The organism is Cryobacterium sp. TMT2-14 (assembly GCF_004402465.1).
GTDB lineage: Bacteria > Actinomycetota > Actinomycetes > Actinomycetales > Microbacteriaceae > Cryobacterium > Cryobacterium sandaracinum.
Map to the genome: position 1 here is coordinate 1 of NZ_SOFV01000024.1, position 44,168 is coordinate 44,168.

Annotated in this window: 41 protein-coding genes; 19 read left to right on the forward strand and 22 right to left on the reverse strand. The window is 68.7% G+C overall.

Annotation, left to right across the window (positions count from 1 at the left end; genetic code table 11):
- Positions 1–293 (forward strand): transposase (locus tag E3O28_RS09510; protein WP_166784786.1); only part of this gene is annotated, 293 nt, incomplete at its 5' end.
- Positions 294–486: 193 nt separating this feature from the next.
- Here the strand turns inward: E3O28_RS09510 and E3O28_RS09515 are convergent.
- Positions 487–2,994, reverse strand: coding sequence for a glycosyl hydrolase family 65 protein (locus E3O28_RS09515; RefSeq protein ID WP_104100610.1), 2,508 nt, complete (start codon positions 2,992–2,994; stop codon positions 487–489).
- Entirely contained in the window at positions 2,991–3,713 is a 723-nt protein-coding gene (locus E3O28_RS09520) for an HAD-IA family hydrolase (protein ID WP_134401991.1), read from the reverse strand. The genes E3O28_RS09515 and E3O28_RS09520 overlap by 4 nt, the downstream gene beginning before the upstream one ends.
- A 330-nt stretch (positions 3,714–4,043) precedes the next feature.
- Here E3O28_RS09520 and E3O28_RS09525 point away from each other — a divergent pair, with 330 nt between their 5' ends.
- The 3 genes from E3O28_RS09525 to E3O28_RS09535 all read left to right on the forward strand — a co-directional run bounded on the left by E3O28_RS09525 (position 4,044) and on the right by E3O28_RS09535 (position 7,359).
- A complete protein-coding gene (locus E3O28_RS09525; RefSeq protein WP_134415750.1) occupies positions 4,044–5,507 on the forward strand; it encodes a hypothetical protein in 1,464 nt (487 codons plus the stop codon).
- 81 nt (positions 5,508–5,588) lie between these two features.
- The gene (locus tag E3O28_RS09530; protein ID WP_134415752.1) at positions 5,589–6,611 is read left to right on the forward strand and encodes a permease; all 1,023 of its coding nucleotides are present in this window, start codon (positions 5,589–5,591) and stop codon (positions 6,609–6,611) included.
- Complete coding sequence (locus E3O28_RS09535; protein ID WP_134415754.1) at positions 6,601–7,359, forward strand: TIGR03943 family protein; 759 nt, start codon at positions 6,601–6,603, stop codon at positions 7,357–7,359. Before E3O28_RS09530 ends, E3O28_RS09535 begins: the two co-directional genes overlap by 11 nt.
- A gap of 236 nt (positions 7,360–7,595) precedes the next feature.
- On the opposite strand, the gene ppsA is transcribed toward E3O28_RS09535, so the two are convergent.
- Positions 7,596–10,034: a phosphoenolpyruvate synthase gene (ppsA, locus tag E3O28_RS09540; RefSeq protein WP_134415756.1), complete on the reverse strand. Its 2,439-nt coding sequence runs from the start codon at positions 10,032–10,034 to the stop codon at positions 7,596–7,598.
- 162 nt (positions 10,035–10,196) lie between these two features.
- Positions 10,197–11,015 carry a pyruvate, water dikinase regulatory protein gene (locus E3O28_RS09545; protein ID WP_104194700.1) on the reverse strand — a complete coding sequence of 273 codons (819 nt, stop codon included), beginning with the start codon at positions 11,013–11,015 and terminating at the stop codon, positions 10,197–10,199.
- Between the two features lie 157 nt (positions 11,016–11,172).
- Here E3O28_RS09545 and E3O28_RS09550 point away from each other — a divergent pair, with 157 nt between their 5' ends.
- The 9 genes from E3O28_RS09550 to E3O28_RS09585 all read left to right on the forward strand — a co-directional run bounded on the left by E3O28_RS09550 (position 11,173) and on the right by E3O28_RS09585 (position 20,280).
- Positions 11,173–12,201, forward strand: coding sequence for an NYN domain-containing protein (locus tag E3O28_RS09550; protein ID WP_104100603.1), 1,029 nt, complete (start codon positions 11,173–11,175; stop codon positions 12,199–12,201).
- Positions 12,202–12,386: 185 nt separating this feature from the next.
- Entirely contained in the window at positions 12,387–12,542 is a 156-nt protein-coding gene (locus E3O28_RS16340) for a hypothetical protein (protein ID WP_166784787.1), read from the forward strand.
- Positions 12,543–12,865: 323 nt separating this feature from the next.
- Positions 12,866–13,096 (forward strand): hypothetical protein, encoded by a 231-nt coding sequence (locus tag E3O28_RS09555; protein WP_134342759.1) that lies wholly within the window; start codon positions 12,866–12,868, stop codon positions 13,094–13,096.
- 467 nt (positions 13,097–13,563) lie between these two features.
- On the forward strand, positions 13,564–14,979 hold the full coding sequence (locus E3O28_RS09560) for an aminotransferase class V-fold PLP-dependent enzyme (protein ID WP_134415758.1): 1,416 nt from the start codon (positions 13,564–13,566) through the stop codon (positions 14,977–14,979).
- A 192-nt stretch (positions 14,980–15,171) separates the two neighbouring features.
- Positions 15,172–16,602 carry a protoporphyrinogen oxidase gene (gene hemG, locus E3O28_RS09565; RefSeq protein ID WP_134415760.1) on the forward strand — a complete coding sequence of 477 codons (1,431 nt, stop codon included), beginning with the start codon at positions 15,172–15,174 and terminating at the stop codon, positions 16,600–16,602.
- The gene (locus tag E3O28_RS09570; RefSeq protein ID WP_134415762.1) at positions 16,599–17,786 is read left to right on the forward strand and encodes a TIGR04053 family radical SAM/SPASM domain-containing protein; all 1,188 of its coding nucleotides are present in this window, start codon (positions 16,599–16,601) and stop codon (positions 17,784–17,786) included. Before hemG ends, E3O28_RS09570 begins: the two co-directional genes overlap by 4 nt.
- A gap of 22 nt (positions 17,787–17,808) precedes the next feature.
- Positions 17,809–18,999: a ferrochelatase gene (locus tag E3O28_RS09575; protein WP_241973081.1), complete on the forward strand. Its 1,191-nt coding sequence runs from the start codon at positions 17,809–17,811 to the stop codon at positions 18,997–18,999.
- Between the two features lie 110 nt (positions 19,000–19,109).
- Positions 19,110–19,757, forward strand: a complete 648-nt coding sequence (locus tag E3O28_RS09580; protein WP_134342761.1) for a hypothetical protein — start codon at positions 19,110–19,112, stop codon at positions 19,755–19,757.
- Positions 19,758–19,830: 73 nt separating this feature from the next.
- A complete protein-coding gene (locus E3O28_RS09585; RefSeq protein ID WP_134342762.1) occupies positions 19,831–20,280 on the forward strand; it encodes a DUF2269 family protein in 450 nt (149 codons plus the stop codon).
- Between the two features lie 20 nt (positions 20,281–20,300).
- Here the strand turns inward: E3O28_RS09585 and E3O28_RS09590 are convergent, their stop codons facing one another.
- The 8 genes from E3O28_RS09590 to E3O28_RS09625 form a co-directional block, all read right to left on the reverse strand.
- Entirely contained in the window at positions 20,301–21,362 is a 1,062-nt protein-coding gene (locus tag E3O28_RS09590) for a hypothetical protein (RefSeq protein ID WP_104100594.1), read from the reverse strand.
- On the reverse strand, positions 21,363–22,592 hold the full coding sequence (locus E3O28_RS09595) for an aminotransferase class V-fold PLP-dependent enzyme (protein ID WP_166784788.1): 1,230 nt from the start codon (positions 22,590–22,592) through the stop codon (positions 21,363–21,365).
- Positions 22,593–22,699: 107 nt separating this feature from the next.
- Positions 22,700–23,662, reverse strand: a complete 963-nt coding sequence (locus E3O28_RS09600; protein ID WP_134401987.1) for a F510_1955 family glycosylhydrolase — start codon at positions 23,660–23,662, stop codon at positions 22,700–22,702.
- Positions 23,663–23,665: 3 nt separating this feature from the next.
- Positions 23,666–24,259: a DUF305 domain-containing protein gene (locus tag E3O28_RS09605; RefSeq protein ID WP_134415768.1), complete on the reverse strand. Its 594-nt coding sequence runs from the start codon at positions 24,257–24,259 to the stop codon at positions 23,666–23,668.
- A gap of 95 nt (positions 24,260–24,354) precedes the next feature.
- Entirely contained in the window at positions 24,355–24,879 is a 525-nt protein-coding gene (locus tag E3O28_RS09610; protein ID WP_134415770.1) for a hypothetical protein, read from the reverse strand.
- Positions 24,880–25,078: 199 nt separating this feature from the next.
- Entirely contained in the window at positions 25,079–25,354 is a 276-nt protein-coding gene (locus E3O28_RS09615) for a hypothetical protein (RefSeq protein WP_104100589.1), read from the reverse strand.
- 79 nt (positions 25,355–25,433) lie between these two features.
- The gene (locus E3O28_RS09620) at positions 25,434–26,018 is read right to left on the reverse strand and encodes a gluconokinase (RefSeq protein ID WP_104100588.1); all 585 of its coding nucleotides are present in this window, start codon (positions 26,016–26,018) and stop codon (positions 25,434–25,436) included.
- Between the two features lies 1 nt (position 26,019).
- Positions 26,020–27,423 (reverse strand): gluconate:H+ symporter, encoded by a 1,404-nt coding sequence (locus tag E3O28_RS09625; RefSeq protein ID WP_241973082.1) that lies wholly within the window; start codon positions 27,421–27,423, stop codon positions 26,020–26,022.
- Positions 27,424–27,634: 211 nt separating this feature from the next.
- On the opposite strand from E3O28_RS09625, the gene E3O28_RS09630 reads away from it, so the two are divergent.
- Positions 27,635–28,330, forward strand: coding sequence for an FCD domain-containing protein (locus tag E3O28_RS09630; protein WP_158250247.1), 696 nt, complete (start codon positions 27,635–27,637; stop codon positions 28,328–28,330).
- Between the two features lie 43 nt (positions 28,331–28,373).
- Here the strand turns inward: E3O28_RS09630 and E3O28_RS09635 are convergent, their stop codons facing one another.
- Together E3O28_RS09635 and E3O28_RS09640 are read right to left on the reverse strand one after the other, a co-directional pair.
- A complete protein-coding gene (locus E3O28_RS09635; protein WP_104100586.1) occupies positions 28,374–29,660 on the reverse strand; it encodes a GNAT family N-acetyltransferase in 1,287 nt (428 codons plus the stop codon).
- Positions 29,661–29,718: 58 nt separating this feature from the next.
- The gene (locus E3O28_RS09640) at positions 29,719–32,370 is read right to left on the reverse strand and encodes an excinuclease ABC subunit UvrA (protein WP_166784789.1); all 2,652 of its coding nucleotides are present in this window, start codon (positions 32,368–32,370) and stop codon (positions 29,719–29,721) included.
- Between the two features lie 370 nt (positions 32,371–32,740).
- On the opposite strand from E3O28_RS09640, the gene E3O28_RS16345 reads away from it, so the two are divergent.
- Entirely contained in the window at positions 32,741–32,908 is a 168-nt protein-coding gene (locus tag E3O28_RS16345; protein ID WP_166784790.1) for a hypothetical protein, read from the forward strand.
- Positions 32,909–33,041: 133 nt separating this feature from the next.
- Here the strand turns inward: E3O28_RS16345 and E3O28_RS09645 are convergent, their stop codons facing one another.
- Together E3O28_RS09645 and E3O28_RS09650 are read right to left on the reverse strand one after the other, a co-directional pair.
- Entirely contained in the window at positions 33,042–34,046 is a 1,005-nt protein-coding gene (locus E3O28_RS09645) for an acyl-CoA thioesterase (RefSeq protein ID WP_241973083.1), read from the reverse strand.
- A 154-nt stretch (positions 34,047–34,200) separates the two neighbouring features.
- A complete protein-coding gene (locus E3O28_RS09650; RefSeq protein WP_134415772.1) occupies positions 34,201–34,683 on the reverse strand; it encodes a heme-degrading domain-containing protein in 483 nt (160 codons plus the stop codon).
- A 191-nt stretch (positions 34,684–34,874) separates the two neighbouring features.
- Here E3O28_RS09650 and arsD point away from each other — a divergent pair, with 191 nt between their 5' ends.
- Positions 34,875–35,339, forward strand: a complete 465-nt coding sequence (gene arsD, locus E3O28_RS09655; RefSeq protein ID WP_134415774.1) for an arsenite efflux transporter metallochaperone ArsD — start codon at positions 34,875–34,877, stop codon at positions 35,337–35,339.
- A gap of 8 nt (positions 35,340–35,347) precedes the next feature.
- Positions 35,348–37,165 carry an arsenical pump-driving ATPase gene (gene arsA / locus E3O28_RS09660; protein ID WP_277874708.1) on the forward strand — a complete coding sequence of 606 codons (1,818 nt, stop codon included), beginning with the start codon at positions 35,348–35,350 and terminating at the stop codon, positions 37,163–37,165.
- Positions 37,166–37,436: 271 nt separating this feature from the next.
- Here the strand turns inward: arsA and E3O28_RS09665 are convergent, their stop codons facing one another.
- The 3 genes from E3O28_RS09665 to E3O28_RS09675 form a co-directional block, all read right to left on the reverse strand.
- Positions 37,437–38,726, reverse strand: a complete 1,290-nt coding sequence (locus tag E3O28_RS09665; protein ID WP_134400780.1) for an MFS transporter — start codon at positions 38,724–38,726, stop codon at positions 37,437–37,439.
- Between the two features lie 52 nt (positions 38,727–38,778).
- Positions 38,779–39,432, reverse strand: coding sequence for a class I SAM-dependent methyltransferase (locus E3O28_RS09670; RefSeq protein ID WP_134415776.1), 654 nt, complete (start codon positions 39,430–39,432; stop codon positions 38,779–38,781).
- A 76-nt stretch (positions 39,433–39,508) separates the two neighbouring features.
- A complete protein-coding gene (locus E3O28_RS09675) occupies positions 39,509–40,345 on the reverse strand; it encodes a LuxR C-terminal-related transcriptional regulator (RefSeq protein WP_134415778.1) in 837 nt (278 codons plus the stop codon).
- A 100-nt stretch (positions 40,346–40,445) separates the two neighbouring features.
- On the opposite strand from E3O28_RS09675, the gene hxlB reads away from it, so the two are divergent.
- Together hxlB and hxlA are read left to right on the forward strand one after the other, a co-directional pair.
- Entirely contained in the window at positions 40,446–41,096 is a 651-nt protein-coding gene (gene hxlB, locus E3O28_RS09680; protein ID WP_134415780.1) for a 6-phospho-3-hexuloisomerase, read from the forward strand.
- Positions 41,097–41,162: 66 nt separating this feature from the next.
- Positions 41,163–41,786 carry a 3-hexulose-6-phosphate synthase gene (hxlA, locus tag E3O28_RS09685; RefSeq protein ID WP_104100578.1) on the forward strand — a complete coding sequence of 208 codons (624 nt, stop codon included), beginning with the start codon at positions 41,163–41,165 and terminating at the stop codon, positions 41,784–41,786.
- A gap of 108 nt (positions 41,787–41,894) precedes the next feature.
- On the opposite strand, the gene E3O28_RS09690 is transcribed toward hxlA, so the two are convergent.
- The 3 genes from E3O28_RS09690 to E3O28_RS09700 form a co-directional block, all read right to left on the reverse strand.
- Positions 41,895–42,563 (reverse strand): HAD hydrolase-like protein, encoded by a 669-nt coding sequence (locus E3O28_RS09690; protein WP_134415782.1) that lies wholly within the window; start codon positions 42,561–42,563, stop codon positions 41,895–41,897.
- 87 nt (positions 42,564–42,650) lie between these two features.
- Positions 42,651–43,346, reverse strand: coding sequence for an endonuclease NucS (nucS, locus tag E3O28_RS09695; RefSeq protein ID WP_104100577.1), 696 nt, complete (start codon positions 43,344–43,346; stop codon positions 42,651–42,653).
- A gap of 152 nt (positions 43,347–43,498) precedes the next feature.
- Positions 43,499–44,168 (reverse strand): MFS transporter (locus E3O28_RS09700; RefSeq protein WP_134415784.1); only part of this gene is annotated, 670 nt, incomplete at its 5' end.

Consider the following 44,168-nt stretch of genomic DNA (forward strand, 5'->3'; position numbering starts at 1 on the left):
TCTTCAAGCTGCCCCGCGACGAAGCCGCCGAGGCCCTGGACAAGTGGGTCGGATGGGCACGCCGCAGCCGAATCCCGTCGTTCGTGAAACTCCAACGCTTCATCGTCAAGCACCGGGCCGCGATCCTTGCATCGATCGAGCACGGCCTCTCCAACGGCCGCATCGAATCCATGAACACCAAGATCCGACTACTCACCCGAATCGCCTTCGGCTTCAAATCACCCGACGCCCTCATCGCCCTCGCCATGCTCAGCCTCGGCGGCCACAAACCAGTGCTCCCCGGCCGGGTTTAACCCACAGAAGCAGCAGGAGAGCCGAGATTTTGACGAAAATCGACCTATTTCATGTGAAATGCGGTCACTATCGCGAAATCTCCGTCGAATTGGTTATTGCCAGAGTGACGGACGAGGGGCCGGGGCCAGGGCCAGGGCTAGAAACGAGGGAGGGCCCCCGACGATGTGCCGTGGCCCTCCCCGCGGAAGCGAACTAGTCGTTCGGCTCCAGGAACTCGGTGGTGTGCGCGATCGTCGGGATCGAGGACGTGATGACGGTGCCGTCGGCCCGTCGCCCGCCCTCGACCAAGGTCCGAGAGGGTGCTCCCGGGTCGCGCGGGCCCTGGTGGGTCAGCGCGACCGTGATGGGCAGGCCCATCCGCACGATGACGGAAACACCGCGCACGGACAGCATGACGTCGACGCCCTCCTCGATCGTGAGGTTGACCTCGCTCTGCCGCACGTCCACGCGCAGCCGGGTTCCCCGGAGCGTGACGCGGAAGGTCAGCGCCTCCCAGGTCTCAGGCAGTCGCGGGTCGAGGGTGATCTTGCCGCCGTGGTCGCGCATGCCGCCGAAGCCGTAGACGAGCGCGCTCCAGACACCGCCGGCGGATGCCACGTGAACGCCGTCCGCCGCGTTGTGGTGCAGATCGGCGAGGTCGACGAACAGGCCCGAGGTGAAGTATTTGAGCGCCAGCTCGTGGTAGCCGACCTCGGCCGCGATGATCGACTGCACGACGTCGGACAGCGTCGAGTCACCCGTGGTGATCGGGTCGTAGTAGTCGAAGTCGGCACGTTTCTGCTCCGGCGTGAACTGGTCACCCTGCAGCAGGAGGGCGAGCACGACATCCGCCTGCTTGAGCACCTGGAAGCGGTAGATCACGAGGGGGTGGTAGTGCAGCAGCAGCGGGCGGTTGGCGGGCGGCGTCTGCGAGAGGTCCCAACGTTCCTTCTCCAGGAACTGCGCGTCCTGCGGGTGGATGCCCAGGGTCTTGTCAAAGGGGATGTGCATTGCTTCCGCGGCGAACGACCACTCGATGATCTCGGCCTCGCCGAGTCCGAGGCGGGCGACCATGAAGTCGTAGGAGGCGATGTCGACCTCGCGCAGTCTGCGCACACTGGTGACCGCGTCCCGCAGGTTCGAGCGGGCCATGATGTTCGTGTAGAGGTTGTCGTTGACGACGGTCGTGTACTCGTCGGGCCCGGTAACGCCGTGAATGTGGAAGACGTCGTTGCCGTTGCCGCGCCAGAAGCCGAGGTCGGCCCACATGCGCGCCGTCTCCACCAGGATGTCGATGGCCTCGCGGGAGAGGAAGTCCTCATCGCCGGTGGCCGACACGTACTGGGTCAGCGCATAGGAGATGTCAGCGTCGATGTGATACTGCGCGGTGCCGGCGGCGTAGTACGCGGACGACTCCAGGCCGTTGATCGTGCGCCACGGGAACAGCGCGCCCAGCTGGTTCAGTTCGGTGGCGCGCATCCTGGCGTGCTCGAGCATCGCGTGCCGGAACCGCAGCGCGTTGCGCGCGGCGTTCGGTGACGTGTAGGTCAGGAAGGGGAGCACGTACACTTCCGTGTCCCAGAAATAGTGACCGCCGTAGCCGGATCCGGACACGCCCTTCGCGGACACGCCCTGGCCGTCGGCTCGCATGGACGCCTGCGCGAGCTGGAAGAAGTTCCAGCGGGTGGCCTGCTGGAGGGCAGGCTGGCCGGCGAGTTCGACATCCGTGCGCGCCCAGAAAGCGGTGAGCCAGTCGCGCTGCTCGGCGACGTACTGCTCGGTTCCGGCTGCGACGGCGCGGTCGAGCGTGCGGTCGCACCGGTCGGCGAGCTCGTGCGTGGGCACGCCGGTGGAGGTGTGGTAGCTGAGGGTCTTGGTCAGTCGGATGGACTGGCCCTGCTTGGCCTTGATGCGGTAGACGTGCTTGGCGAGGTCGTCGCCGATGTGCGAGGCCTCGTCGTACTCATTGAGCGTCTCAAGCTGGTGGTCGGCGGCGCAGGCGATGGTCATGCCCGAGTTCGTGCAGCGGAAGCCGAGGATGTAGCGGCCCTCGGATGCCCGTTTGAAGCGGGGGCGCAGCACCCGGTCGGTGAACGACTCGGCCCTACGCGGGTCGAAGTCCTTGCCGTTGGTGGGCTTCGGGGCGTCGTACTCGCCGATGCCGTCCTGGCGGTTGAGGATCTGGCTGGAGATCACGACCGACGCGTCGGCGTCCAGCATGGTGACCTCGTACTCGAGGATTGCGAGGTGGCGTTCCGTGAACGACACCAGGCGGCGCGACTGGATCAGCACGCGCTTGCCCGAGGGCGTGCGCCATTCGAGGGATCGGGAGAGGATGCCGCCGGCGAAGTCGAGGCGGCGCTCATAGCTGAGCAGATCCGCGAGGGTCAGGACGAGCGGCTCGTCGTCGACGTAAATGCGAATGATCTTGGCATCCGGCGCGTTGACGATCGTCTGCCCGACGCGTGCGAAGCCGAAAGCCTCTTCCGCGTGCCGGATCTGCCAGGTCTCGTGGAACCCGTTGATGAACGTGCCGTGGGCGTGGCCGTCCCGGCCCTCGTCCACGTTGCCGCGCAGGCCGAGGTACCCGTTGCCGATGGCGAACAGCGTCTCGGTGCGTCCCATGTCGTCACCCGAGAAGTCCTTCTCGACCAGGGCCCACTCGTCGATCGGAAATCGGTTGCGGTCGAGCGGGTCGTTCGTGTCGGTGATCCGGTTCATTCTCCGGCCTCCGTTTCGACGTTGGGGAGCAGCTCGTGCAGGTCGGTAACGACGACGTCGGCCCCGGCGTCGAGCAGGGTCTGCGTGCCCACGCCGCGGTCCACTCCGAGCACGAGGCCGAAGTTGCCGGCGCGACCGGCCTGGATGCCCGAGTGCGCGTCTTCGACGACGACGCACTGGACCGCATCGAGGCCGAGGAGTGCCGCGCCGAGCTCATAGGTGTCGGGGGCCGGCTTGCCGGCCAGACCACGCTCGGCCGAGAGCAGGCCGTCGACGACGATTTCGAAGCGTCCGCGAATGCCGGCTGCCGCGAGGGTCTTCTCCCCGTTGCGCGAGCTGGTGACGACGGCCACGGCGAGGCCGGCGGCCACGACGTAGTCGAGGAACTCGATCGATCCCGGGTAGGGCGTGACACCGCTTTCGGCGAGGGTCTCGTTGAAGGCCTCGTTCTTGCGGTTGCCGAGGCCGCAGACGGTGTTGCGCTCCGGGGCGTCCGTCGGGTCGCCGTCGGGCAGCTGGATGCCCCGGGAGGCGAGCAGCGACCGCACGCCGTCATAGCGGGGCTTGCCATCGATGTACTGGAAGTAGTCGGCCTCGCTGTAGGCGGGGCTCACTCCCTGGTCCTCGAGAAAGCGGGTGAACAGGCGCGACCAGGCGGCCATGTGAACATCGGCGGTGGGCGTGAGCACCCCGTCGAGGTCGAAGAGTACACCGCGCATGGACAGGAGCCGGGCGCGCGTTTCCGCGCGCGACAGGGGGAATCGCGTAGAAGTCATAACTGATGCCTTGCTTGGTAGGTCCTGAGACAGTGGGAGGTCTGATCGAAGCGGTCAAATGATCACGATCTCGATCGGGGGATCGACGTGATGTGCGCCAACGCGGCGAGGAATGCGATTGACGACGCTGCGGACCAGGGCTAGGACTGCATACGCCTGAATACTCCCCCCGATCTTATGCCCCCGACGGCGTTGCGCCGATTTCTCCGGTTGCGCGGCCCTGATCCCCCGGTCTCCGGCGCGCCCGGAAAATCGGCCGATACTATTGGCAGGATGAACCAAGAACGGAGCGCGCTCTCGGCCGCACCCGCGTCCGCGAATCGATCGCGCTCCGCGCGGCTGGCGGGCCGGCGTTTCCGACAGCTCTTCTCGGTCACGGTCGCGGTTCTCGTCCTGCTGGTGGCGGGCCTCGCGATGGCCAACTTCAGCCAGGGTCCCCGCCTGGCCTCCGCCGAGATCAACCTCGACGCCGCCGTCACGCGTGGCAACGCGCGCCTGCTGCTCACCGCGAACCAGCCGCTGGCCGAGGTCCAAGCCGGCCAGGTGGCGGTATCCCCGGCTACAGAGGTCTCCGCCCGTGTCGCCGACCGCGCCCTGACGGTGGAGTTCGCCGGCATCCTGCGCTACAACACCGTCTATACGGTGACGGTGACGGATGTCGCGAGCATCACCCAGGACGCCACCGCCACCCTGGAATACGAGTTCACGACCCCGGACGTCGACATCTATGCGCTGCAGCGCGACAGCCGGGTGGATGACGCCGGTGCGAAGCGGCCCGACACCGTGCGCCGAACGACCCTGCAGGGCCGGGGCGACGGAGACATCGTGTTCAGCGCCCCGCGCATCCAGCAGTATGTCGCCCTGGAGAACCACCTCGCCGCCGTCACGCTCGCCGAAGACGACACGGCCACCCTCGAGGTGGTCTCGTTCGGGGGCGGGGACAACGTGCAGGTGCCCGTGCCGGGCGCGGGCGTGATCGAGAACCTGGCGGCCTCCCCATCGAAAACCCTGATCGCGTACACCTTCACCAGCGCCCCGGAGACGGCGGGGCGCCGCTACGACCGCACCCCCTTCGTCTACGACCTGACCGAGTACTCGGGCCTCCCGGCCGAGGTCACCGGGGTGGACGGCCTGCCGATGACGGTGATGGACCTGCGCTTCGTGCCGGACAGCACCTCTCTCGTCGTGCAGAACGCCGGGCAGACTCTGTTCCTGATCGACATGCTCGGCGACGCCGTGCTGACCCCGTTGGGCGAGCACGACGAGATGCGCGGATTCGTTCCCGGCACCCGCGCGCTCGTCGTCGCCGACCCCGACCAAGGCTCGACGATCGACCTCGCCGACGGTGCCGTGACCACACTCGACCTCGCGCCCAGCCTGCTCGAAGCGAGCGCCTACCCCGGCAAGCTCGTGCTCCTCACCGAGCAGGGGCGCTACGCCCGCCTGTTTCTGCAGGAGACCGGCGACAGCAACCAGCTGGCTTACCTGATCGCCGTCACCGACGCCGCCGACTCGAGCGTCGCGTTCACTCCCGCGTCGGACGCGTCGCGCGTGCGGGACTTCTGCGTCTCGCCGAACGGCCAGTACCTCGCGGTGGAGACGATCCCGGCGGCCGGCCTCGGCGACTACTACCCGACCCTGCCCGCGTTCTCGGGCATGACGACCACCCTGGTAGACCTCGACCGCGGCACCAGCAGCCGTAGCGTGTCCGGTTTTCTCCCTGATTGGTGCGGCTAACCGAGGGATACCCCCGCCAACCTCCTGCCGATGGCTTCCTGTCCCGAGCGCAACCGAGTCGAAACAGGACAAGATATACCCATGAGTCAGACCATCGCCGCGCGGCCCTTCACCGCGCGCCGGAGGCCCGGCCGCGGCTTCTCCGTCGGCCTCGTCATCATCGGGCTGGTGATCCTGCTGCGCGTGTTTGCTCCGTCGGCCCCTGCCGACACCCTGGCGGACACCTTCCGCGACTTCGTCACCCTGTCGATCAGCGTGGTGATCGAGTCGCTGCCGTTCGTCTTCCTCGGCATCGTGCTGTCGATCGTGGTGCAGACCTGGCTGCCGGAGGGGTTCCTGCTGCGGCGCCTGCCGAAGAACCCGGTCGCCCGGCAGGTCGTACTCTCGCTGCTGGGCATGCTGCTGCCGGTTTGCGAGTGCGGCAATGTGCCTCTGGCGCGCGGCCTGATCGCCAAGGGGCTGACGGTCGGCGAATCGATGACGTTCCTCTTCGCGGCCCCGATCCTCAACCCGGTGACCAGCATCACCACCCAGCAGGCCTTCGGTTGGGACAGTGGCATCCTGGTCTGGCGCATCGCCGGCGGATTCCTGATCGCCAACCTGATCGGCTACATCTACAGCCGGCACCCGAAACCCGAGTCCCTGCTCGCTCCCCGGTTTCAGGATGCCTGTGCACTCGGCGACCACCATGACGCGGCCGACGGGAAGATCAAGCGCAGCGCCGGCCTGTTCACGAAGGAGACCAGCGCGATGTTGCCGGCGCTCTTTATCGGCGCCGGACTGGCCGGGCTGATCCAGACCGCCGTCTCTCGCGAGGTGCTCGTGACGCTCGGCAGCCACCCGGTCTGGTCCGTGCTGGCGCTGATGGCCCTGGCCTTCGTGGTTTCGATCTGCTCCAACGTCGACGCCTTCTTCGTCCTCTCGTTCGGTGCGACGTTCATGCCCGGTGCCATCGTGGCCTTCCTGGTCTTCGGCCCGATGATCGACATCAAGATGCTGGCCCTGCTGCGCACGACCTTCACGGCCAAGACCCTGATGCAGCTCACCCTGATTGTGGCTCTCTGCTCCGCGGTTCTCGGATTGGCGATCAACTATGTCGTTTAGACGGCTCCTGCGGCGCTGGCAGGGCGCGCTTCTCAGCATCGTGGGCATTGTGGCCACGGTCTACCTGGGGGTCAGCGGGCAGCTCGGGCTCTACATCCACCCCCGGTACTTCGTGTTCACCATGGTGATGGCCGTGATCGCCGCCGCGCTGGTGGTGGCCGCATTCGCTCTCCTGCCCGCAGCCGAAGACGAGCACGAGCTGCCTGAGGACGACGGAGGACGCTGGGCGTGGCTCTGGCCGGCCGGCAGCATCCTGATCATCGTCGCGGCCACCGTGGGCCTCCTGGTGTTGCCGCCGGCGACCCTGACCACGGCCACGGTCGCCAAGCGCGACCTGAACGGCTCGACCTCGCTCATCACGCAGAAAGAGGCGAGCGACCTCGTCGGCGGCGACTACTCGACCTTCACCGTGCGGGACTGGTCCTCGCTGCTGCGCCAAGGCGCCGGCGAGGACTTCTTCGCCGACAAGACCGCGACCGTGACCGGGTTCGTCACGCCCGACACGAGCGACCCCGAGAACGTGTTCTTCGTGGCCCGCTTCGTCGTGTCCTGCTGCGCGGTCGACGCGCAGCCGGTCGGCATCCCCGTCTACTACCCCGGCTGGCAGGACGAATTCCCGACCGACAGCTGGGTTGCCATCGAGAGCGGTTTCAACACCAACCCGAGCATCCGCAGCGATGAGACCATCGCCCTTGTTCCGAGCGAGATCACGCCCACGGACCAGCCCGCCCAGCCGTACGTCTACTGACGCCGGCAAGCTGATCGGGCCGCTCTGACGCCCGGTGCCCGCTGCATCCGTCGCTACGCAAACTCGGAGAAATTGCCGAAACGCCGGCTGGGTCACCCCAGCCTGATCTCGCGGCGTGTCGTGAAAAGCCCCGAGTTTAGGCACCGACGACGGATGCCCGGAGTGCGCCGAGCTGCGTGGCACGTTCCCGGGTGATTCGGGCGCCGCCCGCGGGGCTCGGCGAGCTCGACCCCCGATCAGGCGGCCGAGGCATCCTTGGGGTCGGTGGCGGCGTCATCCGTGCCGAAGTGGTTGCTGCCCGCGGTCACGCCGGCGAGCCGCAGCCAGGTGTCGACCACGGTGTCGGGGTTCAGCGACACGGAGTCGATGCCCTCGGCGACGAGCCACTCGGCAAAGTCCGGGTGGTCGCTGGGGCCTTGACCGCAAATGCCCACATACTTGCCGCGGGCCTTGCAGGCCGCGATCGCCATGCTGAGCAGTTTCTTCACGGCCGGGTCGCGCTCGTCGAAGCCGCCGGCGACGATCGCCGAGTCGCGGTCGAGGCCGAGCGCCAGCTGCGTCATGTCGTTGGAGCCGATGGAGAACCCGTCGAAGTAGTCCAGGAACTCGTCGGCGAGCAGCGCATTGGCCGGCAGCTCGCACATCATGACGATCTCAAGGCCGTTCTCCCCACGGCGCAGCCCGTTCTCGGCGAGCAGTTCAATAACGCCCGCGGCCTCGTCCAGGGTGCGCACGAAGGGGATCATCAGCTTGACGTTGGTCAGCCCCATCTCGTTTCGCACGAATGAGAGCGCCTCGCATTCGAGGTCGAAGCAGTCCCGGAACGAGGGCTCGAGGTAGCGGGACGCCCCGCGGAACCCGAGCATCGGGTTCTCTTCGTGCGGCTCGTAGGCCGGTCCGCCGATGAGGTTGGCGTACTCGTTGGACTTGAAATCGCTCATCCGCACGATCACGGTCTCCGGCGCGAAGGCGGCCGCGATCGTGGACACGCCCTCGGCCAGGCGCTTGATGTAGTAGTCGCGCGGATTGCCGTAGGCGGCGATGCGGGTGTTGATCTCGCGGGCCACGTCGGCGGGCTGGTCGGCCAGGTTGAGCAAGGCCTTGGGGTGGATGCCGATCTGACGGTTGATGATGAATTCGAGCCGGGCGAGACCCACGCCGTGGTTGGGCAGCTGGGCGAACGTGAACGCCTGCTCCGGGGTGCCGACATTCATCATGACCTTCACCGGGGCCGGCGGCAGGGTGGTGAGCGCGGTCTCCTCGATGCCGAAGTCGAGCAGCCCTTCGTAGATCAGGCCCGCCTCACCCTCGGCGCAGGACACCGTGACTTCGAGGCCGTCGGAGAGGATGTCGGTGGCGGTCCCGGTGCCGACGACCGCGGGAATGCCGAGTTCGCGGGCGATGATCGCGGCATGGCAGGTGCGGCCGCCGCGGTTGGTCACGATGGCGCTGGCGCGCTTCATGATCGGTTCCCAGTCGGGGTCGGTCATGTCCGCGACGAGCACGTCGCCGGTGGCAAAGCTCGCCATCTGGTCGATGGACGAGAGGATGCGCACGCTTCCGGCGCCGATCCGCTGGCCGATGGCGCGGCCCTCGACCAGGATCTTACCGGTCTCGTTCATCTTGAACCGGCTCTGGGACACCGCGGTCGCTCGCGACTGAACCGTCTCCGGGCGGGCCTGCAGGATGTAGATGCCGCCGTCGATGCCGTCTTTGCCCCACTCGATGTCCATCGGGCGTCCGTAGTGCGCCTCGATCGAGAGGGCGTGGCGGGCCAGCTCCTCCACGTCGGCATCGGTGATGCTGAACAGGTTGCGCAGGTCGACGTCCACGGGAACGAAGTCGATCGTGCGGCCGATTTCACGGTTCTTCGTGAAGGTCATCTGCAGCGCCTTCTCGCCGAGGGTGCGCTTGAGGATGGCGGGACGGCCGGCCTCGAGTGCCGGCTTGTAGACGTAGAACTCGTCGGGGTTGACGGCGCCCTGCACGACGGCCTCGCCCAGACCGTAGGAGGAGGTGATGAAGACCGCGTCGCGGAAGCCGGATTCGGTGTCCATCGTGAACATGACCCCGGAGGAGCCGATGTCCGAGCGCACCATGCGCTGGATCCCGGCCGACAGCGCCACCTCGGCGTGCTCGAAATCGTGGTGCACCCGGTAGGCGATCGCCCGGTCGTTGTAGAGGGAGGCGAAGACATCCTTGATGGCCGGCAGGATGTTCTCGATTCCGCGCACATTCAGGAACGTCTCCTGCTGACCGGCGAAGGACGCATCCGGAAGGTCCTCGGCGGTGGCGCTGGAACGCACCGCCCAGGAAATGTCGTCGGAGCCGCCGTGCTTCAGGACCAGGGCCGTGTAGGCGGCCCGGATCTGGGACTCGAACTCGGGCAGGAAGGGCGTGTCACGCATCAGGCCGCGGATTTCCTTGCCGGCCGCTGCCAGCGCGGTGACGTCGTCGATGTCGAGGCCCCGCAGGCGCTCGATGATCCGCTGGTCCAAACCGGAATCGGACAGGAACCGGCGGTAGGAGTCCGCGGTGGTGGCGAATCCGTCGGGCACCTTGACGCCGGCCGACGTCAGATTCTGCACCATTTCGCCCAGGGAAGCGTTCTTGCCGCCCACCCGGTCCAGGTCCGTGAGTCCGATTTCGGAAAACCAGAGGATGTCTGTCGTCATGTGTTCTGCTCCCTTGCAGTGTGCGACCAGAGGTGAGGCCACGAGGTGAGGAGGCTCACCTCATGGATAAGCGCCCTGTTCCCATAGTGACAGGTCTATCCGGCCTGAGCGCAATTTGTTTACTTGATTGACATGTTCACTTGTCTGCGTTTTGAATGTGAGTCAGCGCTTGAGGTTCATTTGCTGCAGAATCATGGCCGACATCTCCTCCACGGACATGCTCGCCGAGTTGAGGAATGGGATTCCGTGGGAGGCATAGAGTCGCTCCGCACTGCGCAGCTCGAACCCGCACTGCCGCAGGGACGCGTAGGGCGAACCTTCCCGGCGCTGGGTGCGCACCTGGCTCAGGCGCAGGGGATTGGTGGTGAGCCCGAAGCACTTGTCCACGAACGGTCGCAGTGGCTTGGGGAGACCCTCCCGCTCGAAGTCCTCGTCGACGAGAGGAAAGTTCGCCGCGAAGATGCCGTGCTGCAGCGCCAGGTACATCGTGGTGGGGGTCTTGCCGCAGCGCGACGGGGCCACCAGGATCAGCTGCGCCTTCTCGAGCGCTCGCAGGCTCTGGCCGTCATCGTGCTCCATCGCGTATTCGACGGCCGTCATGCGGGACTGATAGCGGGCGGCGTTGCCGAGGCCGTGGGCGCGCCCTGGTTCGTTGCTGGCCTGCGTCGCCAGGGTCTCCTCGAGCTCGCCGAGATAGGTTCCGAGCAGGTCGATCAGGGTGGCCGTGCAGGTGCCGAGGGTGCGGCGGATGTCGCTGGTCACGGCCGTGGAGAATACGATCGGCTTCTGGCCGCGCTCCACCAGAGCGTCGATCAGGTCGACCACGGCCTGGGCCTGGTCCACATTCAGGATGAACGGGATCGTCGTGCGGTCGAACTCCACGGTGGGGAACTGGGACAGGAGGGTGCTCCCGAGCGTTTCCGCCGTGATTCCGGTGCTATCCGAGAGAAAGAAAACCGGGCATGGATCGTCAGTGGCCATACCTCATTGTGTACCTCCCGGCAGGCTCGGCGCGGATCGGTGCGCGCGTACTGAGCGCCGCAGTCGATTCCGCGAGTTGCCGTCGTCGCATCGTGCGCAGCAGACTTGAGTCTGGGGTTGCGACTGATTCGTCCGCCCGGTAGCTAAGGAACCCACCATGACTGAACCGAATGATGCACGCGTCGGCCTCTACATCGACTTCGACAACATCGTCGTCTCTCGCTATCAGCAACTACACGGACGAAATGCCTTCCAGCGCGATGGCATCCGTAATTTCGACAGATCGAGCGCGGATGCCGAGCCCGAGGTTGCCGCGAAGCTGAACGCCGCGACGGTCGACTTCAACGCGATCATTGATTTCGCCGCGTCGTTCGGCACGCTGGTTGTCAATCGCGCGTACGCCGACTGGTCCGTGCCCGTGAATGCGAGCTACCAACGCCAGCTCATGTCCCGAGCGGTTGACCTCACCCAGCTATTCACCACGACCACGCGGGGAACGAAGAACGGGGCGGACATCCGTCTTGCCGTCGACGTGGTCGAAGACCTCTTCCGGCTGCCCGACCTCACCCACGTCATCATCGTCGCCGGTGACTCGGATTACATCGCCCTCGCCCAGAAGTCGAAACGTCTCGGTCGCTTCGTGGTGGGCATCGGAGTGGCCGGGTCGACCAGCACCTCTCTCGCGGCTGCGTGCGACGAATTCGAAGACTATGACTCTCTCCCCGGCATAGCGAAGGTCGCCGCCGCCGCGCCCGCCCCCGTGGCGCTCGTGCAGAAGCCCCCGTCGGGCAGGAAGGCCGCAGAACCCGCGACCGTGCCACCCAAGACGGTGCCCGTCAAAGCCCGCACCCTGACGACGATCCCGATGTTCTCGCACACCACAAGTTCGCAATTCGACGAGCCGGAGCCGGAACCGGCCGAGGACATCGACCCTCAGACAATCGCGTCGGAGCTCCTCGTGCGTGCCCTGCAGATCGGGCACGCAAAGGGCGACGACGACGAGTGGCTGAACACCGGCACGGTGAAGAACCAGATGCGCCGGATGGACCCCTCGTTCAACGAAAAACCGCTCGGCTTCCGTTCCTTCACCGACTTCCTCTCCTCGCGCAGCGAGGTGGCCGAGCTGCAGGAAGATGGCCCGCATCGGCTCATCCGTCTGCGCCCGGAGGCGAACGCCGGACGCTGAGTCGGTCCGTGCGGTCCGGCGCCGAGCAGGAGCAACGCGTGGTGTGTCAGAACCAGGTTCCGTCGAACACAGACAGCGGTGTGATCTGAGCCCGTGAGCGTTTCGACCGAGACGAAGGCTGCTTTCAAGACGACCGAATTCAGCGCCTGAATGCTGATTCTCCTCGCGCGTTCATCGCTTCCGCCATGGTCGATAACGGGGACGACGGGCAGGGTTTCGGGGCCAGCTCCGCCTGGCTGTCCGCCACGCTCCTCACCATCGGTTACATGATTAGCCGCGGCCCGAACAAATCGGGAAGCCGTGAGAACTGCGACCGTGACGAGCGCGACAACCGCCGCTAACTGACTCGGTGCACGGACCGGATCTGCCCTTGACGCGGCGTCCGTACAGGAGGCCCCCTACGCTTCGCGCAAGGGGCCTTCTGCTCCGTGCAGGGCGCTGGAGCGTCCCGAACAACACCCGCCGTGGCTTCGGGGCCAGGGATATCGCCGATGTCGGCGACGGTGTAGAAGAGGAGGCACGTCGTTTTCCCGTCCCGCAGCTGCCGGAAGTGGGCATCAAAGGAACTGTGGAAAAAAACGGGGACGCAGAGGCAACAGCGAAGGACTTCGATGCCATGATGGGCGACATCGACGTGGGACTCGGACAATAATCATGGGCGAATTTGTCTACGGAAATCCCTCTGTCATTGTCGAGTTCGATGATCGGGGTCTCGCAGCTCAAGATCGTCATCCTCGCCAAGGTGCGTCGAGGGGAGAGCTTCTCTTTCTCCTGGGAGTACACAGCGGCGGCTGGCAGCGGCCACAGCTCCATCTGGATCCACCCCACCATCCCGTTGCAGTTCAACTTTCAAGGCAGCAAAGAACCTCTCCTGAACCGGGCAAGGGTGGAGTAACTCGTCCGCATCTCGAACACACCCGCCGGTCTGCGCGTCACCCCAGAGCCGCCCCAACCGGGGGAAGTGCGACTCTGATTCTCAGAGCGGTCGCGAGAGCCGATCGGCCGTGATTTGTTCAAGGGAGTTCGCTGACCTCCACGAAAAAGCCCCGGCTTCACCGCGCCGGGGGGAGGCGAGGAATCTGCCGGGGCCGATTCGTTTGGAGTGGGGGAACTCCATTGACCACGGTACGGCGGATGGGCTGAATTTCGGCTGGACGAGCCCCCATGTCGGAACAAAACCGTACGGTCGCCGCGGAACCGGGCATCGACCGCGTGTTCGCCGACGCAGGCCGACGGGGGCATCGCCGTCGGAGCCGGGACGGGGGTCGCGATCGCCTCCGATGGGTCATCCTCGCCAGCGACGACCCGCGCCCGGAAAACAGCGCTCTTTCGGTGGTCTCCCGGCGGGCATAAAATCTCGGCATGTCTGCTGACCCGGATGACTATCGTCAGGCCCTGGAGCGAGCGAAAGCCCATGCCCTGGACTGGCTCTCCTCCCTGCCCACCCGGCCCGTGGGGCCACGCGTCGACGCCGACACCCTCGCCGCGGGCTTCGCAGCGCCGCTGCCGCTGCAGCCGACGGACCCGGCGGAGGTGATCGACGAGCTGGCCCGGCTGGCCGAACCGGGGCTGATGGCGATGACGTCCGGCCGCTTTTTCGGCTGGGTGATCGGCGGCACGTTGCCGGCAGCCCTGGCAGCCGACTGGCTGGTCAGCGCGTGGGACCAGAACGCCGGCATGCGCTTCGCGACCCCGGCCACGGCCGCCGCCGAGGAGGCCGCCGGCGGCTGGATCCTCGATCTGCTGGGTCTGCCGGACGGCGCCGACGTGGGCTTCACCACCGGGGCCACCATGGCGAACTTCGTGGGTTTGGCGGCCGGACGCGATCATGTGCTCGGCGGCGCCGGCTGGGACGTCGCGATCGCCGGTCTGGCCGGGGCGCCCCGCGTCGCCGTCTACGTGGGCGATGAGCGCCACGCGGTGATTGACCTGGCCCTGCGCTACCTGGGACTCGGCGCCCCCATTGTCGTCCCGGCCGACGACCAGGGCCGCATGCTCCCCGAGGCCCTGGCGGCCGTGCTCAACCAGGGCACTGGCCCCGCGATCGTCTGCCTTCAGGCCGGCAATGTGCACTCCGGCGCCTTCGACCCGGTCGGTGAACTCACCGACCTCGCCCACCAGCATGGTGCCTGGGTGCACGTCGACGGCGCCTTCGGCCTCTGGGCCGCAGTGAGCCCGCGCTACCGCGAGCAGCTGGCAGGCCTCGACACCGCCGATTCCTGGGCCACCGACGCGCACAAGACACTCCAAGTGCCCTACGACTGTGGCATGGCCATCGTGGCCAGGCCCGCCGAGCTGCGGTCCACCTTCGGGGTGCACACGAGCTACCTGTTCGCCGATGAGACCGGTCCGGGTGACCCCTACGAAAAGGTGCCCGAGCTGTCGCGCCGGGCGCGCGGCGTTCCGGTCTGGGCGGCTCTGCGCTCCCTGGGCCGATCGGGCACCGTGATGCTGGTGGAGCGGCTGGCCGATCACGCCCGGGCCATCGCCGACGGACTGGGTCGCATCACCGGCGCCGAGGTGCTCAACGACGTGGTCTTCACCCAGGTCTGCGTCAGCTTCGGCGACGACGAGCGCACCCGACGGGTGACGGAAGAACTACTCAAGGAGGGAACCGCCTGGATGTCGGGTTCGCGTTGGCAGGACCGGGATGTGCTGCGGGTCTCCGTGAGCAACTGGTCGACGGATGCGGACGACGTCGCCGCATCCGTGGCTGCCGTCGAACGGGCCTGCGCGGCGGTCGCGCGCAACCGTCCGACGGAATATGAGAAGGCGTGAATACGGCCGTGGTCCGGGCTGATTCCAGGGCTGGCCCGGGCCCGGTCCGGGCGGCGATTCGTGCTCCGATCGGCGGCCGCCACCGACGGCCCGCGAGAAGCCGCTGGAGACGACGGTCGTAGGATCGAAGTAACAAGGATTGCCACAGGTTGCCGGTTGCCCCGGATTCACCGGCAACTGGAGGTATGTCGAATGCTCGCTCAACCACGGGTCGTCATCGTCGGCGGCGGAATCAGCGGATTGGCGACAGCACACTACCTGCACCGCCGGCTTGGCGACGGGGTGCGTCTCACTCTGGTTGAGGGTGGGGCGCGGTTGGGAGGCAAGATCTCCACTGAGCAATTCGGCGGGCACCTCGTTGACGTCGGACCTGACGCGCTGATGGTGCGGGCACCCGTGGTGGCAGCCCTCATCGAGGATCTCGGGGTCAGCGACCTCGTCGTGGCCCCCGCCGGGTCCGGCGCACGCATCTGGTCGCGCGGTAAGCTGCGACGGCTCCCGGCCGGCACCCTCTTCGGCATCCCCGATCGGCTGCTGCCCCTGATGAAATCCCGACTGCTGTCCCCGCTCGGCCTGGGCCGTGCGGCCCTGGACCTCGTGAAGGCGGCCCCGGCGGGATTGCCAGACGACCCCACAATCGCCGAAATCGTTCGCCCGAGGATGGGCGGGCAGGTGTTCGACCGCCTCGTCGATCCGCTGCTCGGCGGTGTGCATGCCGGCAGGGCCGACGAGCTCAGTGCTCGGAGCACCGCGCCTGACATCGACGCTCTCGCCCGCGGCAATCGCAGCCTCTACCTCGGACTGCGGCGCCGACGCCGGAATGCCCCACCCAAGCCCGCCGGAGCAGGAGGCGCGGTCCTCGTCACCCTCCGTGGGGGACTCGCCCGGTTGATCGACGCACTGGCCATCCACGTCGTGGGCGACGATGTGCGCCTCGGTACGGCGGTCGTCTCCGTGTCGCGCGGCACCGCCGGCTATGAGGTGAAGCTGAGCGATGGCACGATGCTCGAGGCCGACGCGGTGGTGCTCGCCACTCCCGCGTTCGCTGCGGCGGACATGGTGCGCAAGGAAGCCCCCGACCTGGCCGCCGCGCTGGCGGGTATTCCCTACGTCGATGTTGCCACGATCTGCTTGGCCTATCCGCGCTCCGCCGTCGCCCACAACCTCGTCGGCACGGGCTTCCTGGTGCCGCCGGAGGAAGGCAAACTCATTGTCGGCTGCACCTGGTCCAGCGCCAAGTGGCCGCACCTCGCCGATGACACGACCATGATCATCCGCTGCATGGTGGGCAGGCGCCGCGACCAGCGCTGGATGGACCTCGATGAGGACACCCTGGTCAGCCAGGTGCACGCCGAACTCGTCGAGGCCATGGGTCTGACCGGGCGCCCGACCGAGCAGCACATCGAGCGCTGGCTGCAGGCGATGCCGCAGTACATCGTCGGCCATCAGGGCCGGCTCGCCGCCGCGGAGATGGCTCTGGGTCGGCTGCCGGGGCTCTACCTGACCGGTTCCGCCTACCGGGGGGTCGGGCTGGCCAGCTGCGTGGCCGATGCCGAGCGCACCGCCGACAAGCTCGCGCAGCTTCTGACCGATGCGCGTCCCGCGAGCGAGGTGCCCGCATGAGCGGGCTCAGCATCCCCCTCGGCGAGACCGCCGTGTTGCCGACCCTGCCGACCGCCCGCCGTGGAAAGGGCCCGGACTACGCGCAGCGCCCGATGCTGGTGTTCTGGGAAACCACCCGCGCCTGCCCGCTTGCCTGCAAACACTGCCGGGCCAGCGCCACGATGCAAGCCCTACCGGGCGAGCTGACCACGGCAGCGGGCAAAGACCTGATTGACCAGGTGGCCGGATTCGGCCGGCCGTACCCGATCCTGGTGCTCACCGGCGGCGACTGCCTGATGCGCCCTGACCTGTTCGAACTCGTCGACTACGCCACCGGCCTTGGACTGCCGACGGCGCTGTCCCCGTCGGTCACGCCGAGTCTCACTCCGCAGATGATCGAACGGATCGTGGCGAGCGGGGTCAAGGCGGTGTCGATCAGCCTTGACGGCGCCGTCGCCGCGACCCATGAGGGCGTGCGCGGGATCCCGGGCCACTTCGACGACACCATGGCGGCGATCCGGGCTCTCGCCACGGCGGGGTTGACCGTCCAGGTCAACACGACCGTCATGCGCGCCAATGTCGACGAGCTCGCAGATGTCGCGGCCCTGATCAAGAACGCCGGCGCCGCTATCTGGGAGGTCTTCTTCCTCGTCCAGGTCGGCCGCGGCGTCTCGACCGAGGCCGTCAGCCCAGCGGAGCACGAAGACATCTGCCACTTCCTCTTCGACGCCTCCCAGCACGGCTTCATCGTGCGCACGGTCGAGGCACCCTTTTTCCGGCGAATCGTCGCCCGCCGACGCGCCGGTGACCCTGCACCGATGAGCGCACTGTACAACACCCTGTCCGCGAGGCTGGAAGCCCTGATGGGGCCGCCCGCGGGCCTGCCGCGGGCGCAGACCGCGTCGACCCGCGACGGCAAGGGCATCGTCTTCGTGGCTTACGACGGCGAGGTCTACCCGGCCGGGTTCCTGCCACTCGGCCTCGGGAACGTGTGCACGACCCCGCTGGCCGAGATCTATCGGGACAACCCGCTACTCAAACAGATCCGGGCCACGGAGTTCACCGGCCGCTGCGGCAGCTGTGAGTACGCGGACCTGTGCGGGGGCTCCCGAGCCCGCGCGTTCGCGTCGAGCGGCGATCCGCTGGGGGAAGACCCGGCCTGCCCGTTCCAGCCCGGCGCGGCCGGCGCCCACGTCGGTGCCTGAGTCCCAGCCATTGGATGGCCTCGTGCCCGCGCCTCCCGCGGAGCCAGCCGGGTACGACGCCGTGGTCCTCCTCGGCTTCGGAGGCCCCGAGGGCCAGGACGACGTCATCCCGTTCCTACGGAACGTCACCCGGGGCCGCGGAGTTCCGGAGGCACGCCTCGAAACCGTGGCCGCCCACTACCGCTCCTCGGGTGGTGTGAGCCCGGTCAACGCCCAAAACCGGGCGCTCCGTGACGCGCTCCAGACCGAACTGGCCGCCCGAGACACCTTCGTGCCGGTGTACTGGGGGAACCGCAATTGGGCTCCGTACCTGCGAGACGCCGTGACTGCGGCCGTCGACGCCGGCCACACCCGATTGCTCGCGCTCACGACGAGCGCGTACAGCTCCTACTCGAGCTGCCGGCAGTACCGGGAAGACCTGGCCGAGGCGCGGTGCGCCACCGGGCTCGGCGACGCCGTGCGCATCGACGCGGTTCGCCCCTACTTCGACCATCCCGGCTTCGTCGCCCCGTTCGTGCTCGGCGTCTGCTCCGCCCTCGCCGACTTCGCGCGGCAGGGCCTGGCCCCGGATGACGTTCACGTGCTCTTCACAACCCACTCCATCCCGATGGCGGATGCCGAGCAGAGTGGCCCACGCGAGCGATCCTTCGGTGCCGGCGGGGCCTACGAGGCGCAGCACCGGGCCGTCGCGGAGGTGGTGATGGCCGCCGTTTCAGCGGCGGCGGACGACGACACAGTGGCCGACGCCACCCCGGCCTGGTCTCTGGCATTCCAGTCGCGGTCGGGGCCGCCCGAAATGCCTTGGCTCGAACCTGACGTCAACGACGTCATCGTCGTGCTCGCCGCGGCCGGCACGCGGGCCGTCGTCGTGGTGCCGATCGGATTCATCTCCGACCACATGGAGGTCTCCTGGGACCTCGACACGGAGGCGGCGGCCACTGCCGCCGCGCACGACCTGGGGTTTACCCGGGTGTCGACCCCCGGCCTGCACCCGGCGTTCGTGGCGGGGCTCGTCGACCTGTTGCTTGAGCGACTGACGCCGGCAACGACCCCGGAACGCTGCGCGCTCACCGCGCTCGGACCATGGACGGATGTGTGCCCGGTGGGATGCTGCGAAAAGGGGCCGGCCCGGAGGCCGGGGACGGAACCCTCATCCCCAGCAGGAAATCCCGCGGCCCAGGGAGGTCCTTCATCGGGGGAGGCGCACCGCTGACGCCCGCGCAACTGGCCGAGCGGATGGCCGCCATCCGCGGGTGACCCCGGCCTCCCACCGATTGGGTACGCTCGGCGATAGGGCTCAAGAAGGCTAACGAAGGACCAACCGTGACCCACCCGTATCCGTTGTATGTGGCCATCCGGGCGCAGTGCTTCTGCTGCCAGTCGCTGCAGCCGTTCACGTTCACCTCGGCGACCGACCAGGTGGTCTGCGCATCCTGCCTGCACCACCTGGGGGCGGAAAAGGCCACCCGCCGGGACGCGGAGCACATCAAGCTGTGGGTCGGGCAATACGCCGACCAGCAGGAGAACCACCGGCAGTTCGCCGAGAAGTCGGCGGGGGCGGATGCCGAGCAGCAGGCGGTGATCGACGGGCTCACGGCCCAGGTGGTGGAGCTGCGCGGCGTCGTGGCCGGCGAGTCCGACCGCACGAAGAGCGCCGGGGTGCGCGCGCTCCTCGAGAGTGACCTGGTGCGGCGCGCCGAGCGGAAGACCGAGCTCGCGCACCGTCAGCTCGACTGGGCTATGGCCGTGCTCTGGCGGATCGGGCAGCTGCACCACGCCGTGGAGGGCATGCCGCTGGCCTGCGTCTGCGGGCGCGCCGCCGCGGCTTGCGCGGAAGGTCGGGCGATCGATCCGCAGCGGCAGGCCGTGCTCGACTGGGAGCGGAAGAACCTCGTGCTGCTGCGCGCCGGCTCCCGGCACGCCCTGCCCGACGACCACCCCGAGGTGCGGGCCTCGAGACGACAGCCGTGAGAGGTGCGGGCCGCCAACCCCTCAAACGTGTCGGTGCACCGGCGAGCGGACGGCGGGGGCCTACGCTGGAAAAATGGAACCCCTCAACACCCTGCACATTGTCTCCGGCGTCTTCATCGTCGGGCCCATGGCCATCCTCCCCATGACCGCCATGCGCTCCATGCGTGCCGGGGAAGCCGGCCAGGTGGCCTCACTGGCGAAGTCCACCAATCTCTTCACTCTGCTGTCGCTGCTGGTGGTGTTCCTCGGTTTCGGCGCGGCGGGCTTCAGGGACAACGCCTCCCTCGCGTCGACCTGGATCTGGCTGTCGATCGTGCTCTACGCGGTGGCCCTCGTACTCAGCCTGTTCCTGGTGGTTCCGACCATGAAGTCGGTCTCGGAGCTCCTCGCCGAGCAGTCCGCCAGCGGTACCCGGGTCGCCGGCGCCAAGGTCGCCGGTTACTCGCGCGTGGCCATGGGCTCGGGCATCGTCTCGCTGCTCCTGGTGGTCGTGGTCGTGCTGATGGTGGTCAAGCCGGTCTAGCCGTTCACAGTCTCGCCGGGCTAGTCCAGGTCGCCCACCGAGACCAGGCCGTCGTGACGGCGGCCATCGAAGATGATCGTCGGGATCTTCACGGTGTGGATGCTCTCCTCGACCAGCCGCGTGTTCGCGGCGATGATGTCCGCGACCTCGTCGGAGGCGGCGACGGATGCCACGTCGGCGACCTGTTCCTGGCTCAGGCCGAATTCGGCCGACCAGTCCTGCAGCAGCGCGGTGGCGACAGCCGGCTCGGCGCCGTTGATCACGCTCTGCCAGGAAACGCCCTTGTCATCGACTTCCGTGTAGATCCGGCGCAGGATCTCCCAGTCGACCGGCGTGGCGGCGTCGGCGAGAGGGTTCAGCCGCAGCGCCTCGAGGTACTGGGTGACGAGCAGCGAGTTCTGGAACTTGTAGCCGTCGGCGGCGGCGATCGGGTAGGCGATGTAGGTGAGGTTCATCCGGTCGTCGAACCCGGCCTCCTCGATGTTGTTGAACAGCTGCAGGCAGTAGGTGCAGCCGGGGTCGATGACCTCGAGCGCGGTTTCCTTCTTCGCGTCGTAGACGCCCAGGTAGCTGGCGTTGGCGGGCAGGTATTCCTCGGCCTCCCAGTTCTGCATGCGGGAGGGGATCGCCGAGAACGTCTCGCCGAGGCTGGCGAAGTCGTTGCCGAAGGCGCCGATCACGTCGCCGGAGAGCAGGGACTCGCCGAAGGTGGGCGTCTGGTCGGGGATCGAGCAGGCCTCGGCGCCCAGGCTGCAGGATGCGGAATCCTGCTTGTTGCAGGTGCCGTAGACGTACAGGTTCACACCGCTCTTGACGACGACGTATGCGCTCCAGACGGTGGTGAGCACCACGAGCAGCGCGACCACCTCGAGGGCGACGGATGCCGGGCCGACGAGCTTCGGACGGCGCACCGCCAGCGGCGCGAGCAGGTGGTCCTTGATGTCCTGCTTGAAGGTGGTGTCGCAGGGGCGGAACGTGACACGGCGGAGGGTGCAGTTCCACGCCCTGCCTAGGTAGCGGCGGTATCGTGCCGACACGGCCCCCATGAGAACGAGAACGATGAATGCGGCAATGCAGAACACTTAGGAGAGGCCTTTCATCAGGCGCGCGAGGGCCTGTGCGGCCTGATCGACATCGGCCGTGGTTGAGTGCAGTCCGAGCGAGAAGCGCAGCAGCGGCGGCAGCCCGAGCTGGTCTTTCAGGTAGTGGTGGGCGCAGAAGTAGCCGCTGCGCACCATGATGTGGGAGTGGGAGAGGAACACTGCGAGCCGGTGCGAATCCTGTTTCGGGGCGTAGGCGCTGATCACCGGGCTGGCCGCGGTGTTGACCAGAGTGAGGCCGGGGATGTCGCCGAGACCCTCGAAGAGACGCTGCGAGAGACCCTGAAGGTGCTCGGCCGCGGGCCGGCCGCCGGGGCGCACCTGTCCCAGCCACTCGATCGCACGGCGCAGGGCGATGATCTCGCCCCAGGCCTGCAGCCCGGGTTCGAGCAGGGCGCCCGGGTCGTTGGCGAGAAGGTCGTAGGAGTCTTCGCGGACATCCGCCACCATGCCGCCGCCCACGAAGGTGAGCTCGAGGGAACTGAGCAGCTCGTGGGTGGCGACGACCACGCCGAGGCTGGCGCCGTACATCTTGTGGGCGGAGAAGCAGAGCGCGTCGGCCTCGGTTTTGGCCAGCAGGGTTCGTTCGTGCGCCATGGCCTGGGCGGCGTCGAGAATGACGATGCCGCCGCGGGCGTGGGTGTCGCGCACCAGGTCGGTGAGGTTGGTAAGCAGACGCCCGTCGATGTTGGAGGCCACGTTGACGACCACGATCGCGCGTTCGAGCTGGGCCGGCCGGTAGACCAGGGCGCCGTCGGGGGCGCGGTCGAGCACCAGGCGGGGCACCCCCAGTCGGGTCGCCGCCGTCATGGTGGGCAGGAAGACCGAATTGTGCTCGATGTGGCTCGTGACCATCTGCCCGAACCGGCCCTGCGGCAGCTGATGCAGCAGCAGGTTCAGCCCGAAGGTCGTGTTGAGGGTGAAGGAGACCGCGTGACCCCGGCCGGAGAGGCCGAGCAGCTCGAGCACGGCCCGGCGGGCGTCCTGCACCTCCCGGTCGACGCGGGTGCCCCAGGCGTATTTCACGCGCCCGCCGCAGGCGTTGTACTCCGTGTAGTACTCGGTCAGGGCGTCGAGGACCGGCTGCGGCCGGAGGCTCTGACAGGCGGAGTCGAGGTAGACCGCGCCGGGTTCGAGGTAAGCGAAATCGGCGAGACGGCCGGTTTCGACCGCAACCGGTGGCGTGCGCCGGAACAACCCAGTGTGCTTCATGTCCTTCAATTCTTTCCGGCTCATTCTAGGCGAGCAGCGGGTTCTGCCCGGCGCGGCTGGGAACCGGCTGGGAGCGTGGTGGTCATAGCTTCATCCGTCGCACCGGGCTAGGCCTGGGCCGCAACGAGCACGGTCCAGGTGAGACCGAAGTCGTCGCTCGCGACGACCCCGCGTCGGTCGGCGGCGAGGAGCCAGGGCACGCTCCCGCCGACGAAGCCGAAGGCCTCCGGGCTGCCGTCGGTCTGTCCTCCGCGGGTCCAGGTTCCGCTTCCGGCCTCCTCGTGCCAGAGCACGCCCTCCGGGTCGATGCCGACGACACCGCCGCCGGCCGCGGCATCCTGAACGTCGATCAGGTACAGCATCGGTGCGCCGGGGACCAGCGCGAACGTGCGCCCGGCATCCTTGCTCACGGCGAGGCCGTTCTCGGTGGTCGCGAAGACCCGGTTGGGGGTCGCCGGGTCGGCGGCGAGGTCGCGCAGCGCCACCGCGGCTCCGGGCGACCAGGTGGCCCCATCGTCGTCGCTGATGCTGACCCTGCCGGCGGCGGCGTCGTAGCCGTAGACGCGCAAGGCTCCCGGCGGCAGGGTCACCGCGTCGAGGTCGTGGAAGTCGGTCTTGCCGGCGAGAGAGACGTTCGACCACGTGGCTGCCGCATCCACGCTGCTGATCAGTCCCACGTTGGGGCCCACCAACGTGGACTCGTCGGAGCCCGGATGCCCGGAGGCCAGCAGCAGGCCCGGCGCTGCCACCGTGAAGCCCATGGCGTCGAAGGCCGGGCCATCGCTCAGGGTGGGCTGGGTGAGCCCGGCCTCCGGCGCGCCGGCCAGGTAGCTGTCGGGCAGCAGGTCGGTCGGGACCTGCCACACGCCCTGGTGCGTGCCGGCGTAGGTCTTGCCGGTGGACGGGTCGGCGCCGAGGCCGTGAATGTGTTCAAAAGCCGCCGTGGTGGGGGCGGACGTGCCGGTTGGCGGAGCAGCCGGAGTGGGCGCGCAACCGGCCAGCGCGGCCGCGAGGCCGACGGTGATCAGGGCGGCGCCGCCGAGGCGGAGGGTTCTGCTGGACGTCGTCATGGGTCAGTACGCGGCGAGGAGGTCGGTCATGACGGCGATTTCGGCGGATTGCGACGCGACGATGGTGGCCGAGAGGGTCTGGGCGTCGGCGTTGCTGCCCTCGTCGATGTGCGTCTGCGCCATGGCGATTGCGCCCTCGTGGTGCGCGATCATCATCTTGAGGAACACCCGGTCGGCGTCTGCGCCCGAGGCGTTGCCGAGCGTCATCATGTCGGCCTCGCTCATCATGCCGTCGGTGCCGTGGTTCATGTCGGACATGCCGCCCGTTTCGGCGCCCCACTCGCCCAGCCAATCGGTCAGCTGGGTGATCTCGGGCTCCTGCGCGGCCTTGATCTTGGTCGCCAGGGCGACGACGCGCGGGTCGGTGCCGTGCTTGGCGAGGAAGTCGTCGCTCATCGCGACGGCCTGCTCGTGGTGGGGGATCATCATCTGGGCGAAGTCGACATCCGCGGCGTTGGCGTTGGCGGACGCGGTGGCGGTGGGTCCGTCGGCGGCCGGGGCGTCGGCGGCCGGGGTCGGGTCGCCGCAGGCGGTAAGGGTGAGCGCCGTGGTGAGCGCGGCGGCGGCGATCAGCGAGGTGCGGATGGTGCGGAGCATTGGTGTTCCATTCGTTGACAAAAGGTTGAGAAACCGGGGGCCGGGGTGCGGCCGGGCCGCGCAGGCCGGTGGGGTGCGCTGGCGAGGGTTTCGGCCTAAATGCGGCTGATGGAGAGCAGGGTGAGGCGGGGCCGATGCAGGTGCAGCGGAATCTCCCAAAAGGAGCCGACGATGAAGCTGCCGGCCTCGAGCAGGCGACGGCAGGCCGACGGGCGCCGTGCCAGCAGAATCAGGCCGACCAGCACAAGCAGCAGGGAACACGTCATCGAGAGGGTGGCCAGACCGGACATCGCGTGGGTGTCGGCGCTGCCGAGTGCGCTGGCGGACAGGGCGACCACGGTCGCGGTCGCGGGCGCGATGCGCTCGAGCAGCGGGCCGGTGAGGGATGCGGGGAGGGATGCAGCGAGGGATGCAGCGAGAGGCGCGGCGGATGATGCGGTGTGCCCGGCCGCGGAGTGTGCGTCGGCGGTCATCGCAGTGGTCATGGTTGTTGACGCTGTTGTTGATGAGGGAGCGGGAGCGGTCGGGGCCGAGGACAGGCCGCCCGGTCCGTGCGCCGGCCCGTGTCCGGTTCCGGCCGTGTGCGCCGCGAGCAGGCAGAGCAGCAGCGCGGCCATCATGAGCAGGGCGGAGTGGAAGACCCGGCGTCCGCCACGGAGCGAGATCGCAGCGCGTGTGTGCAGCTTGCCGCCTCCGTCCGAACTGTGGTCTGGGCTTCCGTCGGCCTGTCGCTCACCGTGGATGCCCCCTCAGGGTATACCGGGCGGATCGGCGTCAGCTGGGAGCAGCCTCGGTCCGGGGCGACACCCGGGCCGGGGCTCACCCCCAGTCGAGCGCGAGCACCCACGACCCGTCGGTGTCGCGGCGCAGGTCGTAGCGGTGTTGTTCCTCGTCGCCGCGCGAGGCATCGAGGCGCCAGAGCTCGGTGTCGATGCGGGACGGCACGCCGCCGGCATTCTCCCACCAGCGGGTGCGGGTGAAGATCGCCTGCGGCTGGCCGATGACGGTGTGTTCGAACCGGTTCCAGATGAACGCCCGCGGGTCGCCGTCGACGGACAGCTCCACGTCGACGACTGCGTCAATGATCTGAGGCATGCGTGGCTCCCTTGATTTTCTCGAACATCTATTCGATTCTGTGAGTGTAGTTCATGCCGCCGACACTCGCCAGACCCGATCAGGAAATTGCTCGCGACCCCGGCACCGAGGACTTGCCCGGTTCTCGCGCGCCCAGGCTCGACGAGCCGGACCGGGGCGTGAGCCCGAGCCGCCGCACGATCTCGGCGGCCTCCTCGGCCGGAGCGCGGCCGGCGTCGATGGAGATCGCGCGCTCGTCGGCGTCAGGCGCCTCGAGTGTGGCCACCTGCGAATCGAGCAGGGAGGTCGGCATGTAGTGGTCGAGGCGCGTCGCAAGCCGGCGCCCGATCAGGTCCGTCGACCCGGTCAGGTGCACAAAGATCACGTTGTGCTCGCGCAGCACGTCGCGGTAACGGCGCTTGAGCGCCGAGCAGGTGATGATTCCCGGCGCCCCCGCCATGGTGTGCTCGATGATCCACGAGGAGACCGTGTCGAGCCAGGGCGCGCGGTCCTCGTCGTTCAAAGGCCGACCGGCAGACATCTTGTCGATGTTCGCCTGGGGATGCAGGTCGTCGCCCTCCTCGAGATCCCAGCCCAGCTGGCCGGCGAGGAGCCCCGCCACGGTGGACTTGCCGGATCCGGAGATGCCCATGATCACGAGCACGGGCTGCTGAGTCTCGAACATGCTAGATCACGATATTCAGCAGGAGGACGCCGGCAAGGCCGACCACGGAGATCAGACATTCCATCACGGTCCAGGTCTTCAGATTCTGCCCGACGGTCGTGCCGAGATACTCCTTGACGAGCCAGAACCCGGCATCGTTGACGTGGGAGAGGAAGAGCGAACCGGCGCCGATGGCGAGAACCATCAGCGAGACATCCGTGCTGCCCAGGCTGGCCGCGACGGGGGCGAGGATGCCGGCGGCCGTCACGGTGGCGACGGTGGCCGACCCGGTAGCGACGCGGATCAGGGCGGCGACGAACCACGCCAGCACGAGCACCGAGACGCTGCTGCCGGCCACGGCGTCGGCGATGACGGTGCCGATGCCGGTGTCGATGAGCACCTGCTTGAACCCGCCGCCCGCACCCACGATGAGCAGGATGCCCGCGATCGGCGGGAGGGAGTCGGAGAGGGACCTGGCGACCCCGGCGCGGTCCATGCCGCCACCGCGACCGAAGACGATCATCGCGTAGATCACAGCGATGCCGAGGGCGATCATCGGCGTGCCGAGGAAGTCGAGCGTGGCGTTGAGAGGCGAGGTGGATCCCGGGTCGATCGCGTCGGCGATCGATCGGGCGAGCATCAGCACGACGGGGAGCAGGATGCCCGAGATGGTGATCAGGAAGCTCGGGCGCCGCATGTTCTCGCCCAGACCCTGATCCTCGTTGGTGAGGAACAGGGCCGGCACAGGCACGGAGACCCAGCGGCTCGCGAACCGGCTGAAGATCGGGCCGGCGATGATGACGGTCGGAATGGCGATGAGCACGCCGATCGCGAGAGTGAGCCCGAGGTTCGCATCGAGAGTGGTCACGGCCACGAGCGGACCGGGGTGCGGCGGCACCAGGCCGTGCATGACGGACAGGCCGGCGAGGGCCGGGATGGCGATGCGGATGAGCGAGAGCCCGCTGCGGCGGGCCACCAGGATGATCACCGGGATGAGCAGCACGAGGCCGACTTCGAAGAACATCGGCAGGCCGATCAGCCCGCCGATCAGGGCCATCGTCCACGGCAGGGTGCGGGCGCTCGAGCGCGTCACCAGCGAGTCGACGATGCGGTCGGCTCCGCCGGAGTCGGCCAGCAGCTTGCCGAACATGGCGCCGAAGCCGACCAGGATGCCGACGCCGGCCATGGTGGCGCCGAAGCCGGCGCTGAAGCTCGTGACGGCGGCGGCGGGAGCGAGGCCGGCCCCGACGCCGACGCCCACGGCGCCGATCGAGAGGGCGAGGAACGGATGCACCTTGAGCCAGGTGATGAGCAGGATGATCACCGCGACGCCGACGAGGGCGGCGAGGATGAGCTGGAGGTCGCTGCCGGCCGGTTCAATCGGAACCACCGGAGCCGCGTAGGGAAGAATCATCTGAATTTCCATTCCGAGGCTGCTTCACTGCGACCTCATCGTCCAATAATCTGATTAATCAGATATTTGAGTGTGGCACACGAATCGCGACTCCGGGACCAACGCCGGTACGATCACGATGGGCGACGTCGCGACGACGCGCGCGGCCAGTCCGCAGGGAGAAGCTGAGATGAACCGTGGGGCGGGCGCAGGAGTGTGGCGTGAGCGAGGGCTTCATGCGCGGGTGGTGAACTCGCTGGGCCAACAGATCGTCGACGGCGGATACCTGACCGGCGACATCCTGAACCTGGACGTGATCAGCGAGGAATTCGCGGTTTCTCGCTCCGTGCTGCGCGAGGCACTGCGGGTGCTGCAGTCGCTGGGTATGGTCGAGCCGCGGCAGCGGGTGGGCACCCAGGTGCTGCCCCGCACCTCCTGGGACCTGATGCACCCGCAGATCATCTACTGGCGCGGACGCGGCACCGACTATCTCACCCAGATGCGCGAGATGCTCGAACTGCGCCTTGGAATCGAGCCTGTGGCCGCCCGACTGAGCGCGCGCCTGATGACCGCCGAGCAGCTGGACGCGGTGCGGGCGGCAGCCGAGGGCATGGTCGCGGCTGATCTTGCCGGCGACGGTCGCGGGTTCCTCGAGGCCGACATCGAGTTCCACTCCCTGATCCTGATCGCCTCCGGCAACAGCGTGATGGGGCACTTCGCCGGCACGGTCGCGGCGCTCCTCCGCACGCGCGAGGAGGAGAAGCGCTTCACCATCACCGAGTACACGCCGCCGTCGGCCCACCGGCACAACCAGCTGGCCGAGGCGCTGTTCGCGCGCGACGAGGATGCCGCGTACCGCTGGTCGTATGCCACGATCGAAGCCACCCTGACCGAGTTCATCCAGGAATCGGGCCGCGCCGAACGGGGCCTCGGGGCCTGAGGCTGCCGGCCTGGCGCAGTGTCCGTTGCCCGGCACCTCGTGCTCAGAGCCGGGCGAGCCGCTCGATGTCCTCCAGGAATTCGCTGGCGACCTGGGCCGACACGGTCGTGCGGGTCGACCGGATCGCGACCAGGTAGTCCTCGGTGCCCGGGCCGCCGGGCGTCGACTCGTCCTCCCCCTCGAACAGTGCGCGTTCCAGCGCCTGCTGGGAGGCGCGCCGGGCGGCGTACTCGATGTCGGCTGGTGAGAACCCGTCGCTTGCGGTGACGAGCGCGCTCAGGTCGACCGTGCTTTTCCTGCCCTCGGGGATGTAGCGCTCCCAGATGGCCTGGCGGGCGGCGACATCCGGAAGCCCGATCGGGATGACGTAGTCGAAGCGTCCGTGCCGGAGAAAGGCGGAATCGAGGGCGCGGATGAAGTTCGTGGCGCAGACCAGGAGCCGGCCGGGCTGCTCGCGGAAGGCGGGAATGATCTTCAGCAGCTCATTGGTGACGCCCTGCAGCGCCGAGGGTGGCTCGCCGCCGCGTTGCGCCGCGATCTCCTCGACCTCGTCGATGAACACGACCGCGTGCTCCAGCTCGGAGATCTTCAGGAAGGTCTCCCGAAGCGCACCGGCAAGGCCCTTGGGGTCAGCCGCGAGCCGCGAGGGGAAGACCTCGACAAAGGGCCATTCCAGCCGCGACGCGATGGCCTTTGCGAAGGTGGTCTTGCCCGTTCCGGGAGGCCCGAAGAGCACGACCGCCTTCGGTGGCACGACGCCGTACTGTTCGGCCATGTCGGGTTTGGCCAGCGGCATGACGAGCCTTCGTTCGAGCAGCTCCTTTTCGGCGCGCATGCCGCCGACGCCCTCCCAGAGATCGCGCGGCAGGATGCGCCCGCCCAGTTCGCTGAGCGATCGCAGCTCCTCGCGCTGCACCGGGATGTGGCGCTCGAAGTAGCGCAGGTGCTGCTTGACCTCGAAGCCCCGCTTCACGAAGGCGTCGACGCGCGTGGCCGATTCGGGCATCAGCGCGGACAGCTTGGTCAACGCGTGCCGGGACATCTTCTTCTCGAGGGCGGCCAGCAGGGCCGTGCCGATGCCGCGGCCCTGGTAGCGCTGCGCGGTGGCGAGGAAGACGACCCAGCCCTGGGCGTGGGCGGCGCGGCCCACGGCGGCCCCGACGACCTCGTCGCCGGCAAGGGCGACCACGGCGTCATCCTTCTGGCAGGAGGCCAGCACCTCGGACAGGCCGTAGACGGGCTCCGTCTTGGCGGCCGTGATCTCTTCCCAGAGGCGAAGGATGCCGTCGAGGTCGTCCGAGTGAAAGTCGCGGATCCGCCAACCAGTCATGAGTGCTCCTTCGCGCCGACACGTACGCCTCCCAATCTATGGCACTTGCGTCGCCGAACTAGCGATCAGCCAAGCGGCGGGCAAGGTAAGGCGCGGTGCGGCTGTGCGGGTGCCGCGCGACGGCATCCGGGGTTCCGGTCGCCACGATCTGGCCGCCCGCATCTCCGCCGGCCGGTCCCAGGTCGATCACCCAGTCGGCGGCGGCCACCACATCGAGGTTGTGCTCGACGACGATCACCGTATTGCCGGCGTCGACGAGGCGGCCCAGCTGGGCCAGGAGAAGGCGGACATCCGCGGGGTGCAGTCCGGTGGTCGGCTCGTCGAGGAGGTACATCGTGTGGCCGCGGCGGGCGCGCTGCAGTTCGGTGGCGAGCTTGATGCGTTGGGCCTCGCCGCCGGAGAGCTCGGTGGCCGGCTGGCCGAGACGCAGGTAGCCGAGCCCGACCTCCCGCAGGGTGGCGAGGCTGCGGGCAGCGGCCGGCACGTCGGCGAGGAAGCCGGCGGCCTCCTCGACGCTCAGGCCGAGCACGTCGGCGATGGACTTGCCCTGATAGGTCACCTGAAGGGTCTCCGGGTTGTAGCGCGAGCCAAGGCAGGTCGGGCAGGGCGTGTAGCTGCCGGGCAAGAAGAGCAGCCCGACGCTCACCGAGCCCTCTCCGAGACAGGTCTCGCAGCGGCCGCCGGGCACGTTGAAGGAAAACCGCCCGGCGCCGTAGCCGCGCTTCCGGGCCTCGTCCGTGGCCGCGAAGGTCGCGCGCACCGCGTCGAAGAGCCCGGTGTAGGTGGCCAGGTTGGAGCGCGGAGTGCGCCCGATCGGCTTCTGGTCCACGCGCACCAGGCGGTCCACGGCCTCCAGGCCGGTGATCCGGTCGACCCGCGCCCGCGGCTCGGGGTCGCCGCGTTCGCCGTCGTCGTCGTCGACGGCGCCTGCGGCTGCCGTCGGATCAGAGGCGACGGCGACGTCGGACTCCGGATGCAGCGCGAGCCGCACGGCATCCGCCAAAACCTGGCTGACCAGGGTGGATTTGCCCGAACCGGACACGCCGGTCACCGCGGTCAGCACACCGAGTGGGAAGCCGGCGTCGACGCCTCGGAGGTTGTGCCGGGTGACACCGTGCAGGCCCAGCCAGCGTTCTGGTGTGCGCAGCGCCGCGGGCTGGGGCGCGTCGGGCTGGGGCGGGGCTGGCGCGGCCGGCTCCGGCGCGGCCGGGAACAGGAACTGCCGGGTAACCGACTCCGACACATCGGCCAAACCTGCGATGGGTCCGCTGTAGAGCACGCCGCCGCCGCCGGCCCCGGCCAGCGGGCCCACGTCGACGACCCAGTCGGCGCGGCGCACGATGTCCATGTTGTGCTCGACGACGAAGACCGAGTTGCCGGATGCCTTCAGCTGCTCCAGCACGAGCAGCAGCGGTTCGGCGTCGGCCGGGTGCAGCCCGGCCGACGGTTCGTCGAGCACGTAGATCACGCCGAACAGGCCCGAGCGCAGCTGGGTGGCGATGCGCAGGCGCTGCATCTCGCCGGGGGAGAGGGTGGGCGTCGCGCGCCCGAGGCTCAGGTAGCCGAGGCCCAGTTCGAGCAGCACCTCGATGCGGGCGAGCAGGTCCCGGGTGAGGGTCACGGCGGCCTCCGTGGGCTCCGCGGCGTGCGGCCTCGCGGTGTGCGGCTCCGCGGAATCAGGCGCGGCGGTGCGCTCGGCGCCGCTCGCCCGGAGCGTCGGGCGAAGCAGCTCGGCGAGCACGGTCAGCGGCAGCAGGTTGAGCTGGGCGATCGACCGGCCGGCCACCGTGACCGCCAGGGCCGCGGGCGTGAGACCGCTGCCGTCGCACAGCGGACACGGGCCGGATTCGACGAACCGCAGCGCGCGCTCCCGCTGACTCTGGCTCTTGGAGTCGGCCAGGGTGTGCAGCACGTAGCTCCTCGCGCTCCAGAATCGGCCCTGGTACGGCTTGGCGATGCGGTCGCGCTGCGGGGTGACCTCCACCACGGGCTGTTCCTCAGTGAACAGGATCCAGTCCCGCGCAGAGCGCGGCAGGTCCTGCCAGGCGGTGTCCACGTCGTAGCCAAGGGTGATCAGGATGTCCCGCAGGTTCTTGCCCTGCCAGGCGCCCGGCCAGGCCGCGATGGCGCCGTCACGGATGCTCAGGGCAGGGTCGGGCACGAGGGTCGCCTCGGTCACGGTGTGCGCCGTGCCGAGGCCGTGGCACTGCGGGCAGGCGCCGGCCACGGTGTTGGGGGAGAAGGAGTCGGACTCGAGGCGTGGGGCAGCCGCCGGGTACATGCCGGCCCGGGAATACAGCATGCGCAGCGAGTTGGACAGGGTGGTCAGGGTGCCCACGCTCGAGCGGGAGCTGGGCGCGCCTCGGCGCTGCTGCAGGGCCACGGCCGGCGGCAGCCCCATGATTTCGTCAACCTGCGGGGTGTGGCCCTGCTGGATCAGCCGACGCGCGTAGGGCGCGACGGACTCCAGAAACCGGCGCTGGGCCTCCGCGAAGATGGTGCCGAACGCCAGCGACGACTTTCCGGAGCCGGAGACCCCGGTGAAGGCGACGATGGCGTCCCGGGGAACGTCGACATCAACGTTCCGGAGGTTGTTCTCCCGAGCCCCGCGCACCTGCACGAAGCCCGCGAATGGCGCGTTCCCTAGTGCGGTCGACGGAGCGTTCCGGGTCGAGGCGGCGGTGTCGGCGTCAGGTCGAGGCGGTTGCATCCGCCGACTCTAGCCCGAACGTCTGGGCGGATGCCGGGCTAGAGACAGTGGACCTGAGAGGCGACGCGGTATACTGGTGAATTGCGATCCCGTCCGCTGATGGTGGTGGGCCGGTCTTCATCTCGATGCTCAACCGTGACAGATCCCGATGTTCTACCGTGACAATCTCGATCGCTCTTCTATTGAACCAGGCTCAGCGGCGTGCCGTTCAAACCACGTTTGAGACTGAGAGAACCATTGGCTGATACATCCGGATCCACCGCTACCCACTACGTTTCCCTGCTGCGTTCGGCGTCCCTGAAGAGAGCGTTCCTGTCCCGCCAGTCCCCGCCGAGCGCCGCCCCAATCGGCGAGCGTCGCTGAGTACCCCATGGCCGACCGCACCACTCCCACCGGTTCCGACCAGCAGGTACCTGCCAACCAGGTCTCGATGCCCCGCTGGGCCGAACTCAAGCGCGCTTACGTCGCGCGGCTCTCGAAGAGCGAGCGCGCCGCACTGGCCGCAGCCGCCGAGCATGCGAACGACCCCCCGGAGTGACCCGTCGGTTCCCCTGAGCCGGTGTAGAACCAATTCGACGGAGATTTTGGCGTGAAAGCGCTCTTTCGCAGGATTTAGGTCCGATTCGCGCAAAATCTCCGCCGAATTCGTTCGGGCCGTAAGGGCGCGCCGGTCACGGCAGGCGCAGGTGGTCAACGGGCATCATGACCAGCGGCGCGCGCAATTCCATCAGGTCCCGGGCGTGCTGGTCGAGCCGCTTGTCCTCCGGGGTGATCAGCGTCAGTGGTTCTACCGGCTCGGCGTGCCCGTCCGCGCCGAGTGCGACGAAAATGCTCATGCACTGCGTCGTGAGGTGCAAATCGTGGGGCGTGCGTGGACTGCCCGAGCGCACCCGGATGCTGATGTGCATGCTGCGCTTGCCTGTGTGGATGAGCCGGGCATCCACTTCGACGATGTGCCCGATGTGGATCGGCCGGTAGAAGTGGATGCCGCCCGAGTAGACGGCAACGGCCGCTACGGAGCTCCAGGCCGCCGCCGTAGCGAAGGCGGCCTCATCGATCCAGCGCATCACGGTTCCGCCGTGGGCGTTGCCGCCCCAGTTCGCGTCGGCGGGGTCGGCCAAAAACCGGAACATCGTGCCTGGCGTGGTGCTGTCATCGGTATATTCCTGTGAGCGCATGACAGTCTGGATGCGCTTGCGCGGCTCGAGCCGGGCCGTCGCGTTCTCTTGCAGCTCCCGGTCGACGTCGGAGTGGGGCACCCACAAGGGAACTTCCTGCGGCTTCCCGGCATCGTCGACGGCGACGAAGACGAGGATGCAGTGGGTCGCCGGACTGTATTCCCGGGCGCGGACATCCGTGGTCTCGACCGTGACAAGCACGTGCATGCTCGTGCGTCCGGTGTGGATGATGCGGGCGTGCACCTCGACCAGGTTGCCGGGCTTTATCGGCCGGGTGAAGTGCACATTGCCGACGTAGGCGGTGACCGTGTCGGATGCGCTCCAGCCCACCGCACAGGCGTAAGCGGCCTTGTCAATCCACTCGAGCACGCTGCCAGCGGCCACGGTCGCGCCCGAAGCGGCGACGTCGGCGGGAACGGCCATGAACCGCAGGGTGATGCGGTCGTCGGGCATGCCCGCGTCGAATTGCGACATCGAACGGACAGGTGCGGCGGTCACGGATACTCCAACGAAAGCAGGTCAGGGGCTTCGGTCCAGACTTTCACATCCGGGCAGGCTGCGGGACAAGGCTGCGGGACAGGGCCGCGGGACGGGGCAGCCGGGACGGGGCAGCCGGGGCAGGGGAGTCGGGTGCGGGCCAGACCGTTGCCGGTCAGCCGTGGGTGCGGCGGTGTTCCTCGAGCGCCTCGACGACGAGGTCGTGGTCATCGCGCTGGGCCAGCCCGGAGACGCCGACGACGCCAATGAGCGAGCCCCGTACGCGCAGGGGGAAGGCGCCGCCGTGCGCGGCGTGTGTGTTCGGGTCGAGGTTCGAGTCGGTGCTGAAGTCGCGGGAGTTCGCTCGGAAGCGCATGCCCACGGCGTAGGAGGAGTTGGCGAAGCGCCGCACCACCCGGAACTTGTTCTCGAGCCAGGCGTCATTGTCGGCGCAGGCACCGGGCAGGGCGGCATGGAAGACGCGCTGGTCGCCGAACATGATCGACACCGCGATCGGATGCCGCCGGGCGTTTCCGAGTTCCACGAGCCGCGACCCGACGGCCCAGGCGTCGCCCACGTCGAAGGAGTCGAACTGAATGACACGTTCCTGCTCGAAAAGCAGCGGGAGAAGGTCTGCGGCGTCGTGCGCGTCGGTCATCGCATGCCTTTCGGGTTGAATGATGAACAGGGCAGAGGCGCCCGCAGTCAGTCTTCCACTCCCGCGCTCGCAACGGGAGCCAGTGCTAACGCAAACGAGTCGCCAAATATCGATAAGCGTCGATATACTGGGAGGACCGTCATCACGGACAAGTCGTCCCCTCTGGATGCCGGTCTAGGAGATGGTCACCCATGGCACACATCGAGATTTTCGAACCGGGACTGTGCTGCGGCACAGGCATCTGCGGAGTCGACGTCGACCAGGCGCTGGTCACCTTCTCCGCGGACCTCGATTTCACCCGCGCGAACGGCGGCGACATTGCCCGATTCAACCTGGCCCAGGAGCCCCTCGCCTTCGTGCAGAACGAGGTGGCCCGCCAGTTCCTGCACACCGTCGGCCAGGAGGGCCTGCCCGTCACGCTCGTAGGGGGAGCCACCGTGCTCACCGGCCGCTACCCGACCCGCGCCGAGCTCGCGAGCTGGACCGACGTGGCGGCTGTCGACACCGGCGCGGCCAGTCACCGTGCGGCCGTGCAGCCGGAGGGAACGGTGCGGCTGCTAGCCATGGCCGGGTCCGGTAGCGCCACAGCCACCGAGATCATTGAAAATACCGCGGGCGCCGATGCCGGCTGCTGCGGCAACGGCGGCTGCTGCTAGGGCCGATCATGACGACCCTGCGCTTCCTCGACGACGCCCCACGTTTCCTCTTCTTCACCGGCAAGGGCGGGGTCGGCAAGACCTCCATCGCGTGCGCGAGCGCGGTGCGTCTGGCCGAGTCCGGGGCATCCGTGCTGCTGGTCAGCACCGATCCGGCCTCCAATGTGGGCCAGGTCTTCGGGGTGACCATCGGCAACACGGTCACGCCGATCGCGGCGGTGCCCGGCCTGTCGGCCCTCGAGATCGACCCCGAGCAGGCGGCCGCGCAGTACCGCGAACGCATCGTCGGCCCGGTGCGCGGCCTGCTGCCGCCCGCCGAGATGGCCTCGATCGAGGAGCAGCTCTCGGGTGCCTGCACCACCGAGATCGCCTCGTTCAACGAGTTCACCGACCTGCTGACGGATGCCGCGTGGACGGCCGCGTACGACCACATCCTCTTCGACACGGCCCCCACCGGGCACACCATCCGTCTGCTGCAGCTGCCCGGGTCGTGGACCGACTTCCTCACCGAGGGCACGGGCGACGCGTCCTGCCTCGGGCCGCTCTCCGGCCTCGAGAAGCAGCGCGCCGTCTACGCCGACGCCGTGGCCGCCCTCGCCGACCCTGCCCGCACCCGGCTGGTGCTCGTGGCGCGCGCCCAGGGCGGCGCCCTGCGGGAGGCCGCCCGCACCCAGGCAGAACTCGACGCCATCGGCATGCAGCGTCAGCACCTGGTGGTCAACGGCATCCTGCCGGCCGGACCGGCAACGGATTCTGATGCCGATGCGGGCACGCCCGCCGAGGCCGACCCGCTCTTCGACGCCATCCGGGTGCGCGAACAGCAGGCGCTCGCGGCGATGCCCGCGGGGCTGCGCACCGCGCCCACCGACTACGTGGGGCTGAAGAGCACCAACATGGTCGGCTTGGCCGCGCTCCGCAGCCTGTTCGAGCCTGAAGTCGTCCCGACACCGGGCACCGGAATCGCCACGGTCGCTCCGGGGGCCCCGCTCTCGGCTCTCGTCGACGAGATCGAGGCCGGCGGCCACGGCCTGGTGATGCTGATGGGCAAGGGCGGTGTGGGCAAGACCACGCTCGCGGCGGCGATCGCCGTCAGCCTCGCCGAACGCGGGCTGCCCGTGCACCTCACCACGACCGACCCGGCCGCGCACCTCGATGACACCCTGGCTGGCGGGCTGGCGAACCTGACCGTGTCCCGGATCGACCCGGCCGTCGAAATCGCCAACTACTCCGAGCGGGTCATGCGCACGAAGGGCGCTCACCTCGACGCGCAGGACCAAGCTATGCTCCGCGAGGACCTGCGTTCGCCGTGCACGGAGGAGATCGCCGTGTTCCAGGCCTTCTCCCGCGTGAGCCGGGAGGCGAAGGGCACCTTCGTCGTGATGGATACCGCGCCCACGGGCCACACCCTGCTGCTGCTGGATGCGACCGGGTCGTACCACCGCGAGGTCACCCGGCAGCTGGGCGACGGCATCCGTCTGACGACGCCGATGATGCGGCTGCAGGACCCGGAGCAGACGAAAGTGATCCTGGTCACCCTCGCCGAGACCACGCCCGTGCTCGAGGCCGCGGAGCTGCAGGCCGATTTGGAGCGGGCCGGCATCACCCCGTGGGCGTGGATCGTGAACAACTCGATCGCCGCGGCGGCGCCGACCAACCCGCTGCTGCTCGCGCGGGCCCGGAACGAGCTCCCCGAGCTCGAGCACGTGCACGAGAAGCGCGCCCCGCGGCTCGCGGTGGTGCCGTTGCTGGCGGAGGAGCCGGTGGGCATTCCGGCGCTGCTCGCGCTCGCCGCGGGGCGGCAGCCCGCGCCGGCATCCGTTCGCTAGCTGGCCGGTCGGCCAGCGAGGGGGTCGGCCGGTGTTCCAGCCCCTACGTCTGTCGAGTCTGAGGCCCCGAAGTACCTGCGTCCCGAACGAATTCGACGGAGATTCTGGCCAAATCGGGTTCAAATAGTTGGAAAGAGCGCTCTCAGCACAAAATCTCCGTCGAATTGGTTCGACACCGAGGGCGGGATGCCAGCTGTGCGGAAAGCGTCCACGCGGTGCGGTCGACTCGCACCTGCCGCAGTGAAATAACCAATTGTCAGGACTGACCCGGTTAGCGCACGACCGGCCGGGCCGTGGTGCCGCGCACGGCAGACCAGACGACGATGACGCCCGCGAGCACCATGGTGACCAGCCCGAGCCCGGAGTAGCCGATCGCGCTCAGGATCAGGCCGGCCAGGGCTCCGCCGAGGGCACCGGCCCCGTTCATCGATAGGTCGGAGAAACCCTGCAGGGCGGCGCGGTCGTGCACGCCCACCACCTCGGCGATCAGCGCCGAGCCGGCGACGACGGATGCCGACCAGCCCAGTCCGAGCAGGATCAGCCCCACCGTCATGGCAGTTTGTGACTCCCCGGCCAGCCAGAAGATCGCCAGCGAGACCAGCAACAGGCTCTGGCCGATGAGGATGACGGGCATCCGTCCCAGCCGGTCGGCCAGCCAACCGAAGACGGGCGAGAGCGCGTACATGCCGGCGACGTGGAAACTGATGGTCAGCCCCACCAGCGTCAGGGTGGCGCCGTGGTCGCGCAGGTGCACCGGGGCCATCGACATCAGGGCGACCATGGTGGCGTGGCTGCAGGCGATCACGACCACTGCGAAGCGGGCCTGTGGGTTGACGCGCACGATGGCCAGGCCGCCGCGCCGCGTGCCGCCGACGGGGTCGACCTCGCGTGCGGCGAGGGCGGTGAGCAGCGGGTCGGGGCGGAGTCCGACCGTGTAGACAACGGCCGCGCCGACCGTGGCGATCAGGGAGAAGGCGAAGGCACCGGTCAGAGGGGGCAGGCCGAGGGCCTTTCCCACGGTCTCGCCGGGGCCGAACAGGTTCGGGCCGAGCACGGCGCCGATGGTCGTCGACCAGACCACGATGGACAGGTCGCGCGCCCGGAATTGTGTGCTTGCGAGGTCGGTGGCGGCGAAGCGGGCCTGCAGATTCGTGGCCGATCCGGCGCCGAGGAGCATCAGGGCCAGCAGGAGCAGCGGGAAGATGTCGACCGTGACCGAGGTGATGGCGAGAACAGCGCCGGAGCCGGCGATGAGCGAGCCGGTCGCGAGGGAGCGGCGGCGCCCGCGGCGCTGGGCCAGGCGGGCCAGCGGTACGGCCACGAGGGCGGCGCCGAGGGTGCTCATGGTGGCGGCCATGCCCGACCAGGCGCTGGAGCCGGAGAGCTGCGCGGCCAGCAGGGCGCCGAGGGAGAGCGTCGCGCCCATGCCGATGCCGCCGAGGATCTGGCCTGCGATGAGCACCCGCACGACCGTGCGCTGCAGCGGCGTGTGGTCGGCGGGCGCGGGCGCGGGGCGGGCGTCCGGGGTCACGGGCGCGGGCGCATCCGGATTGGTGGACATCGGACTCCCTTGTGGCATGTGCGCTGGGGTTTCAGCATACCCCAGGGGGTAATTAGACTTCGACGACGAGCAGGGTGTCGAGGGCGAACGTGACGGCGCCGCCGTCGCCGGGGGCCTCCGGGTCGGTGGCGAGGTCGCGGCGGATGGTCTCGCAGCGCACGACCCGGGAGGCACCCGGGCTTGCGGGGTCGATGCAGGAACGCAGCAGCTCGGGCGAGTAGAGGATGGCCGGATCGCCCGGTCCGGGAGCCCCGGTCGCGAGGTTGGTCTGGTCGTGCCCGAGCGCGACCAGGTGCCCGCCGGGGGAGAGCCACCCGGCGGCGCGGGCCAGCACGGCGCGCAAGGCGGGCTCGGGCAGGTGCAGGTACATCACGGTGACCAGGTCGAAGCTTTCGCCTGACGGATCCCAGGTCGTGGCGTCGCCGACCTGCCAGTCCACCGACACGCCTGCCTCGGCGGCGTGCGCTTCGGCCAGGCCGACGGCTTCGGCGGAGAAGTCGACCGCCGTGACCGTCCAGCCGTGGCCGGCCAGCCAGATCGCGTTGCGACCGTCGCCGGTGGCCAGATCCAGCGCACGCCCCGGCGGGAACGGGCTCACGGTGTCCTGCACGATCTGTGCCGGCAGAGCCGACCACAGACGTCCGGCCTGGCCGGCCTGTGCCTCACGGGCGAGGCGGTAGCGGGTGTCCCATTCGGTGGCGTCCATGGCGTGTCCTCTCGGCGGGCATCCGTCGGTGTGAACGGATGCTGCGCGATGGCCAGTTTCGCACGGAAGCGGCGGCTCAGCGGGAGAGCGCTGCCAGCTCGGCCCGGGTGGAAGCACCCACCTTGCGCAGCAGGTTGGCGACGTGGAACTTGACCGTGTTCTCGCTGATCGAGAGCGTCTCGGCGATCGCCCGGTTGCGGGCGCCGGAGGCGACCAGCTCGAGCACGCCCTTCTCGCGCGGGCTCAGACCCCACGCGGTGGCGGCCGTGAGCGGTGCGAGCGGCACGTCGAGGGGGAGGGTGACGGTCATTTCGGACCCCCAGCCGGTCGTCGCCTCCAGCCGCAGCGAGCCGTTCAGTGCGGCCACCCGGCTCGTCAACCGGCTGACGCTCGGGCTGTCCGGGGTGAGGTCGCCGGAGCCGTCGTCGCGGATGTGGATCAAAAGGTTGCTGCCGTCGCAGTCCCAGTGCACGCGCACGCGGGCCACCCCGGCCTGCTCGACCAGAGCCAGGACCGCGCCGCGCACGATGGCCCGGGCGGCGTGGGCCACCTCGCCGGGCAGGGCCCGGCCGTTCACGGGCGGCTCGATGAACTGCACGTCGAGGTCGCCGAAGCGCACGAGCGGGCGCAGGTCGTCGCGCAGGCGTTCGAAGGCCCGAGCAACGGGCTCCTCGGTGAGGGACCGGTCGAGGTCGGAGACGGCGCGCAGCGCCACCATCGCCGTCGCGGCCAGGTCGATCGCGGTTTGCCGGGCCGAGGCGTCGCTCGTGTTCCGGGAGCGGAGCACGGCGAGCAGGGACTCGAGCGTGGTCGCCTGCGTGTCGGTCAGGTCGGCGACGACCCGGGCGCGCTCGGCGGCGGCCGAGCGGGAGTCGAACGGCTCGATCGAGGGGGCTGGGCGCTGACTATTCACCTCAGCATCCTACCGGAGGCGCGTTCAGCCATCCGTTCGAGTAGGTGCACCGCCCGTTCGGTGGGCCTCCTGCCCGCCCGAAAGAGTGGAGCATAAGGGGATGCCTTCTTGCACCGACACCCCCGTGACACTGACCGTGACCGAATCGCTCGCCGCCATCGCGGCCGAGAATGCCGGGATCGTGCGCCAGCTCCTGACGACGGCGACCACGAACAGCGCGAACACCACGAACAGCGCGAACAGCACTGACGACACGGCCGACCTCCCGACCCTCGACCAGGCTGCGGCCGCCCTGCGGGGAGCCCGGCGCGTGTTCGTTCTCGGCGCGGGCCGGTCCGGCCTGGCCCTGCGCATGACCGCGATGCGGCTGATGCACCTCGGGCTCGACGTGCACGTGGTCGGCGAGGTCACCACCCCGGCGATCGCGGCCGGCGACGTGCTGCTGGTAGCGAGCGGGTCCGGCGCGACGGCCGCCGTCGTGCGCGCGGCCGAGACCGCCGCGGCATCCGGTGCCCGGGTAATCGCGATCACCACCGCTCCGGACTCCCCGCTCGCCGCGCTGGCCGCGGTGACCGTGGTCGTGCCGGCCGCCCAGAAGCAGGACCACGACGAACTCCGGTCGCTGCAGTACTCGGGCGCGCTCTTTGAACAGACCGTCGTCGTGCTCGGCGACGCGATCTTCCACAGCCTGTGGAAGGCATCCGGGGCCACGGCCGACGATCTGTGGCCGCGGCACGCCAACCTCGAATAACGCTTTTCACTCACTCAGACCTATCAGACCTCACCAGACGTCACCAGAACCGGAAAGAAGACCATCATGAAGCTTCAAGTCGCCATGGACGTACTCACCACGGATGCGGCCCTCGAGCTGGCCGCGAAAGTTGCACCCTACGTGGACATCATCGAGCTCGGCACCCCGCTGATCAAGGCGGAGGGCCTGCGTGCCGTGACCGCCATCAAGGCCGCTCACCCCGACAAGACGGTCTTCGCCGACCTCAAAACGATGGATGCCGGTGAGCTCGAGGCCGACCTGGCGTTCACCGCCGGCGCCGACCTGGTGACCGTGCTCGGCACGGCCGGGGACAGTACCATCGTCGGGGCCGTCGCCGCAGCCACGAAGCATGGCAAAGGCGTCGTCGTCGACCTGATCGGCGTCGCCGACAAGGTGACGCGGGCCCGCGAAGTGACAAAGCTCGGCGCCGTCTTCGTCGAGATGCACGCCGGCCTTGACGAGCAGGCGGAGCCCGGCTTCTCGCTCTCGACTTTGCTCAACCAGGGTGAGACCGCCCGGGTTCCGTTCTCCCTGGCCGGCGGTGTGAGCGTCGCCACCATTGCCTCCGTGCAGCGTGCCGGGGCCCGGGTCGCCGTCGCCGGCGGCGCCATCTACGGCGCGGAGGACCCGGCCGCCGCGGCGGCCGCCCTGCGCGCCGCCATCATCTAGCCACCCCGGAGTCCACCCCGGAGTTGGCGCGGGAGTCCGCGTGGATACGGAAAAAGCACCCTCGTTTCGAGACGAGGGTGCTTTCTCGTGGGGGCAGGGAGGGGGGTGTCAGCCGAGTAGCATCTTGCCGAGCGTGTCAGCGGAGTAGACGGTCGCGGTCGCCTCGGCGGCCTCGTACGGGGAGCCGTAGCCCCACTCCACGAGGATGGCCGGCACGCCGTGGGCGGCCGCACCTTCCGCGTCGTAGCGGCGGTCACCGACCATGACGGGCTTGCTGAGGTCGGCACCGGCGGCGGCGAGGCGCTCGAGGGCCTCCGCCACGACGTCGGCCTTGGAACTGCGCGTCTCGGTGTCGGTGGAGCCCACGATGGCGGTGAAGTACTGTGCCAGGTCGAAGTGCTCGAGCACCGCGATCGCATTGTGCTGGGTTTTGCTGGTGGCCACGGCCATCGGGATCTTTGCCGCGTGGATGCGCTCGAGGAGTCCGGCGACGCCCGGAAAGATGGCGGTGTCCAGCAGGTGCTTGCCCTGGTCGTCGGCGCGGTAGACGGCGACAGCCTCGGCGGCCTCCTCCGGTGTCATTCCGGCGTACTCGCGGAAAGCGGCCAGCAGAGGCGGCCCCACGTAGGCCAGTAGTTTCGCGTCGGCGGGAACCGGGCGGCCCAGCACGGCGAAGGTGCGGGCGAGGGCATTGGTGATGGCCGGGGCGGAATCGGTGATCGTTCCGTCAAGGTCAAATATGATGGCACTCCACGTGCGGGTCAATGTCGAAATCACAGGCTAATACTAGGGGTCGGGAGTCGATCCATCGCATGAATTTAAAGAAAAATAGGAGTAATACGCTTTCGCGCGGGCCGCCAGCCCCTAAAAGAGTTTCGATTGTGTGTCGTCGAGTCCGCGCATGGCGTCGTAGTCGAGAACGAGGCAACGGATGCCCCGGTCCTCGGCCAGGGTGCGCGCCTGCGGCTTGATGATCTGTGCGGCGAAAACCCCGATCACCGGCGCAAGATGCGGGTCGCGGTTCATGAGTTCGAGGTAGCGCGTGAGCTGTTCGACCCCGTCGATGTCGCCGCGCCGCTTCAGCTCCACGGCGACGGATCCGCCCGTGGAGTCGCGCGCCAGGATGTCGACCGGGCCGATCGCCGTCATGTACTCCCGGCGCACCAGGATATGGCCGTCGCCGAGCAGGTGGATGTGCTCGGCCAGCAGCTTCTGCAGGTGGGCCTCGACGCCGTCCTTGATCAGCCCGGGGTCGATGCCGAGCTCGTGGGCGGAGTCGTGCAGCACCTCGTAGATGCTGACGATGAGCTGATCGGCGGTCTTGGCGTGGGTGACCGTCCAGACGGCCGTGACGCCGGCCTCCGTCTGGTCGTCATCGGGCCAGGACAGCGCCAGGCTGCACGGCGGGCTCATCCAGTTGAGCGGCTTGTACGAGCCGCCGTCGGAGTGCACGAGCACGCTGCCGTCCGACTTGATCATGAGCAGGCGGGTGGCCAGCGGCAGATGCGCGCTCAGTCTCCCGGCGTAGTCGACGGAACATTTCGCAATCACAAGGCGCACGGTTCGAGCCTAACCGCGCCGCGGCATACGTTCGCCCACCCTCGACGAACCTCCCGCGCCCCGGGTCCGAACCAATTCGACGGAGATTTTGCCGTTTCGGCTTGAAACAGCCCCAAAACCGGCCTCTAGCGCCAAAATCTCCGTCGAATTCGTTAGGCGGCGGGGGCGTTGGTGCGCTCGCGCGCGGCGGGGGCGGCCAGGCCCGCCAGAACCATCAGCGCCAGGATCAGGAACAGGGCGTTCAGGATGCCCCAGGCCTCGCCGAGCAGGCCGAGCACGGGCGGGCCCACGAGGAACGCGAAATAGCCGATCATGGCGACGGCGCTCACTCGGGCGGCGGCGTTCTGCGTGTCGTCGGCGGCGGCCGACATGCCCACCGGGAAGCCGAGCGACGCGCCGAGACCCCAGAGCACCGTGCCGGTGTAGAGCAGCCCCTCGTTCGGCGCGAGGATGAACAACACCAGGCCCAGGATGCCCAGCGCGGCGCAGGCGCGCAGCACCGGTACCCGCCCGAACCGGTCCAGGATCGGCCCGCCGAACACTCGGCCGACGGTCATCGCCGTCACGAAGACGCCGAAGATGATGGCGCCCTCCGTGTTGCTCAGCCCGTGCCCGTCGACGGCGGCCAGGGCCAGCCAGTCGTTGGCCGAGCCCTCGGCGAAGGTCATGCCCAGCACGATCGTGCCGATCAGGAGGATCCTCGTGTCACCCCACGCGGACAGGCCGACGCGCAGGCGCTCCCGCCACGGCGGCGCAGGGCGCGGCCCGGCCTCCGCCGTTCCCGGCGCGACGCCCGGCTCCGCGCCCGACGCCGACGCCGTC

Excerpts from the sequence above, each read along its gene's own strand:
- E3O28_RS09515 (WP_104100610.1), bottom strand. The coding sequence starts at position 2,994 with ATGAACCGGATCACCGACACGAACGACCCGCTCGACCGCAACCGATTT.
- E3O28_RS09520 (WP_134401991.1), bottom strand. The coding sequence starts at position 3,713 with ATGCGCGGTGTACTCTTCGACCTCGACGGGGTGCTCACGCCCACCGCC.
- E3O28_RS09525 (WP_134415750.1), top strand. The coding sequence starts at position 4,044 with ATGAACCAAGAACGGAGCGCGCTCTCGGCCGCACCCGCGTCCGCGAAT.
- E3O28_RS09530 (WP_134415752.1), top strand. The coding sequence starts at position 5,589 with ATGAGTCAGACCATCGCCGCGCGGCCCTTCACCGCGCGCCGGAGGCCC.
- E3O28_RS09535 (WP_134415754.1), top strand. The coding sequence starts at position 6,601 with ATGTCGTTTAGACGGCTCCTGCGGCGCTGGCAGGGCGCGCTTCTCAGC.
- ppsA (WP_134415756.1), bottom strand. The coding sequence starts at position 10,034 with ATGACGACAGACATCCTCTGGTTTTCCGAAATCGGACTCACGGACCTG.
- E3O28_RS09545 (WP_104194700.1), bottom strand. The coding sequence starts at position 11,015 with ATGGCCACTGACGATCCATGCCCGGTTTTCTTTCTCTCGGATAGCACC.
- E3O28_RS09550 (WP_104100603.1), top strand. The coding sequence starts at position 11,173 with ATGACTGAACCGAATGATGCACGCGTCGGCCTCTACATCGACTTCGAC.
- E3O28_RS16340 (WP_166784787.1), top strand. The coding sequence starts at position 12,387 with ATGGTCGATAACGGGGACGACGGGCAGGGTTTCGGGGCCAGCTCCGCC.
- E3O28_RS09560 (WP_134415758.1), top strand. The coding sequence starts at position 13,564 with ATGTCTGCTGACCCGGATGACTATCGTCAGGCCCTGGAGCGAGCGAAA.
- hemG (WP_134415760.1), top strand. The coding sequence starts at position 15,172 with ATGCTCGCTCAACCACGGGTCGTCATCGTCGGCGGCGGAATCAGCGGA.
- E3O28_RS09570 (WP_134415762.1), top strand. The coding sequence starts at position 16,599 with ATGAGCGGGCTCAGCATCCCCCTCGGCGAGACCGCCGTGTTGCCGACC.
- E3O28_RS09585 (WP_134342762.1), top strand. The coding sequence starts at position 19,831 with ATGGAACCCCTCAACACCCTGCACATTGTCTCCGGCGTCTTCATCGTC.
- E3O28_RS09595 (WP_166784788.1), bottom strand. The coding sequence starts at position 22,592 with ATGAAGCACACTGGGTTGTTCCGGCGCACGCCACCGGTTGCGGTCGAA.
- E3O28_RS09600 (WP_134401987.1), bottom strand. The coding sequence starts at position 23,662 with ATGACGACGTCCAGCAGAACCCTCCGCCTCGGCGGCGCCGCCCTGATC.
- E3O28_RS09605 (WP_134415768.1), bottom strand. The coding sequence starts at position 24,259 with ATGCTCCGCACCATCCGCACCTCGCTGATCGCCGCCGCCGCGCTCACC.
- E3O28_RS09610 (WP_134415770.1), bottom strand. The coding sequence starts at position 24,879 with ATGATGGCCGCGCTGCTGCTCTGCCTGCTCGCGGCGCACACGGCCGGA.
- E3O28_RS09615 (WP_104100589.1), bottom strand. The coding sequence starts at position 25,354 with ATGCCTCAGATCATTGACGCAGTCGTCGACGTGGAGCTGTCCGTCGAC.
- E3O28_RS09620 (WP_104100588.1), bottom strand. The coding sequence starts at position 26,018 with ATGTTCGAGACTCAGCAGCCCGTGCTCGTGATCATGGGCATCTCCGGA.
- E3O28_RS09625 (WP_241973082.1), bottom strand. The coding sequence starts at position 27,423 with ATGGAAATTCAGATGATTCTTCCCTACGCGGCTCCGGTGGTTCCGATT.
- E3O28_RS09635 (WP_104100586.1), bottom strand. The coding sequence starts at position 29,660 with ATGACTGGTTGGCGGATCCGCGACTTTCACTCGGACGACCTCGACGGC.
- E3O28_RS09640 (WP_166784789.1), bottom strand. The coding sequence starts at position 32,370 with ATGCAACCGCCTCGACCTGACGCCGACACCGCCGCCTCGACCCGGAAC.
- E3O28_RS16345 (WP_166784790.1), top strand. The coding sequence starts at position 32,741 with ATGGCCGACCGCACCACTCCCACCGGTTCCGACCAGCAGGTACCTGCC.
- E3O28_RS09650 (WP_134415772.1), bottom strand. The coding sequence starts at position 34,683 with ATGACCGACGCGCACGACGCCGCAGACCTTCTCCCGCTGCTTTTCGAG.
- arsD (WP_134415774.1), top strand. The coding sequence starts at position 34,875 with ATGGCACACATCGAGATTTTCGAACCGGGACTGTGCTGCGGCACAGGC.
- arsA (WP_277874708.1), top strand. The coding sequence starts at position 35,348 with ATGACGACCCTGCGCTTCCTCGACGACGCCCCACGTTTCCTCTTCTTC.
- E3O28_RS09665 (WP_134400780.1), bottom strand. The coding sequence starts at position 38,726 with ATGTCCACCAATCCGGATGCGCCCGCGCCCGTGACCCCGGACGCCCGC.
- E3O28_RS09670 (WP_134415776.1), bottom strand. The coding sequence starts at position 39,432 with ATGGACGCCACCGAATGGGACACCCGCTACCGCCTCGCCCGTGAGGCA.
- hxlB (WP_134415780.1), top strand. The coding sequence starts at position 40,446 with ATGCCTTCTTGCACCGACACCCCCGTGACACTGACCGTGACCGAATCG.
- hxlA (WP_104100578.1), top strand. The coding sequence starts at position 41,163 with ATGAAGCTTCAAGTCGCCATGGACGTACTCACCACGGATGCGGCCCTC.